We start from the raw sequence: 57,671 nt of genomic DNA, 5'->3' as shown, positions 1-57,671 counted from the left end.
TTTGCCATTGGTGTGGCGTATGGCATGTCAAAAGATAAAGACGGCGCCGCCGCTCTGGCAGGGTTTGTTGGCTTTATGGTTATCACTACACTCTGTGCGCCTGGTGCGGTGAGTCAAATTGGCTTGGTCGATATTTCAGTCGGCAACAATGAGCTTGCTTTTAGCAAAATCAACAACCAGTTTATCGGTATCTTGATCGGCGTGGTGTCCGCTGAGCTGTATAACCGCTACAGCGGGGTTGAATTGCCAAAAGCGTTGGCGTTCTTTAGCGGCAAGCGTTTGGTGCCTATTTTGGTCTCTGTTGTGGCGATCATCATCTCATTTGTATTGATGTTTGTCTGGCCTGTTCTTTTTGGTGGCTTGGTTCACTTTGGCGAAAGCATCACCAATCTGGGTGCCGCGGGTGCCGGTGTGTATGGCTTCTTTAACCGCCTACTTATCCCTGTTGGTCTGCACCACGCGCTTAACGCCGTGTTCTGGTTCGATACCGTCGGTATTAACGACTTGGGCCGCTTCTGGATGGGAGCACAAGGCCTTGAAACAGGCGAAGCGATTAAAGGGACCACAGGCATGTACATGGCAGGCTTCTTCCCCGTCATGATGTTTGGTCTTCCAGGTGCTGCACTTGCAATTTATCATACTGCGCGTCCTGAGAATAAAGCGCGTGTTGCGTCTATCATGATTGCCGCTGGCTTTGCGTCTTTCTTTACTGGGGTGACTGAGCCGCTCGAATTCTCATTCTTGTTTGTCGCACCTTTGTTGTTTGTGTTGCATGCGCTGTTAACGGGTATTGCATTGTTCATCGCCGCCACTTTCGACTGGACGGCAGGCTTCGGCTTCTCGGCAGGGTTAGTTGACTTGGTGTTGTCATCGAAAAACCCGGTGGCTAACCAGTGGTACATGCTACCTATTTTGGGCCTTGTGTTCTTTGCGCTCTACTATGTGTCATTCCGTGCCGCGATTTCAGCCTTGAACCTGAAAACGCCAGGCCGAGAAGATGACGCAGTAGAAAGTGCACCGGCGAGCGCCAATACGGGTGAAGCGAGCGATAATCGCGAACTGGCACGTAAGTACCTTAAAGCCCTTGGTGGTCATCAAAACCTCACATCAATTGATGCTTGTATTACCCGTCTGCGTTTGTCGGTTGCCGACCGCGAGGTGGTTGATGAAGCGAAATTGAAAGCGATTGGGGCGATGGGGGTCGTCAAGCTTGGCGAGAATAACTTGCAGGTCATTCTTGGCCCCCTAGCAGAAATCATTGCCGGTGAACTGAAACAAATCCCAGAAGATGAAGATTTGTCAAACGTCGCGCTGCCTTAAATGGGGTACAGCTCCACAATAATCTGAACAACGCGCCCAGCTAACAGCTGGGCGTTTTTTTAGGTGGTTGTCACCACTTTCGAGCAAAAAAGTAACAAATAGGCCTGCACCGCGATGACAATGACAACAACGGGTTGAGTCACAGCGCGGAATAGGAGATCATAGTGCCTATGTAGCTTTAAAATTCGCATTTTTGATACGAGGTAACCTTGATGAGTGATGCTGAAGCTCGTCCCACCAACTTTATTCGCCAAATCATTGATAAAGACTTGGCGGAAGGGAAACACACAGCGGTCGTGACACGTTTCCCGCCTGAGCCGAATGGCTATTTGCACATCGGCCATGCCAAATCAATTTGTTTGAACTTCGGGATCGCACAAGACTATCAGGGTGAATGTAACCTGCGTTTTGATGATACCAATCCAGAAAAAGAAAACGTGGAATACGTTGAATCTATCAAGCGTGACGTCCAATGGTTGGGCTTTGACTGGGCAGGAGAGGTGCGTTACTCCTCAAACTACTTTGACAAGCTTTATGGCTACGCGGTTGAGCTGATTGAAAAAGGGTTGGCATACGTTGAAGAGCTGACGCCCGACGAGATCAGAGAGTATCGTGGCACATTGACCGAGCCGGGCAAGCACAGCCCTTATCGTGAACGCTCGGTTGAAGAGAATTTGGCACTGTTTGAAAAAATGCGAGCGGGTGAGTTTGCCGAAGGTAAGGCCTGTTTGCGTGCTAAAATCGATATGGCGTCCCCCTTTATGGTGATGCGGGATCCGGTTTTATACCGTGTTCGTTTTGCGCATCATCATCAGACGGGTGACAAGTGGTGCATTTATCCAATGTACGACTTTACCCATTGCATTTCAGATGCACTGGAGGGGATCACGCATTCTCTATGTACCCTCGAATTTCAAGATAACCGACGCCTATACGATTGGGTATTGGAAAACATCACTATCGACTGTACGCCGCACCAATATGAGTTCAGCCGCTTGAATCTCGAGTATACCGTGATGTCTAAACGTAAGCTGAACCAACTGGTGGAGGAGCAGTTAGTAAACGGTTGGGATGACCCGCGTATGCTGACTATTTCAGGCTTGCGTCGTCGGGGTTACACGCCTGCCTCCATTCGTGAGTTTTGTCAGCGTATTGGTGTGACTAAGCAAGATAACACCATTGAAATGAGTGCGCTTGAATCTTGCGTGCGTGATGACTTAAACGAAAATGCACCACGCGCCATGGCGGTGCTCGATCCCATTAAACTGGTGATTGAAAACAAAGCCGATGACGTGGAGTGGCTTGATGCACCCAACCATCCCAATCAGCCAGAGATGGGGACGCGCCAGGTGCCATTTTCGCGCGAGATCTGGATTGAGCGCGAAGACTTCCGTGAATCAGCCAACAAGAAGTACAAGCGACTGGTACTAGAGAAGGAAGTACGTTTGCGCAATGCCTACGTGGTAAAAGCGGAGCGTTGTGAAAAAGACGATGAGGGCAATATTACCACTGTATATTGCAGCTATGATCCAGACACCCTCGGTAAAGATCCTGCCGATGGGCGAAAAGTGAAAGGCGTGATCCATTGGGTTTCTGCGGCTGAGGCGTTACCCGCTGAATTCCGATTGTATGACCGCTTATTTACGGTGCCAAATCCGGCCAGCGCGGACAACTTCGCGGAAACCATTAATCCTGAGTCGTTACAGGTACAGCATGGCTTTGTCGAGCCAAGCATGCAAAATGCGCCTGTCGAAAAGGGCTATCAGTTTGAGCGTACAGGCTATTTTTGTGTAGATAATAAAGATAGCCGTAAGGATGCGCTTGTCTTCAACCGGACGGTGAGCTTACGTGATACCTGGGCGAAGATAGAAGGTAAATAATAAAAAGCCGGCGTGATTATCACGCCGGCTTTTTAAGACACATATGACTTATTTAGTCAGCGTTGTGAATGGATGGATCGGCTTTGCAGTCACCTTCCTGACAGTGGCCATACAAATACAAACTATGATTTGTTAGTTGCACATTAAAGCGCGCGGCGATTTCTTTCTGACGCTCTTCAATCAAATCATCAGAAAATTCAATCACTTTACCGCAGTCAAGGCAGACCAGATGATCATGATGATGCTGGGTCGCCAGTTCAAATACGGACTTGCCGCCTTCAAAGTGGTGACGCGTGACAATGCCTGCATCATCAAATTGGTTCAGTACGCGGTACACGGTCGCTAGGCCAATTTCTTCACCTAGATCGATTAATTTCTTATACAGGTCTTCGGCACTGATGTGCTGGCAATCTGGCTGTTGCAGCACTTCTAGGATCTTGAGCCGTGGAAGGGTGACTTTGAGCCCAGCTTGCTTCAACGCCTGGTTATTGTCTGACATGTGTATCTACCTGTTTTCTGCCTGAGTTAAGACAGTTGGATTAGCAAGGAAAATATCTTATAAGCCTATCAAAATTGCACTGCTCTCGCTACTCTCGACATGCGTTCTCAGGGGGAAAATTGATCATTTGTGGTTGCATCAATGTTTACGAGATGTAAATATTATCTGGTTAGACCAGATAAGGATGTCAACTTACATGTATCGCTTCTACAAACCACGTATTGTTAAGTGGGCACTTAACAGCTGGCCACCTTTTTGGGGCGCAGGGATCCATATTGACGCCATTAGCCAGGATTTTAAATGCGTCAACATGCGCTTGAAGCTCCGCTGGTGGAATAAAAATGCCAATCGTACCCAGTATGGCGGTAGCATCTTCTCTTTAACCGATCCTGTTTATGCGCTCATGTTAATGGGTATTCTCGGTCCCCAGTACCATGTTTGGGACAAGCAAGCAGATATCAATTTTATTAAGCCGGGAACGACGGACTTATACGCAGATTTCGTGATCAGTGATGCGGTATTAACCGATATTCAACAACAAGCAGGACGAGGCGATAAGGTGCTGCCTGAGTTTGTTGTCCACGTCAAAGACGCGCATGGCGAGGTGGTTGCTGAAGTAAGGCGTACACTTTATGTGAGAAAAAAACGCCAGTATCGAGATATAGCCAGCAAACAAGCCGCATGATCGGCTCGTTGTGCGCCGGTTAGATAAAAAACGCCAAGGTTGAGTACCCTTGGCGTTTGATAAGCCAGACTTAGTCTTCAAGCTCTGCTAGACACATTTCTTCGTAAACTTGTTTCACCCACTTGCTCACACGCTTGTCGGTCAATTCAGGCTGGCGATCTTCATCCACACACAAGCCAACAAAATGGTTGTCATCAACCAATGCTTGTGAAGCTTCAAATTCATACCCCTCAGTTGGCCAATGACCAATGATGGTCGCGCCTTTCGCTTCAATGATGTCGCGGACGGTGCCCATGGCATCACAGAAGTATTCTGCGTAATCTTCCTGGTCGCCGCAGCCGAAAATAGCCACGAGTTTTGTTGAGAAGTCAATTTGCTCTAACTCTGGGAAAAAGTCATCCCAGTCGCACTGTGCTTCACCGTAATACCATGTTGGAATACCGATCAGCAGCAAATCGAAGTTATCAATATCTTCTTTGCTGCTCTTCGCGATATCCTGCACGTGAACCATTTGCTTGCCTAACTGCTTTTGAATGGTTTTTGCAATTGCTTCCGTGTTTCCCGTGTCACTACCAAAGAAGAGACCTACACTCGCCATATAAAAAACACCCGTTTTGTCAGTGGGTTGCTGTTTGCAACTAACTCGAATTAAAGAAAAAGCGTCGCTTTTTCAAACCTATATGATTAACCAGTGACTTCAGTGCTAGGGTTAGCCGATGCCGACCCCTTCCCAAACCAACTGAATCACACCTTTTACGATAAAGCCGACACAGCCTAGTGTGAGCACAAACCAGACGATCCGTCGGCCGAATACTGGCACATTGCCCTCACGTAACACGTCTTTAATTGCCATGCCGATAAAAAAGAAAATCGCGGCGAAGACGAGATCTAGACCTATTTTCTCGAGCAATTGAAAGTGCTCGTAAAGCATGCGTGCCTCCATTGAGCACCGACTTATGCGGCGCAATATATCACAAGGGTCACTTAACTGTTAACGCTCGCTCGGCATTAAAAAACGTTCTATGACGCTGGCAACCACCGCCGGTTTTTCAGCATGTAGCCAATGACCCGTGCCTGCCACCATATGCGCTTTTGAATGAGGAAACTGAGCGACAATGGCCTTGCGGTGGTCTGGCAGAATGTATTCAGAGTTCTGCCCTTTGACAAACAGAGTTGGGCCCGAATACTGGCCAAACTCTGTCCATCCCATGATGTCACGATAGCCGTGATAAAGATTATCAATATTGAAGCGCCAGGCGTAGTGACCGTGATCGGTTTTATAGAGTGATTTCAATAAAAATTGGCTCACGCCTGGATTTTCGATCGATTCATTCATAATGGTTTGCGCTTGTTGGCGGCTTTCCAGTGTCACCCTTTGTGTCTGATGCAATGCCTTGAAAACATTGTCATGGCGATTAACTTGATAATCGACTGGGGCAATATCCATCACTACTAATTGTTCTACGCGCTCAGGGAAACGCTGAGCGACGGCCATCGCCACTTTACCCCCCATTGAGTGACCGACGATGATGGCTGACTCAAGCTGTTGTGCATCCATCCATGCGACCACGGCATCAGACTGGCTTTGATAATCTGTGCACTCTGTATGATAGGATCGACCATGGTTAGGTAGATCAATTTGGTAGACACAAAAATGATCGGCCAGTGTCTTTGCTAGCCCGCCTAAATTATCGAGATCACCGAATAAACCGTGGATCAATACGAGCGGTGAGCCCTCACCGCGAGACTTTCCGTTTAACAACACGTTGCTTTTCTCTCAGATTACTGGCTTTAACGTAGAGTATACCTATCTATCTCTGTATAATCGCCCCGTTAAACGATAAACAGGACGCGATGAAAAACAATGAAGACGATAGAGGTTGACGACGATCTATACCGGTATATTGCCAGCCAAACTCAGCATATTGGCGAAAGCGCATCAGACATCCTGCGTCGCTTACTGCTGTCGGACTCGGCACCGCAGCCCACTCAGGCTGCGCCGACGACGCCCTCTCGTTCTAGCGGTATTGTTGTCAGTAAAGATGCTGGGCGCAGTGCGTCCGTCGATCGTGTCAAAGCGATGCGAACGTTATTGATTTCAGATGAGTTTGCGGCCCAAGAACGAGCGATTGGCCGCTTTATGCTGATCCTCACCACCTTATACCGTGTTGACCAACAAGGATTCGCAGATGGTATGGCGCTAAAAGGGCGCACCCGTCTGTATTTTGCCGATAATCCACAAACCTTATTAGAAAGCGGCAAAACCACCAAACCCAAGCAGATTCCAGACACCCCTTTTTGGGTCATCACCAACACGAATACTGGCCGTAAGCGTCAGATGGTGGAGCAGCTTATGGAAAAAATGCAGTTCCCGAGTGATTTGACTGAGAAGGTTGTGAACGCGATTTAATCTATGCCACTCATGGGAGAAGAGAATTATGGCAGTGCATCCTCAAGCCGGACAGCGCGCGAATCCGCAAGATTTGTGTGATATCCCGGCGCTTGTGACGCGTTTTTTCCAGGCTCAACCACGTCCAGGTCATCCGTCGCAACGTGTTGCGTTTGGGACGTCAGGACACCGTGGAAGCGCGTTGAACACCACGTTTAACCGCGATCATATTTTGGCGATTGCACAAGCAATTTGTGATGAGCGCAGCGCGCGCGGCATTTCTGGCCCTGTCTTTGTGGGAAAAGACACTCATGCGCTTTCAGTACCAGCATTCGATGCCGTGGTTGAAGTGTTAACGGCCAATCACGTTACGGTGATTGGCCAAGCTGAGCAAGGGTATACACCCACCCCAGGGGTATCGCAGCAGATACTCGCCTACAACCGCGCGCATGACGCGAAAGCGGACGGGATTGTCATCACTCCCTCGCACAACCCACCGCAAGATGGGGGCATCAAATACAACCCGCCCCATGGTGGACCCGCCGAAGGCGAAATCACGAAAGCAATAGAAACGCGAGCGAATCACTATATTGAAACCCATCTCGTGGGTGTTAAACGCTCGGAGATTGATGCGGCGATGCACAGTGACTATTACCAAGCGCAAGATCTTGTGACGCCATATGTCTCTGGGCTGGACAAGGTTGTTGATATCGAGGCTATTCAAAAAGCGGGTTTAAAACTTGCGGTTGATCCTTTGGGGGGCGCAGGGATCCGCTATTGGCAGCAAATTGCCGCGCATTATCAACTGGATATTACCCTGATTAACGATCACGTCGACCCAACGTTTGGCTTTATGCCGCGCGATAGCGATGGCGTGATTCGTATGGATTGCTCGTCTGCATACGCAATGGCCGGACTATTGGCGTACAAAGATGATTATGATTTGGCATTTGGCAATGATCCAGACTTTGATCGCCACGGCATCGTGACCCCCGAAGGATTGATGAACCCGAATCACTATTTAGCCGTGTGCATCGATTATTTGTTCCGCCACCGTCCGCAATGGTCAGCCGATTTAGGCGTGGGTAAGACCCTGGTGTCCAGTGCGATCATTGATAAGGTGGTTGGCGATCTCGCCCGTCCGCTGGTTGAAGTGCCCGTCGGCTTTAAATGGTTTGTGCCTGGCTTGAGTGAAGGAACGCTTGGCTTTGGCGGTGAAGAAAGTGCCGGTGCCTCATTCTTAACCTTTGATGGGCAGCCATGGTCAACGGATAAAGATGGTATCATTCTTTGCTTACTGGCAGCAGAAATTCTGGCGGTAACGGGGCTTACGCCGCAGGCGTATTATCAAAAACTTGCCCACAAGCACGGTGATCCGTCGTATAACCGATTACAAGCGGTTGCCAATGCAGCGCAAAAGCAGGTGCTCAGTCAGCTCAGCCCCGAGATGGTGACGGCAGAGAGCTTGGCGGGCGATACCATCACCGCCAAACTGACGCATGCGCCGGGGAATGGAGCCGCCATCGGAGGACTGAAAGTGGTCACGGAATTTGGTTGGTTCGCTGCGCGCCCATCAGGGACAGAAGATATTTATAAAATCTACTGTGAAAGCTTTAAAGGTGATGATCACTTGCGTTTGATTGAGCAAGAAGCGCAACAAATTGTTGACCGCGTGTTCAACGCTCAAGGCGTTTAGCGCATCTCGTCGTGACGCTGTAGTTGAAAACGCGTACAGACAATGTGCGCGTTTTTTATTTCAAAGCGGGTAACGCGGGTATCGTCTCTGGCCAGTCGCGGGGTACCACGAACCAAGGGGTGAGTGAGTCATCTAACAAGTGGCAGGTGCGAGATAGCTCATCAAGTGATGCGCGTTCGAGCTTGGGCAAATCAGCGAAAGCGGGCAGTGACAACCACTGGTCGCGGGCCAATACGGCAAATTCCCTGTCTGTTGGTAATGCATCTGGCCAACACCACCATCCCCCAATGCTGTCATGATTGACGGGTGGCCACTCTGGTAGGGGCTGCTCGCCATGATGATAATGGCGGTACAACCTTCCTTGCACCATTAAACGCTTCTCACTTGGTTGCCAGTGTGGGTATTGCTGACAGAAGCTTGGGTGGCTGGACAGCGCCAATTGGTGGTCAAGCATTCGCGCCACTTTGATATCCAATGCATCCTTGGCATTGGGGCCTAACCAACGGTTGTCATAGGCGAGGTAGAATTTTACCGCTACCTCCCAGTGCTCTAGTTGCCCCTGATATCTGACTAAAAAGTCGATGGCACCTCGCGTCTTGCCGCCTTCATTAATTTGTATTTCCTCAGCTTCTAACCCCAAATGCGGGTGACAATCAATGAGCTGAGTGAGCAGCCACTGATAGTAAAAGCCGATACGCTTTGGTCCCTTATAGGGCGAGGGAGATGGCAGTAATTTGTGTTGCCAAAGATGATGAGGCACAACCGGGAAGTGCTTGTCGCTGAGTAGTGAGAACTGATTTTGTAACCAGCTAAAGTCGGCATTGATTTGATCTTGGTTGCTAAATAGCGGATCGGTGTCACTCATGATGTAATTTTATTACCTTGTTAAAAGACTGTTAAAGCTGAATCTGGTAATTTTTGGGTGAAAAATAACCATTTATGTAGTAAAAAAACAAAACGGGTGGTACACTACGTCCATACTTGCAAACTGGTCAGATGAGTGAGGTTGATTATGTATACACCGTTCGATAAAACCCGTGTTGTGTTGCGCCGCTGCGCGGTTGTGATCGCGGGCATCACTTGCCTGCCAACACTGATTGTGCCGCCAATGGCATCGCGTTTATATAGCCATTTACATCAAGTCTGGCTTAAAGACAGCACCAAGCCAGTCTGGTTAGCTGAGTCGGAAAAGGTCGGTGGTTTTTTCTAACCCACCTTTACCTCATCAAGGCTTAGCCTATCGTATAAGCCATAAATACGTATAGATGCAGCCGAACAGATAGGTAGCGATTAGATAAGCGGTGAGCCATTCGTGCTCGCCGCTTTTTTTATTTTTGCTTGTCAGGTTACACTGTTGCCATTGTCTCGCAAGTGGATGTGAATGCTATGAATAATTTTGAACTGGAAGCATTGCTCAACGCCGAACTAAAACCGGATAGCATCAAAGACTACAGCCCGAACGGACTGCAAGTGCAAGGGCGTGATGAGGTTCAAACCGTCGTCACAGGGGTGACGGCTTGCCAAGATCTTATTGATGCAGCGATTGAGCAGAATGCGGATGCCATCCTGGTGCACCATGGTTACTTCTGGCGCGGCGAACCACAGCAAATTCGCGGCATGAAGTACCAACGTATCAAGATGTTGATTGAACATGGCATCAATCTATACGGTTATCACTTGCCTTTGGATATTCACCCGACGCTGGGTAACAACGCGCAACTTGCCAAACGTTTAGGCATTGAGCTGCTTGGGGGACTGGAGCCTGACAACCCTGTCTCGATTCCTGTTTATGGAAAGCTTTCAACGCCCATGACGTTGGCTCAGTTTGAGCAACAAGTGGCCACGGTGCTTAACCGGACACCCCTTGTGATTGACGGTGGCCAACAAACGCGGATTGAAACCGTCGGGCTGTGTACTGGTGGCGCGCAAGATTTTATCGACTTGGCCGCTTCACAAGGGATGGATGCGTATCTGTCGGGTGAGATTTCTGAGCGCACAACCTTTTCGGCGCGCGAGCAGGGTGTGCATTATATCGCGGCAGGGCATCACGCGACTGAGCGTTATGGCGTGAAAGCGCTAGGGGAGTGGCTTGCCCAGCAGCATGGTTTGAATGTGCACTTTATTGATATCGACAATCCAGCGTAACGCCTAGGCGTTGAGGCTAAGTGCGATAAAAGGTAGACGCAGCAATGTGATAACCTTCTGATAATAAAGAAAAAGCCGCCTGTTGGCGGCTTTGTTATATGACATTCGCGGCTTAACTGCGCTTGTCCATCGGCGTAAACTCGCGTTGCGTATAGCCTGTGTAAAGCTGACGCGGGCGCCCAATACGCTTGTGTGGGTCGGTATGCATTTCATTCCAGTGAGCAATCCAACCAATGGTACGAGACATCGCGAAGATCACTGTAAACATCGACGTGGGAATCCCGATCGCTTTCAGGATAATGCCTGAATAGAAATCAACGTTCGGATAAAGTTTCTTATCGATAAAGTAATCATCTGACAATGCGATGCGTTCTAGCTCCATCGCTACATCAAGCAGTGGGTCCTGTATTTGTAACTCATTGAGCACTTCGTGACAGGCTTCACGCATCACGGTTGCGCGAGGATCGTAGTTCTTGTAGACGCGGTGACCAAAGCCCATCAGGCGGAATGGATCATCTTTGTCTTTCGCGCGAGCAATATACTCAGGAATGTTATCAACATGCCCGATTTGCTCAAACATACGCAAGCACGCTTCATTCGCACCGCCGTGGGCGGGTCCCCATAACGAGGCAATCCCTGCCGCAATACAGGCAAATGGGTTCGCACCTGACGAGCCCGCAAGGCGTACTGTTGATGTGGATGCGTTTTGTTCGTGATCGGCGTGCAGCGTGAATATTTTATCCATTGCACGCGCAACCACAGGGTTGACCTCATACTCTTCGCATGGCGTGGCGAACATCATATGTAGGAAGTTCTCCGCGTAGTCGAGGTCGTTACGTGGATAAATAAATGGCTGCCCGATCGAGTACTTGTAACACATTGCAGCCAATGTTGGCATTTTCGACAGTAAACGGAACGCCGTGATTTCACGGTGTTGATCGTTGTTGATGTCGAGAGAGTCGTGATAGAACGCGGCCAGTGCACCTACAACCCCGACCATTACGGCCATTGGGTGAGCGTCACGGCGGAAGCCGTGGAAGAAGCTTGCAATCTGTTCATGCACCATGGTGTGGCGCACGATCATTGAGCGAAACTCATCGTATTGCTTTTGGGTAGGGACTTCACCGTAGAGCAGGATATAACAGACTTCTAAATAATCAGCGTTATTGGCAAGTTGATCTATCGGGTAACCGCGGTGCAGCAATACGCCGGCTGCGCCATCGATGTAGGTGATTTGCGAATTGCACGAACCCGTTGCGACAAAGCCAGGATCAAAGGTGAAATAGCCTTCGTTTACCAGCTGGCGCACATCAATGACTTCTGGACCGACGGTGCCCTCGATAATCGGCAGTTCGATTGGTGCTTTCCCTTCGATATGTAGGGTAGCTTTCTTCTCTGCCATAACAATCTCCTTTGTTATTTTATAATCCCATCCAGGATACGGACTCGACCGTTGTACCGATCGACCCTAATGATGTCAATTTTTAACCTATCGATGTGTGCGTCAGTTAATAACTTATTTGCAATGCGAGTTAAATATCTGTTGTGAGATTCCGGTCAATTTTGTGCGTTTGTAATTGTCTGTTACGCCACGTATACTTTTTCGAGGTCTCTGGGCAAATCAGTATCCTAGAGCGTTTAGGGGCTCAAACACCTTTCCTAACTGACGTGATCCATTCGCCAAGAATTGCAGTTATAAGCAATAAGGTACATGAAGCGCGTTACGCAGATGTTGCAGGTCTTACGCTTTGAGTACTGAGGTTCAGAGAGTGTAATAACTATAAATGCTCAATGGAGCTGAGTGGGCAATATCGTGAAAGAAAGAAAGTCAAGACCCGTAAACCTCGACCTCCAGACGATTCGTTTCCCGATAACAGCGATTGCGTCTATATTGCATCGAGTGGCAGGTGTCATCACCTTTGTCTCGATCGCCATCCTCCTATGGCTGCTTAGCCTGTCTCTCTCTTCTCCTGATGGATTTCAATCCGCTGCTGCCATTGTCGATAGCTTTTTCGTCAAACTGATCCTTTGGGGCATTTTGACGGCGCTGGCGTATCACATTGTTGGCGGGATCCGTCATTTGATCCAAGACATGGGTTATTTTGAAGAGCTGGAGTCTGGCGCGCAAAGTGCGCAGGTTGCATTTGTTATCACTGGCGTGTTGTCTGTGTTGGCGGGGGTTTTAGTATGGTAACTAAAAACATCTCATCGGTCGGGCGCAATGGTGTGCACGACTATGTGCTGATTCGCGCCACTGCGATTCTCATCACACTTTACACACTTTATATGGTCGGTTTTGCCGTTTTTGGTCCTGAGATTACGTATGCCTCATGGACAGCGTTTTTCGGCCAGACCAGTACCAAAGTCTTTACCATGTTAGCCCTGGTCTCCGTGCTGATTCACGGCTGGATCGGAATGTGGCAAGTATTGACTGATTATATCAAGCCAGCCTTGCTGCGTGGCATGTTGCAACTGGGCGTTGTGGCCATGCTACTGATCTATGTTTTCGCCGGTTTCTTTGTATTGTGGGGTGTGTAAGTGAGTATTCCAGTTCGCGAATTTGACGCAATTGTCATTGGCGCAGGTGGCGCAGGTATGCGCGCCGCACTGCAAATATCAGAGCAGGGCCTAACCTGTGCACTGTTATCTAAAGTGTTTCCAACTCGTTCGCACACTGTGTCCGCGCAGGGTGGGATTACGGTAGCACTGGGTAACTCGCACAAGGACAACTGGCAATGGCACATGTATGACACGGTGAAAGGGTCGGATTATATTGGCGACCAAGATGCCATTGAGTACATGTGTAAGACAGGCCCTCAATCTGTGATTGAGCTTGAAAAAATGGGGCTGCCATTTTCTCGCTTCGAAAACGGATCCATCTATCAACGCCCGTTTGGTGGCCAGTCCAAAGAGTTTGGTGGCGAGCAAGCAGCGAGAACGGCAGCGGCTGCTGACCGGACCGGGCACGCACTGCTGCACACCTTGTATCAACAGAATATTAAAAACAAGACCACGATCTTCTCTGAATGGTATGCGCTTGATTTGGTTAAAAACCAAGACGGTGTAATCGTTGGTGCCACGGCCATGTGTATGGAAACTGGGGAGATTTGCTACTTCAAATCCAAAGCAACCGTGTTGGCGACAGGTGGCGCTGGTCGTATCTATCAATCAACCACCAATGCGCATATCAATACCGGTGACGGTGTTGGTATGGCGCTGCGCGCAGGTGTGCCAATGCAAGATATGGAAATGTGGCAATTCCACCCCACAGGCATTGCTGGAGCGGGTGTATTGGTGACGGAAGGTTGTCGTGGTGAAGGCGGTTATCTGCTCAATAAAGATGGTGAACGCTTTATGGAGCGTTACGCCCCCAATGTGAAAGATTTGGCAGGGCGTGACGTGGTGGCGCGTTCAATGATGATCGAGATTCGAGAAGGGCGTGGCTGTGACGGCCCATGGGGCCCACACCTCAAATTGAAGCTCGATCACCTTGGCAAAGATGTGCTCGAGTCTCGTCTACCCGGTATTCTTGATTTGTCACGTACCTTTGCGCACGTCGATCCTATCAAAGAACCGATTCCGGTGATCCCAACCTGTCACTACATGATGGGAGGCATTCCAACACAAGTGTCTGGCCAAGCAATCAAGCAAGACCCGCTCGGCAACGACATTGAAGTACAAGGTTTGTTTGCCTGTGGCGAGATTGCCAGCGTGTCTGTTCACGGTGCCAACCGCTTGGGCGGCAACTCATTGCTCGACTTGGTTGTCTTTGGCCGAGCGACCGGCCTGCACCTTGGCGAGACACTCGCCGCGCAAGTAGAAGCGCGCGATGCGAGCGAGTCAGACATTGAGGCGTCACTGGCACGGGTTAATCGTTGGAATAACACCCAGCAGGGTGAAGACCCGGTTGAGATCCGCAAAGATTTGCAAGCTTGTATGCAAGAAAACTTCTCTGTGTTCCGAGAAGGCGAGGCGATGGAAAAAGGGCTGAAAGAGCTGAAGGAAATTCGTGAACGCCTTAAGTCGGCGCGTCTTGATGATACGTCAACCGAGTTCAACACCCAGCGTGTCGAATGTTTGGAGCTGGAGAATTTGATGGAAACCGCGTATTCAACGGCGGTATCAGCCCATTATCGTACTGAAAGCCGTGGCGCACATGCGCGTTTCGACTATCAAGACCGCGATGATGAAAACTGGCTATGCCACTCCATCTATAACCCAGAAACCGAAGCCATGTCGAAGCGCGACGTCAATATGGCGCCAGTGCACCGTGAGGCTTTCCCACCGAAAGTCCGCAGTTACTAAGGGGGTCGAGAACGATGAATGTTAAGTTTTCTATCTATCGCTACAACCCAGATGTAGATAATGCGCCATACATGAAAGACTACACGCTGGATGTGCCTGAAGGGTCTGACATGATGCTGCTGGATGCGCTCATTCAGCTTAAAGAGCAAGATCCTACTTTGGCTTTCCGTCGCTCGTGCCGTGAAGGTGTCTGTGGTTCTGACGGCGTCAATATGAACGGTAAAAATGGCCTGGCATGCATCACGCCGCTGTCCTCACTGATGGACAAGTCCGAAATCGTGATTCGTCCGCTACCCGGTCTACCGGTGGTGCGTGATCTTATTATTGATATGGGGCAGTTCTATGAGAACTATGAGCGTGTCAAACCCTACCTGATGAATGATGAAACGCCACCGTCGCGAGAGAACTTGCAAGCGCCGGAAGATCGTGCGGAACTTGATGGCTTGTATGAGTGCATTATGTGTGCATGTTGCAGTACCGCATGCCCTTCATTTTGGTGGAACCCTGACAAGTTTGTTGGTCCAGCGGGCTTGCTTGCCGCTTACCGTTGGCTGGCGGATAGCCGTGACACAGCGACCGAAGAGCGGTTATCTGATCTAGACGACGCTTTTAGTGTCTTCCGTTGCCACGGGATCATGAACTGTGTCAGTGTATGTCCAAAGGGACTGAACCCAACCAAGGCAATTGGGCATATCAAGTCTATGCTGATTCAGCGCGGCGTTTAAAACGCTGAACCAATAACGTAGAAAAAAATGCCCCGTCCTCGGACGGGGCTTAATAACAGGTAACCCGGCCTCAGACCGGTGTTTGGATAAATAACTAGTGGTTAAGGGATAACAATGCAAAATGGCGTGATGAAGGCTTGGTTAGAGTCTTCTCATTTGGCTGGCGCCAATGCAACGTACGTAGAAGACCTCTACGAAATGTACCTCAGTGACCCGGAGTTAGTTGATCAAGAATGGAGAGCGGTTTTCGACCAGCTGCCAGTGGTAAGTGATACCGCGGTAGAACAACCTCACTCTCGTGTTCGTGATTACTTTCGACGCTTAGCTACCGATACATCGCGTGCAAGTGCTTCAGTCAATGATCCAGATGTAGACGCGAAACAAGTCAAAGTTCTTCAACTGATTAATGCTTTTCGTTTCCGCGGCCACCAACAGGCCAGCCTAGACCCTCTCGGGTTATGGAAACGTAAACCTGTACCTGATCTGTCACCTGCTTTTCACTCTCTCAATGAGCAGGATTTCAACGAAACTTTTAATGTCGGCTCATTTGCGATTGGTAAAGACAATATGCAATTGGGCGAGCTGTATGATGCGCTTGAGAAGACCTATTGTGGGTCTATCGGTGCAGAATACATGCACATTACCGATACCGAAGAAAAGCGCTGGATCCAAGGTCGCCTGGAGTCTGTGGTTGGACAGCCGCAGTTTAGCGAAGAAGAAAAGCTCACCTTTTTAGAAGAGCTCACCGCAGCTGAAGGCCTCGAACGCTATCTTGGTGCCAAATTCCCCGGCGCTAAGCGGTTCTCTCTTGAAGGCGGTGATTCGCTGATCCCGATGCTGAAAGAGCTGATTCGCCACGCGGGTAGCGAAGGCGCACGAGAAGTGGTGGTCGGAATGGCTCACCGTGGGCGCCTCAATGTGTTGGTAAACGTATTAGGTAAGAAACCGTCCGAGCTTTTTGATGAGTTCGCGGGTAAACAAGACGAGAGTTGGGGAACAGGGGATGTGAAATATCACCAAGGCTTCTCGTCTGATTTCGCGACACCGGGGGGTGATGTTCACCTTGCGTTGGCGTTCAACCCCTCACACCTTGAGATTGTGAACCCGGTGGTGATGGGATCAGTGCGTGCTCGCCAAGACCGACTGGAAGATAATACCGGCTCGAGTGTCCTCCCTATCACCATCCACGGTGATGCCTCTATCGCCGGGCAAGGGGTGGTACAAGAGACCTTCAACATGTCGCAAGCGCGAGGCTTCCAAGTAGGCGGCACCGTGCGCATCGTGGTCAATAACCAAATTGGGTTTACCACGTCGAATCCGGCTGATTCACGCTCGACGCAATACTGTACAGACATCGCTAAGATGGTGCAGGCGCCGATTTTCCACGTCAATGCAGATGATCCCGAGGCGGTTGCTTTTGTATCGCGCTTGGCGCTCGATTTTCGCAACGAGTTTAAGCGTGATGTGGTGATTGACTTAGTCTGTTACCGTCGCCATGGCCACAACGAAGCGGATGAGCCCAACGCGACTCAGCCGATGATGTACCAAAAGATCAAAAAGCATCCTACTCCGCGTAAGTTGTACGCCGATATATTGGATCAACAAGGGGTCGCTAATCTCGAAAAAGCCACTGAGATGATCAATGAGTATCGTGACCTTCTCGATAGTGGTGAGTGTGTGGTGAAAGAGTGGCGCCCAATGGTGTTGCATTCTGTCGACTGGACGCCCTATCTAGGCCACGATTGGACGGTAGAGTGGGCGAATAAGTTCGATGCTAAGCGTCTGAAAGAGCTGGGTCATCGCATTTGCCAGTTGCCGGATAGCCATAAACTCCACAGCCGTGTTGCCAAGCTCTACAAAGATCGCAAAGCGATGGTAGAAGGCGAAAAGATGGTTGATTGGGGGATGGCTGAGACCCTTGCTTATGCCACTTTGGTTGATGATGGCAAACGTATCCGCATTACGGGTCAAGACTCAGGTCGCGGCACCTTCTTCCACCGTCATGCGGTGCTCCACAACCAAGAAGATGGCAGCACGTATTTGCCACTTGCGAATATCCATGACAAACAAGGCCCATTCGAGATCTTCGATTCCGTGTTATCGGAAGAAGCGGTACTGGCGTTTGAGTACGGTTACGCCACCGCTGAGCCAGGCGGTTTAACCGTGTGGGAAGCACAATTTGGTGACTTCGGCAATGGTGCGCAAGTGGTGATTGATCAGTTCATCAGCTCTGGTGAACAAAAATGGCGCCGCATGTGTGGCCTGACCATGCTGCTTCCTCATGGCTATGAAGGGCAGGGCCCCGAGCACTCGTCAGCACGTTTAGAGCGTTATCTGCAACTGTGTGCTGAGCAAAATATGCAGGTTGTGGTGCCATCAAGCCCCGCGCAGGTTTATCACATGTTGCGCCGGCAAGTGGTGCGCCCAATGCGTCGTCCTTTGATCGTTATGTCACCGAAGTCGCTGTTACGTCACCCACTGTGTGTGTCTAACTTGGAAGATTTAACCGAGGGTGATTTCCTACCAGCGATTGGTGAAATGGACGATCTTGAGCCAAGCAAGGTGAAACGCGTCGTGATGTGCTCGGGCAAAGTTTATTATGATTTGCTACAAGCACGCCGAGAGCAAGAGATTGATGACGTTGCCATTATCCGTATTGAGCAACTTTATCCATTCCCTCTGGACGCGGTTAAAGACGCGATTGCGCCTTATAGCAATGCGAAAGACTTTGTTTGGTGCCAAGAAGAGCCACAAAACCAAGGGGCGTGGTACAGCAGCCAGCACAACTTCCGTGCTGCTTTACCGCAAGATGCCACATTGACCTATGCCGGACGCTCGGCATCCGCATCACCTGCGGTAGGTTATATGTCTGTACACCAGAAACAACAAAAAGCGTTAGTTCAAGACGCTCTGACCCTAAAGTAAGAACTAGAACATTAAGGATAAATACGATATGACAATCGAAATTCTGGTTCCCGATTTACCCGAATCTGTGGCTGACGCAACCATTGCCACATGGCACAAACAGCCAGGTGACTCGGTAACCCGTGACGAAGTACTGGTTGATATTGAAACAGATAAGGTCGTGCTGGAAGTGCCTGCCCCTGCTGATGGGGTGTTGGAGTCCATCATTGAAGATGAAGGGTCAACCGTATTAGCGAAACAGACCATCGCTAAAATCAAAGAAGGTGCCGTCGCAGGTGAGCCAACCAAAGATGTTCCTGCACAGTCAGAGTCTTCACCTGACAAGCGCCACACCGCCTCACTAGAAGAAGAGACGAACGACGCGTTAAGTCCCGCAGTACGTCGTCTGCTTGCTGAGCATGACCTCTCTCCTGACGCCGTGAAAGGCACAGGTGTGGGTGGACGCATTACGCGAGAAGATGTTGAAGCACACCTTAAGAGTCAGCCTGAGCAGGGTGAGCAAAAAGCACAAAGCCAAGACGTGCCACCTGTGGCTGAACGCGGTGAGAAGCGTGTTCCTATGACGCGCTTGCGTAAACGTGTCGCTGAGCGCTTGTTAGAAGCGAAAAACAGTACCGCGATGCTGACCACCTTCAATGAAGTGAACATGAAGCCCATCATGGACTTGCGTAAGCAATACCGTGATAGCTTTGAAGAGCGTCACGATATTCGTCTCGGCTTTATGTCTTTCTATGTGAAAGCGGTCGTCGAGGCCTTGAAGCGTTACCCAGAAGTCAACGCATCCATCGACGGTGATGATATCGTTTATCACAACTACTTTGATGTCAGCATGGCGGTATCTACACCGCGTGGTCTGGTTACCCCTGTGCTGCGTGATTGCGACAAGCTGGGCTTTGCGGATATTGAAAAGGGTATCCGTGATTTGGCGATTAAAGGCCGTGATGGCAAGCTTACCGTCGATGAACTGACAGGGGGCAACTTCACCCTCACCAATGGCGGTGTCTTTGGCTCATTGATGTCAACGCCGATCATTAATCCCCCTCAAGCAGCCATTCTTGGCATGCACAAGATCCAAGACCGCCCAATGGCGGTGGATGGCAAGGTCGAAATCTTGCCGATGATGTACCTGGCGCTTTCTTATGATCACCGTCTGATTGACGGTCGTGAATCGGTAGGCTTCTTGGTGACCATCAAAGAACTTCTAGAAGACCCAACACGTCTGCTTCTGGACGTTTAATGGCGCGCTACCCCCTGTTTTTGAGGGGAGCCATTTTAGAGGGGACGGAGGTCCCCTCATTTGGAAAGCAAAAAGACACAATAATGGACACTAACACGGATAGAACATCATGAATCTGCACGAATATCAGTCAAAGCAGCTGTTCGCTGAATATGGTCTACCAGTTTCAGAGGGCTATGCTTGCGACACACCACAAGAAGCTGCTGAAGCAGCCGATAAAATTGGCGGAAACAAATGGGTCGTTAAATGCCAGGTTCACGCTGGTGGGCGTGGCAAGGCAGGCGGGGTAAAACTGGCTAACTCCAAAGAGGAGATCCGTCAGTTTGCTCAGCAATGGCTTGGTAAAAACTTGGTGACCTTTCAAACCGACGAAAACGGTCAGCCGGTAAGCAAAATTTTGGTGGAGTCATGCACCGATATCGCCAAAGAGCTTTACTTGGGTGCGGTTGTCGACCGTGGTTCACGCCGCGTTGTTTTCATGGCATCGACTGAAGGCGGTGTCGAAATCGAGAAGGTGGCGGAAGAAACCCCTGAGCTTATCCACAAAGCATCGATTGATCCCCTTGTTGGCCCTCAGCCTTATCAAGGTCGCCAACTGGCCTTTAAACTGGGTCTAAAAGGTGAGCAAATCAAGCAATTTACCAAAATCTTTGTGGGTATCGGCCAGCTGTTTTTGGATAAAGATGTTGCACTGGTTGAGGTTAACCCTTTGGTTATTACTGACCAAGGCAACTTGCACTGCTTGGATGCGAAATTGGCCATTGATAGCAACGCTGTCTACCGCCAACCCAAAGTGCGCGCGATGCACGACCCCAGCCAAGAAGACGAGCGTGAAGCGCATGCCGCGCAATGGGAACTCAACTATGTCGCGCTAGATGGCAATATTGGCTGCATGGTTAACGGTGCGGGCCTAGCAATGGGCACCATGGACATTGTTAATTTGCACGGTGGCAGCCCAGCTAACTTCCTTGACGTTGGCGGTGGCGCGACCAAAGAGCGTGTAACAGAAGCGTTTAAAATCATTCTGTCTGACAGCAACGTAAAGGCTGTCTTGGTGAATATCTTCGGCGGTATCGTGCGCTGCGACTTGATCGCAGATGGCATTATTGGCGCAGTCGAAGAAGTTGGCGTTAAAGTTCCAGTGGTGGTTCGCCTCGAGGGAAATAATGCTGATGTAGGTGCCAAGAAACTGGCCGATAGTGGTTTGAATATCATTGCGGCAACATCGCTAACCGAAGCCGCTCAAAAAGTCGTTGCTGCCGCGGAGGGTAAATAACAATGTCAGTGCTGATTAATAAAGATACCAAAGTGATCTGCCAAGGTTTTACAGGTGGRCAAGGTACTTTCCACTCAGAGCAAGCTATTGAGTATGGAACACAAATGGTCGGCGGTGTATCCCCCGGTAAGGGCGGTACGACTCACCTAGGTTTACCTGTGTTCAACACGGTGGCCGATGCGGTCGAGGCGACGGGTGCGACAGCATCAGTTATTTATGTTCCGGCCCCTTTCTGTAAAGACGCGATCCTAGAAGCGATCGATGCTGGTATTGAGCTTATTGTATGTATTACGGAAGGTATCCCAACACTGGATATGCTGGAAGTAAAAGTGAAGCTGGACCAAGCAGGCGTGCGTATGATTGGGCCTAACTGTCCAGGTGTGATCACGCCGGATGAGTCTAAAATCGGCATTATGCCGGGGCACATTCATCAATCTGGTAAAGTGGGCATTGTGTCGCGCTCGGGCACACTGACGTATGAAGCCGTTAAGCAAACCACTGATGAAGGCTTTGGCCAATCCACCTGTGTTGGTATTGGTGGGGACCCTATTCCAGGCTCAAACTTTATCGACATTTTAGAAATGTTCGAAAAGGATCCGGCGACCGAGGCGATCGTGATGATCGGTGAGATTGGCGGGACTGCAGAAGAGGAAGCGGCGGCTTACATCAAAGCCAATGTGACCAAGCCCGTAGTGGCATATATTGCCGGGGTAACAGCACCTCCAGGTAAGCGCATGGGTCATGCGGGAGCAATTATTTCTGGTGGTAAAGGAACCGCAGACGATAAATTTGCTGCCCTTGAAGCAGCGGGTGTCACGACGGTTAAAAGTCTTGCTGATATTGGTAAAGCATTGCGCGAGAAAACCAGCTGGTAAGCCAGACAAAGTAATCGCATAAACAAAAGCCGCTCATATGAGCGGCTTTTTGATATAGAAAACATAATAAGTGGTTAGGGCTTAGTGCGAGCGATTCGGCAATAACTGCGCCAACATAAAGACACTGGCTGCTGCAACCACCACAGATGGGCCAGCGGGCGTATCATAAAACCAAGAGCCTGCCATACCTAGCAGCACCGCAGCCATCCCAATGAGGCTAGCAAACGAGGCCATTTGCTCTGGTGTTGAGGCGATGCGCCGTGCCGTTGCCGCGGGAATGATTAGCATAGAGGTAATAATTAATGCCCCGACAAATTTCATCGCCAACGCAATGACCAAACCAATCAGTAGCATCAATAACAGCCGCAGCTTTTCTACTGCAATACCTTCTACCTTGGCAAGCTCTTCGCTGACTGTCATCGACAGTAACTGCTCCCAGTAATACGCGAGTACCCCGAGTGTTAAGCACGCGCCAATGGCTAGTAAAGTGAGATCGGCAAAAGAGACCGCCAACAAATCGCCAAACAAATAGGCCATGAGATCGACGCGCATGTTGTCCAAAAAGCTTACTGACACTAACCCCAATGACAGGGCACTGTGAGCCAATATACCGAGCAAGGTATCAGTCGAGACCAGGTGTTGGCGCTGTAGTCCCACCAATAAAACCGCCAGGAGTAAGCAGGTGATCACGAGTGCGAGGTTTAAGTCGATTTGCAGCAGAAAGCCTAACGCTAAACCGAGTAGTGAGGCGTGAGCGAGGGTATCGCCAAAGTAGGCCATACGTCGCCAGACCACAAATGAGCCCAAAGGGCCGGCAATGGCGGCGATCAATAAGCCGCCCATGATAGGGGCAAGTAAGAACTCAATCATGATGATGCTCTTGGTGTTCGCAGCTTACAGGTTGCCCTGCAAGATCATGTTTATGATGATGGTGGTGGTGATATAGCGCGAGTTGCTCACTGGTTTGGCGACCAAACATCGCCACATAAGAAGGGTGCTGAGAGATGGCATCGGGCTCACCGGAGCAGCAGACATGATGCTGCAAACAAATCACTTCATCGGTTTTAGCCATTACTAAATGCAAGTCATGCGACACCATGAGTACCGCGCACCCAAGGCTATCACGCAATTGACTGATCAGGCTATACATCTCCAATTGACCGCTGACATCAACCCCTTGCACTGGCTCATCTAACACCAACACATCAGGGTGCTTTAAAATGGCGCGGGCGAGTAGAACGCGTTGCGTTTCACCGCCGGAGAGGGTATGCATATTCGCATATTGCAAGGACTCGGCATTGACCGTATGTAGCGCCTGGCTAATCTGCGCATTGGTATAGCGTGTTCCCAGACGAATAAACCGATCAACCGTTAGCGGCAGAGTTTGATTTAACTGCAACTTCTGAGGTACGTAACCGATTTTTACGTCTCGGGCTATTTGTACTGTGCCGGCGCTCGGCTTAACTAAACCGATCAGTGCTTTGACAAGCGTCGATTTCCCGGCGCCATTGGGGCCAATTAGCGTGGTAATTTGCCCGCGCTTTAGTTGCATCGAAACCTTATCCAGCACATGGCGGCCATTGAAGGTCACCGTCACCGCATCGAGCGAGACTAGCGAGTCAGTCATAGTGAAAAAAGCATTGTGAATTGGAATTGTTATATTATAACATTTATAGCCAGTGAGAAAACATAAGAATGAGAGGAAAAATGACGGCGCGTATCATTGGGGTATTTATTGCACTACTACTGGCATTGCCCGCGCAAGCTACGTCGGTAATGACATCGATTAAGCCTTTACAGCTGATCGCGGCAGGACTTGTGACACAAGACGATAACGTCGATGTGTTGTTGCCGCCGGGGGCGTCACCGCATAGCTATGCGCTAAAGCCATCGGACATACGCGGTTTAAATCAAGCGGATGTGACGATTTGGGTGGGACCCGAGCTAGAGCTCTTTCTTTCTAAATTGTTGGCGGATAAACCTTCTGTATTGACCTTGACGCAGGTCGAGAATATGCCGTTGCGCCATTTTGATGGCGGGCACCATCATCATCATGGACACGATCATGGCGAGCACAATATTGACCCGCACCTTTGGCTGGGACCCAAAACGACTCGAGTGGCGGCACAAGCTATTACAGAGGCATTGATTGAAGCCGCTCCCGGTAAAGCAGAGCAATACCAAGCCAACCTGACTCGCTTTAATGAACAGCTCGATCAAACCGTTGCCGATATTCAGCAAGACCTCGCCACCCGTATTCAGTCAGGGTATTTTGTCTTCCATGATGCCTATGGTTACTTTGAAGATGCTTTTGGCCTCGAAAAAACAGGACATTTTACGGTTGATCCAAGTCAAAAGCCTGGGGCGAAAACCTTGGTGACGATTCGCCGAGGTTTGCTTAATCATGATGCGACCTGTATCTTCACTGAGCCGCAGTTTAATCCCGCACTGATTGATGCTGTGACACGACATAATGACGTCAATGTACTTGCCTTAGATCCATTGGCGACATCAATTCTGGTAGCGCCTGATAGCTATCAGGTGTTTTTAAAAGATTTAGGAAATCGTTTCACACGTTGTTTAAAGCATGAAACTACTGACTAACTGGCTCGCTGTGACAGCCAGACTTCCTCGCCAGCACAAGCTGGCCCTGGCTTCATTATCTCTTTTGGTTGGCGCTGCCCTCATGTGGCAGCCCCATCCTTTTTCTCCCAAAGAACGGCAACCGTTGCCGGCGGTCAACCAACACCAAGCGCCGGCGACAGTGGATCACAGTGAACCGATTGAGCAAGGCATGGATGCAAACGATYCTGCCTTGAGTGTGCCTGAAGATGCGCTCGAGCAAGACATCACATCTGAGGCGCCGCGTGTCCATCACCACACCGTCGCGGCAGGGGATACACTCGGTGAGATCTTCTCACAGTATGGTCTCGCTATCGGTCAGCTCTACCAAATGCTGGATGTGAACGATAAAGCCGGCGATATTCGCCGCGGACAAAAAATGGAATGGCAAGTTGACGAGGAAGGTCGATTGCTGACGTTCACCGTTTATCAATCGATTAAATACCGCGACTATTACCAGTTCGATCAAGGTACCGTTGACTATCAGCGCTTGGAAACCAAAGGCGAGTTTGAGAGTGTGACCTTGATTGGACGGGTGAACAGTAGCTTTTATCAGCAGGCGCGCCAAGCTGGGCTCACACCTAATCAGATTCAAAATCTGGTCTCGGCGTTACAGTGGCGTTTTGACTTTGGACGTCAATCTCGTCGCGGCGATCAGTTTGCGGTACAAGTAAACAGAGAGTTCATCGACAATAAACCCGTGTCATCGGGTAAGGTCACGGCCATGCTCTACAAATCGGGCAGTCGAGACATTTTTGTCTATCGTCATCATGATGGACGCTTTTATGATCAGAAGGGGCAAAGCCTTGATCGTGCGCTCCGTCGTTACCCCACTGCCAAGCGCTATCGTATTAGCTCATCGTTTAACCCACATCGTAAACACCCGATCACCGGGCGTATTTCACCGCACAATGGCACTGACTTCGCGACGCCAGTGGGTACCTCAGTATTGGCCGCCGGTGATGGTGTTGTCGTTAAAGCGCGTAAACACCCGCTAGCGGGTAATTACGTGGTGATTAAACACGGGCGTGAGTATTCAACGCGATATTTACATTTGCATCGGATTTTAGTGAAGCCGGGCGATCATGTGTCGATGGGACAACGAATCGGATTAAGTGGTAATACCGGTCGCTCAACGGGGCCTCATCTTCATTTTGAATTGCTCAAATACGGTCACCCGGTCAACGCGATGAAGGTACCGCTGCCTGAGGCGCACCCCGTTCCTAATGGCGAGCGTAATGGGTTCCAGCGTCAAGCTAAACGTGCACATCAGGCGTTGGCGCAGCGATTAAATGGGTAATGGGTATCAATTATGTGAGGCCTAGCTCACATTTAGGGTTGCAGGGTTTTATTTAGGGGCAGGTCGCAGGACACTACGCTACTGAATCCTGCAACCTGTCTCTCTTCTCGTACATGAAACGCCGATGTCTCTGTTTGTTATGGCTGGCTCTCATCTTTCCTTGCCTACCTTTGCAGGCGCATGATCCCTTGCTCACATCGTTTCAATCATACGGCGGTCTTAATGGCCTCGGTGATGTTCGCGATGTGGCGGTGCAGTCATCTGGTGGTATGTGGCTGTTGGATAACCAAGGACGCATTCATTTTTTTGACGGTCATCAGCGCCATCCACTCAACGACGCCCTGACCTTGCCTGATGAAAAGATCCTGACCATTGCTTATGCTCATCAGGCGCTTTGGATGGCAGGAAGGCAACATGTTTATCGTTTCCAGCCAAGTACCAATACGCTTACCGCTTTCCCGTTGCCCGATGCCGTTGCACAGACACGCGCTGATCATGCGCCTCATCCCCCCCAATCGCCACGACTGGCGACGATCAATAATACGCTATGGCACATTCAAAGCGGCCAGATAAGCGTCTATCAACGGGAAGATAAGGCATTTCACGTGTGGCGAACGGGTCCGTGGCGTGCTGATAGTGTTTGGTTTACTGCGGGTCATCGATTGTTTGCGGTCGGGACAAGCTTATACCAACTCAGTGACGCGGGTGTGCGTCAACTGACACGCTTTTCTACGCCGATTACAGCGATCACGGCGAAACAAGACAGAGCATGGATCAGTACCGAAAAGCGTGTTTATCTACTGGCATTATCGGGCGATCAAGTAAAAGCACAACACGTGTTGAATACTCGTGGAGGCTACCAAAGAATGACGGTCGGCTCGGGCGGGTTGTGGGCCGCCAATCATAACGGGTTATTTCGACTTTCCCTAGACGGTGTCGCGACGCCTGTTTGGCAGCCAGGCTCTCAGGGTATAGCAGGCCAAAGCATCACTTTTTTATGGGCAGATTTTGAAGGGGGGATCTGGTTTTCAACCGATCAGGCTACACGTTATCGTGCGCCGGGCCAGCGTTGGATCACTCATCAACACCGTGCGTTTCCCAGCGTGCTTACCCATGGTTTTATGGCGCAGAGTAACCCTTGGGGGCTAGAGAGAGGCAGTTGGCGCGATTTAAGTGGGTATCGCACTGTACCATGGACCTCGGATGCACCAAGCGGTGAATACCTCAGTGCCACCCGAGACGGTCAGCGCCTTTGGTGGTCAACACCGTCAGGTACAAAAGGGATCAATACGACAACAGGGGCAAGCATCGTCATACCCGACCGGTTGGCAACCTTGCCCGCTGAGCATTTGTATACTGATGCCGAGGGCACCATCTGGTTATCGGTTGACGATCAGGTGATGCGCTACTGGCCGGACACACAGACGTTGGTCAGTTATGGCACGCGATGGCAGACCCATCACGCGGGTGAGGTGTTAGGCTTTTACGATGATGGTCGCGGCAGTGTATGGATCCGTGATCAGAATGGCTTAACCCGTTATCGAGACGGTCATTTTAAGCCGGTCCCCTTGGCAAAAGACCGACTGCCTGTGCAGGATATGTATACCGATGAACGAGGTCGTTTATGGCTCACCAGTGCGCGCGGTGTGTTTCAATACGATCCTAGCGCCCCAGACGCCGCGTCATTGGTTTATTTATCGCTACCCGATGAGCGATTCCACTGTGTCACTGGTAACCGCGACGGCGTATGGGCGTACAGTAACCAAGCATTGGTACACATTGCCCCACGAGGGTTCGTGCGCACATTTCGCCTCCCATCTGATGCAGAAAAAGTGGCCTGCTACGCGACCCAACCCCATCAACTCACTCTGTTGGCAGGGGATTATACCTACCAGATAGATACTGACCAATTGGCGTTTTCTCTGCGTAAACCGCCAAGTGTTGTGATTGGTGCGGTTTGGCAGCAACGCAAGCGTTGGCGTATTGGCCCTCGACAGCAAACAGCGGTGACATTACTAGAGCAAAGCCCCGCCTATCTAGCGTGGGGGAGTTGGCCTCCAGAACGACAAGTGACACGCGTGCATTACCAGCTCGTGCCTTATCAGCACGCTGGTCAGCCAATGGCTGACAAACTGGCCGCTTGGCAGCAGACCGGCAGTGATACGATTTCTTTGGCCAATATGGTGGGGGGGCACTATCAATTACGTATTGCTATCCCGCGTGATGGTGCTTCCCATACTGTGTTAGACATCTCTGTCTCTCTTCCTCTGTTGCCTCACATTATCAATGGCATGGTACTGGCCTGCTTTGTGAGCCTGGTTCTTGCGGCTGTCATCTTAGCCTTGAGACAACGTCACTTGTCGGCGGTGCACATAGAGACATCGAGCGTGCCCACCTCCGGGCCGCTGGATGAAATCTCGGATGTCACATATCCTATCGGATTTGAATCGCCCTCATCACTGGCGATGGCTTCAGACCAAGCCAATCAGCGATGGACAGCCGAGTTTGAGAAAGTTATCGCGGCCAAGTACCAAGATCCTGACTTTTCAATGGCTCAGGTAGCAAGCGCGTTAGCGATGTCTGAGCGTAATTTGCAACGTAAGTGTCGACAGTATTTTGGTATGACAGTGACCGCTTATGTGACGCAGAAACGACTGAGTGATGCCGCTACGCGCTTGCAGCACGGGCATTCGGTTGCGGATGTGGCTGAGGCGTGCGGATATCGCGATCCGGCTTACTTTAGTCAACGGTTTAAAAGCTACTTTGGTGTCAGTCCTTCGCAGTATCGACGCACGACGACCGATATGACCGTGGCAGATATACGTGATTAGGTTGGGCTGTTGACCTGAAACCCAGGGGGAAATGCGCGTAAAAGAAAACGTGGCATAGCCGGGGAGCCATGCCACGGGTGTCAACGACACCTTCGCTTGCTGCCGAGGGCGGGGAGCCCGCCCTGGTAAAAAACGGGCTGGTCAGGCGTGTATTGTCTCAACCAGCGGCATCAATATACCGTAATTTGCGCTTGAGTCGTTATGACTAAACCGCCAATCGCATCTTGACAGGATTAAGGTTAAGGCATTGATAATTATTGCTTTTATTTCCTTTTTTCTGATTTTGACGAAAATAACGAAGTGCACTTACCCATTGACGACTAACCCACTGGCGGCGAGTGTCTCCCTCAGCTGTTGGATGAGGGGCTGTGCTTGCTCGTGAGGACGATGCCCCACTTGTAGGTGGCCCCAAATCGGATTTGGCCATACCGGATCCGTTTTAAACCGAGCAACATGGTGGAGATGGAGCTGGGGAACTAGGTTGCCGATTGCGGCGATATTGAGCTTGTCAGGGGAGAATAGACGCTCAAGACAGCGCGCCACTATGGCCGACTCTTGCCACAGCGAGTGCTGCTCAGTATCGTCAAGGTGGTGAATTTCTTCGATGTCCTGCTTACGTGGGATCAGCAAGAGCCATGGACCAATATCGGCATGCGCAAGGCGCAACTGACAAAGTGAGAAATCACCGACATAAGCGCTATCGGCGGCTAATCGTGAGTGGAGAACAAAGGACATACAGACTCCTTATTGCAATGCGAGCGCATAGCTTACATCACAACTTGCTTTTGGGTCACAAACTCCTCACCGAATAGGAGGATTCGCCTCATAAGAAACAAAAAGCAAGTACGCTTAACACAATGTTGAAGCCAAATGTGTCGACGAACGCGAGAGGAGGTGGCATGCATTATCAAGACGTCCTAGCTTTTTGGTTTGGCGACGAGCGTAGTGAGTGGGTTCCTTCGTCCGCCTCGCAGGCACGATGGTTTGGCGGTAGTCCAGACGTTGATGAGGCGATTCGCGAGCGATTCCAATCTTGGGTCAGTGCGGCCGGCGCGGGCGCATTAAATGACTGGGCCCAGACCGCAGAGGGGCGTTTGGCATTGATTATTCTGCTCGATCAATTCCCCCGAAATTTATATCGCGGGTTGGCGGCAGCATATCGGTATGATGCCTTGGCATTGGCTCTCTGTAAGGCAGGGCTTGCGAAAGGTGACGACCAAGTCTTAACCCCGCTTCAACGGGTGTTTTTCTATCTTCCCTTAGAGCATGCTGAAGAAGAAGCAGACCAAGAAGAAGCACTGTTTCGGTTTGATCAACTGCGTCAGCGAGTGAGTGGGGAGGCAAAAGCTTGGTACGAGCAATGCTTTGATTACGCACGCCAGCACTACGACATTATTACTACCTTTGGTCGATTTCCTCATCGCAATGCGGTGATGGGACGGTTATCGACTCCCGAGGAACGATTGTGGCTTAGCGAAACGGATCAGCATTTTGGTCAGGGATAAAAAAGGCGCCCACTTGCAACCAGTGGGCGCCCTTCTTCTGTGCTTATCCGCACAACAAGGATCATCTAACCTTGTTACATGCGCTCAAGCGTGTTGATACCCAACAGATCTAGGCCTTGTTTGATGGTTTTGGCCGTCAATGCAGCCATTCTTAGGCGGCTTTGGCGCGTATTCCCTTCAGAAAGCAGGATAGGGCATGCTTCGTAGAAGCTTGAGAATAGACCAGCCAATTCAAATAGGTAGCTACACATTAGGTGAGGCTGACCCTCTCGCGCGACTGACTTAACCGCTTCTTCAAACTGAAGCAGTTTGGCGACCAGCGCTTTTTCTTTCTCATGCTCAATGAGCATTTCACCGTCGAGTGCATCACGGTCAACCCCAGACTTGGCAAAGACTGACGCCACACGGGTATAGGCATACTGCATATAGGGGGCGGTGTTGCCCTCGAAGGCCAGCATATGATCCCAGTCGAAGATATAATCCGTGGTACGATGCTTTGACAGATCGGCATACTTGACGGCTGCCATCGCGACCGTGGTTGAGATATCTCGCTGCGTATCAGCATCCATATCTGGATTTTTCTCTGCGATCAGTGCCTTGGCACGTGTTTCTGCTTCATCGAGTAAGTCAGCGAGGCGGACTGTGCCCCCAGAGCGGGTTTTGAAAGGTTTACCGTCTTTGCCGAGCATCATGCCAAACGCGTGATGCTCAAGACTGACCGAATCCGGCACATAGCCCGCTTTGCGCACAATGGTCCAAGCTTGCATGAGATGCTGGTGTTGACGTGAGTCAATAAAGTAGAGCACACGGTCAGCGTTGAATTGCTCGTAACGATATTTGGCACAAGCAATATCAGTGGTGGTGTACAAATAGCCACCATCACGTTTTTGGATGATCACACCCATTGGCTCGCCGTCTTTGTTTTTGTACTCGTCAAGGAAGACAACTTGTGCGCCATCATCTTCTACGGCAATCCCTTTGGCTTTTAAGTCTTCAACAATACCGGGCAGCATATCGTTATACAGACTTTCGCCCATCACATCTTTATTGCTCAATGAGACATTCAGGCGATCATAGTTACGTTGGTTTTGCTCCAACGTTACTTTGACAAGCTTTTCCCACTTCTCTTTGCAGTAGGCGTCACCGCGCTGCAGACGAACCACGTAGTCGCGCGCTGTGGCGGCGAAAGCTTCATCTTCGTCGTAGCGGGCTTTGGATTCACGATAGAAGTTTTCGATATCACCCAGTTCCATGGAGACATCGTCACCGCGTGACTCATGTAACTCGAGGTTGGCAATGAGCATACCGAACTGTGTYCCCCAATCACCGAGATGATTGGCACGGGTCACGTTGTGCCCTAAAAATTCGAGGGTGCGTACAACGGCGTCACCAATGATAGTGGAGCGAAGGTGGCCAACGTGCATTTCTTTTGCCACGTTAGGGGCTGAATAGTCCACCACAATGTTTTGTGTGTCTTGTGTATCGACACCTAAACGTGCGTCCGACAGAGCGGCATCTGCCTGTTTGGCTAACCACTGATCGTTAAGGAAGATATTGATAAAGCCTGGGCCGGCAATTTCTGTTTTGCTCGCTATATCACCGAGGTCGAGCGCATCCAAAACGTGTTGAGCAAACTCACGGGGGTTCGTGCCGAGCTTTTTGGCTGCTCCCATGACTCCATTCGCTTGATAGTCACCAAATTGTGGCTTCGCAGACTGACGCACTGCCGCTGGTGTGCCCTCAGGCGCACCCGCCGCAACCATCGCGGCAGACACTTTTTCGTTAAGAAGACTTTGAATATTCACTTGCTTACCTTTACTACTAGCCGGGCTGATTATGAACGACCCGTTATGTGGGCTTCCAGCTTATTAATACAAGAATCCGCCAACACTGCACTGCCACGTAACCAAGCGTGCAAACACAGTGTTGGCGGGATGCTGTATTGTTGCGAACCATGACGTCAATCGACGCGGATTAGCCCTAATGATACCCATAAAACAGCAGGCATTGGCAATAGTTATTCAACGCCATCCTTGATATCTTTCGCGACTGGAAGACAACGAGCACTATAAAACCTTGAGAGGTCACTATGCATGATGCCAGCAATTGGGTATCCCTGATGCGAGATCAAGCAACTTTTACAGATAAAATCAATCAGTTGCTGGAAACGCTGGCGATTGATTGTACCCAGTTAACGCTTGATCACGTTGCGATCCGTACCAATGATAGCGTGTTAACACAATCGCTTGCCGGCCATCTAAGCGAACAGGGGCAATTAATATCACAGGCGATGGTCAACCAGCGGCCGATCCATATTTATCAGCTTAATACCCCATTACACTTTGGTGCCTGGCAAACTGATTTAGTGGAATTGCCGTTTCCTCACCACAAAACCTATCCTTTTCAAAGCTGGGAACATATGGAGTTTGTGGTTCCTTGCCGCCATGCCACCCTATCAGGGCTTGAAGACGCGTTACACGCGCAGTTTCCAGGCTTACTCGCGCGCGCCGCTAAGCTGCGCGAGATAACGGTTAAACACAGTGAGCCACAGGTTGCGGGAGAGCGGTTGGCCAATCCAACCATCGCGTTTAAGCAAAATGGTGTTTGCGTGAAGTTTCATCCTTACTCACTCGCGCAAATTATTGCTAGCGAAGCCAGTGCTTGAGCACTGGCTCAACCAATGTTGTCGGTTTACAAGATCACGGTTTTATTGCCATGGACAAATACCCGGTCTTCGACAACACATTCAATTGCTTGACTTAGCACACTTTTTTCCACGTCGCGGCCTGCTTTGGCCATATCTTGTGCGCTAAAGCTGTGATCAACATGAATCACGTCTTGGCCAATAATCGGCCCTTCGTCCAAGTCATTGGTGACAAAGTGGGCGGTGGCACCAATGATTTTGACCCCACGCTCAAACGCTTGATGGTATGGACGGGCACCGATAAATGCGGGCAAAAAGCTGTGATGAATATTGATGATGCGATGCGGATATTGGGCAACAAAGTCAGGCGTCAGAACCCGCATGTATTTCGCGAGAATGATGTAGTCAGGCTGATGGGGTTGAATCGCTTTGAGCATGGCTTGCTCGTGCTCTTCTCGGCTTAGGCCCTCATGGCTGACATAATGAAAAGGGATATCAAAGCGCTCAGTCAGATGTTGTAGTTTGTCGTAGTTACCGACTACCGCTGCAATATCAATCTCGAGCGAGCCATCATAGGCTTTCATTAAAATGTCGCCGAGGCAGTGGGATTCTTTGGTGACCATGATGACGACGCGTTTGCGGCGCGAGCTAATCAGCTGGCGCTGGCTGCCAGGTGGTAGCGCATGGTCAAGATCGAGAAGCAGGGTGTGATCGTTAAAAATCCCCTCCAGCTCAGTGCGCATATAAAACTGCCCAGTGACATTATCGACATACTCTCGGTTGTGAATAATGTTGAGCTGATGTTTATAGCAAATGTTGGTGATGGTCGCGATGAGCCCTTGGGCGTCAGGACAGTCCGTGAGAAGTGTTTTTCGTTCCATGTTGGTCGTGTACTGCTGATGACTAAACCCTCGGTTGTACCCTGTCTCAGCCGCAAGGTCAAAGTGATTTTACGATGCGTCAGCGGTTTCTCTGGGGAGTGGTTTCATCCCGAAGAGGGGTTTGGCATAATGGCGGCTTTCCCCCTGTGTATTTATACAATGATCCGTAAGGTTTTCTCAGACACCGGTGCGCTGGCCAAAGCGATTGATGGTTTTGTGCCTCGCCAGCCGCAAACAGATATGGCGATTGCTGTTGATGCGGCAATTCGTGACCAAGGCCAGCTCGTGGTGGAAGCGGGCACAGGAACCGGGAAAACCTATGCCTATCTGGCGCCTGTTTTATTAAGTGGTAAAAAGGCCATCATCAGCACGGGCTCGAAAAATCTGCAAGAGCAGCTCTACCATCGAGACTTACCGCTGATGAAGTCAGCCTTGGGCTATACAGGAACCACCGCCTTATTGAAAGGCCGAGTCAATTACCTGTGCCCAGAGCGACTCGAGCGACAAATTAGTGAGTGCCACCGCCCCGACAGCGAGCCTGGGCAATTGAGTCAGCTGGTTAAAATTCGCGAGTGGTCGTCCTATACAGAGTCGGGTGATCTGAGTGAATGTGACGCACTGGCTGAAGACAGCCCCCTGATCCCTGTGGTGACGTCCACCAATGACAATTGCCTTGGTAAAGACTGTCCAAGCTATGAAGACTGTTATGTGGTCAAAGCGCGGCGTCGTGCGATGGATGCCGACGTGGTGGTGGTCAACCATCACCTATTTTTAGCGGATGTTGCCATCAAAGAAACGGGGTTTGGCGAGCTCATCCCAGAAGCAGACGTGATGGTGTTTGATGAGGCGCATCAGCTTCCGGACATTGCCAGTCAGTATTTTGGCCAATCTCTATCTAGCCGGCAGCTGCAAGATGTTGCCAAAGACATTCATATCGCCTATCGCACTGAGTTACGAGATACGCGTCAACTGGAAAAAGTTGCTGATCGCCTCTCGCAAGCTGCGATGGATATGCGCTTGGTGATGGGCGAGCCTGGATACCGAGGTAACTGGCGCGAATTACAGACGTCGCCCAGCGTAGAGAAAGAACTGGTACGGTTATCGGATGCGCTCGATCTTGCGCATGACGTGGTGAAACTATCACTCGGCCGCAGTCAATTGCTTGACGCTGCATTTGATCGCATCACTTTATTTAAAGCGCGGCTTGCACGCTTAAAAGATACCTCAATCACCGGGTACTCTTATTGGTACGAATGTACTCGTCACCACTTTAGCCTCAATATTACCCCCTTATCGGTGGCGGATCGTTTTCGTGAGCAAATGGCCGAACAGGGCGGCGCTTGGATTTTTACCTCCGCTACCTTGGCCGTTGAGGGCGACTTCGCGCATTTTAATCACCGTCTCGGCATTGACGCTAAGCAACAAATGACATTGGAAAGCCCCTTTGACTACCCCAATCAAGCGAGGCTTTGCGTGCCTCGTCATGTACCGGAAACCAATAGTTTTCGTCGTGCCAACAAACTTGCCGCATTATTGGGACCGGTGATTGAACGTAACCAAGGGCGTTGCTTTTTCCTGTGTACGTCACATCAAATGGTACGAGAGCTGTCAGCCTTGTTTCGTGAGCAGCTGTCATTGCCCGTCCTCATGCAAGGAGAGATGCCCAAGCAGCGCTTATTGGCAGAGTATTTGTCGTTGGGCAATGCGTTGCTGGTGGCGACGGGCGCCTTTTGGGAAGGCATTGATGTGCGTGGACAAGCGCTCAGTTGTGTGATCATCGATAAACTCCCGTTTGCTTCCCCCGATGATCCTTTATTAAAAGCACGAATAGAAGATTGTAAACTGCAAGGGGGCGATCCCTTTGCTCAGGTACAGATCCCCGAAGCGGTGATCACCCTAAAGCAAGGGGTGGGGCGTCTCATTCGGGATCAACAAGATTTTGGTGCACTGGTTATTTGTGACAACCGATTGGTGACCCGCGCATACGGCGCAACCTTTTTGCGCAGCTTGCCGGCGATCCCTCGCACGCGGGATTTACACCACATTGACGATTTTTTGTCGGGCAGTGACACCGACAGCAACACGATGCAATCGCATTTATTAGATCAACCGATAGAGGGTTAAATGACGCTACGAATATTGGCCGTAGATACGGCGACCGAAAACTGCTCTGTCGCACTGTGCTGTGATGATCAGATTATCACACGCAGCGAAATTGCACCGCGTGAGCATACCAACAAGATCCTACCCATGGTCGACGAGGTATTGGCAGAAGCGGGCCTAACATTGACGCAATTGGATGCACTCGCGTTTGGCCGCGGGCCGGGCAGTTTCACAGGCGTCCGTATTGGCATCGGAATTGCACAAGGTCTAGCGTTTGGTGCAGACCTCCCAATGATTGGCGTTTCAACATTGGCAGCGATGGCAGCACAAAGCGGTCGCTTACATAATGCGACGCGCGTATTGACGGCGATTGATGCGCGTATGGGTGAACTCTATGTTGGCCAATATCTGCGGACTGACGCTGGCGTATGGCAGTGTGTCGGTGAAGAGAGGGTCGTCGCCCCGGACGCATTCACCCCTGAGTGCACCGAGGGGGTGTGGACATTGGCAGGAACCGGATGGGCAGCCTATCCTGATCTGGCAACACGCTTAGCATTGCAGACAGCGCCGTCAGAGGTGTTATACCCCCAAGCACAAGATATGCTGGAGATTGCTAAGCAGGCGTATCGTGCGGGAGACACAGTCGCTGCGGAGCTTGCTAGCCCCACGTATCTGCGGGATAAAGTCACTTGGAAAAAGTTACCCGGGCGCGAATAACCACCATGAGGCCGGCAGCATAGGACGTGAATATGGTATCGATTAACGGTGTATCCTCCCCACAGACAAACCGGCCTAACCATCCCCAGCGTGCGGGCAAAAAGCCGCAAACGACGCGCAAACAAACGCCCAAGACGACGCAAGTGGCCAAGGCGGTTCGCCAGCGTGTCGACCCCGCCGCGATTGCGCAAGCAGAACAGGCGAAACAAGCGTACGTGCAATATGATTTGCCGGATGGCCGCGGCCGTCAAGCGATGGCTTCCTACTTCGCGGTGTTAAATCAAGCCAGGCGAGAGGAACTGATCAACTTAGTAGGCGTCGATATCTATGTGTGATGTGGCGCGAAAGGAGCCTGATATGAAGTCTTACCTGTTTGTTTTATGCGGCATGTTGCTACTGAGTGGCTGTACAAGTTTGCCTGAGTCCCTAAAAGGCCGGATGGACCAGCCCGTGACCGAATACCCGGTGGTCGCGAAAATGACAGAGGCAAACCAAGGGGAAGAGGTGCGCCTTGGTGGCTTGATCGTCGGGGTGAATAACCGTGAACAGGACTCTGTGGTTGAAATAGTGGCGGTGCCAACGTCGACAGCGGGTCGGCCCGATATCGATGCCTCGTCGCTTGGGCGCTTCAAAGCGATTTTTACTGGCTTTATTGAACCGGCTGATTATGCCAAAGGCCGGCCGATAACGGTGTTGGGCGAGTTTCAGGGCCGTCAAGCGGGAAAAGTGGGGGATTATTCCTATGATTACCCCGTGCTTAGGGTAACAGGGCACCAGCTTTGGGATATTGAACAGCATGTGGTTGATGATGACAGACCTTATTGCTACGGCTTGTACTGCTCCCGAGTGCGCATTGGCGTCGGCATGGGACGGGTGCAAAGCGTTATTAGCTTACCTTATTAGCCCTTGTATGTGATTGTGATGATGACACCGCCATTGACGGAGGCTCTCGAGTCATTATTGGCGTCTGATCCGGCAGCACTCGGGTTATCGTCTGGCTTAACGCCGACCTCGATTCGACTTAATGATGTGACAGTGGCCGCGGCAAGACGCCCAGCAAACGGCTTAGCGCCAACATTGGTTTTTTTACATGGCTGGCAAGACAACCTGGCGAGTTTTGATTCGCTTATCCCCATGCTGCCTCAAGACTACGGGTTACTTATGTTTGATTGGCCCGGGCACGGTTTGTCTGATCACAAAACCGGGGATTATCACTACCCGTTTTTTGATTATCTAGACAGCTTGCATCAAGTGCTTCACCAAACACTTTGTTCGCAACCTGAGAAAAAGGGACCCGTCATATTGGTGGGGCACTCATTGGGAGGGTTAGTGGCTAGCTGTTACGCGGCCAGTTTTCCTGAGTCGATCGCGGGGGTTGTCTCGATAGAAGCGTTGGGGCCCATTGTTGAACCTGAACATAAAATCACCGAACGCATCGCGAAAAGTCTCAATCAGCGCTTAAATTCAGCGCAAAAACCCCCACGTCTCTTTGATTCTGCGATTAAGGCGCTACAATTGCGCGCATCCATTAATAAAGTCGCCTGTCAGTCACTGATGCCACTGGTAGCACGCGGGATCGAAACATGCGGTCATGGTGTACGTTGGCGTCATGATCCCAAGCTTCGTGGTGAGCCACTGTATCGAATGGCGCCCGGCCATGGAGAGTCGATTATTCGAGCGATTGAATGCCCTGTGCTGGCGATTCGTGCGACAGATGGGTATCCTGCGCTGCGCTCTGCCGATGCCGCGCAACGAGCCACGTGGTTTAAGCAATTGACACTCATTGAGATCCCCGGGACACACCATTGTCACCTTCAGCAACCGCAACAAACTGTGTCGTTAGTAACGGATTTTGTGACCAAAATTCAAACGCGCACTTAAAATGCTCGTGTAAAAATAATGTTAACGCTATGGTGGGCAGGTTAAACACCTGTTTGAATTATGCCTCGCGTCGATCGAAGCAGGCAATATAGCCTGCAAGTTAACACATAGGAGAAAGCCAGTGGAAAAGGTATGGCTTAATCGTTACCCGTCGGATGTACCGGCGGAAATAGATCCAGATGCCCATCGCTCTCTGGTCGAGATGTTTGAACATTCTGTCCAGCAGTACGCGGATCAAACTGCCTTCATTAATATGGGGCAGGTCATGACATTTCGTAAACTGGAAGAGCGTAGCCGTGCGTTTGCAGCCTATCTACAAAACGAGCTGAAACTGAAAAAAGGCGATCGCGTTGCCATTATGATGCCGAACTTGCTGCAATACCCAATTGCCCTGTTTGGTATTTTACGAGCCGGTTGTGTCGCCGTGAACGTTAACCCGTTGTACACCCCTCGCGAGCTTGAGCACCAATTAACGGACGCCGGGGCAAAGGCGATTGTGATTGTGAGTAACTTTGCTCACACGTTAGAAAAAGTGGTCGACAATACGCCGGTGAGACACGTGGTATTGACCAGTTTGGGTGAACAGTTGCCACGAACCAAAGGGACCCTGGTTAACTTTGTAGTCAAATACGTCAAAAAAATGGTGCCTAAGTATCATTTGCCGCACGCGACCTCGATGCGCCAAGCGCTGCGCCGTGGTCGACGTATGCAATATGTGAAGCCTTTTTTGAAAGGCGAGGATATTGCATTTTTACAATATACCGGTGGCACCACGGGGTTAGCGAAAGGCGCCGTACTCACGCATAGAAATATGTTAGCTAACGTCTATCAAGCCAAAGGGACGTATCAGCCGGTACTCAATGCAGGTGAGGAGTTAGTTGTCACTGCATTGCCGCTTTATCACGTATTTGCGCTCACGGTCAATTGCCTCTTGTTTATTGAAATGGGTGGACAAAATCTACTGATCACCAACCCACGCGATATTCCAGGTTTTGTTAAAGAGCTACAAAAGTATCCGTTTACGGCCATTACAGGCGTGAATACCCTGTTTAACGCGCTACTCCATAACGAAGATTTCCATGAGTTGGACTTTTCTAACCTGCGCTTGACCGTCGGTGGCGGTATGGCCGTGCAAAGGGCTGTGGCGGAAAATTGGAAAAAGCTGACTGGCAAGCATTTGCTCGAAGGATATGGGTTGACGGAGTGTTCGCCACTGGTTGCGGCCTATCCTTATGATTTACGTGACTACAACGGCTCCATTGGGTTGCCCGTGCCATCGACGGAGGTGCGCATCGTTGATGATCAGGGTGAAGATGTGGCGGACAACCAGCCGGGTGAGTTGTTAGTGCGTGGCCCGCAAGTGATGCAAGGGTATTGGAATCGTCCAGAGGCGACACGAGACAGTATCGACGAACAGGGTTGGTTAGCGACTGGCGATGTGGTGCAGTTCGATGATGATGGTTTCTTGCATATTGTCGATCGCAAAAAAGACATGATCCTCGTCTCTGGTTTTAATGTGTATCCTAATGAAGTGGAAGATGTCGTTGCGTTACATGACAAGGTGTTAGAAGTGGCCGCCATTGGCCAGCCAGATGAGAATTCCGGGGAAGTGGTTAAAATTTGTGTGGTCAAAAAAGATCCCTCGCTTACGCGAGATGATCTTGTGGCGCACTGTCGCAAACACCTCACTGGCTACAAGGTACCACGTGTCGTGGAATTTAGAGATGAACTGCCTAAAACCAATGTGGGTAAAATTCTGCGTCGAGAGTTACGCGATGAGCCGCAAGCCACTGAGCAAAAAGCGTCAGCTTAATGCGAACCGACCCAGAAAAGGGTAAACTGTCGATAACGAATCACGAAATGCCGGCCTCGCCGGCATTTTCTTTATGGGCTTTTTTGTGAACTATCAACAAATCACCACCGATCAACAGCTGGTCGATATCTGCGCACATTTCCGTGACCAAGCCGTTGTGATGCTTGATACCGAGTTTGTCCGTACGCGTACCTTTTATGCACAATTAGGGCTGGTCCAGATTTATGATGGCGAGCAACTGGTGCTGGTTGACCCGCTAGCCATTGATGATCTTTCTCCGTTATGGGCGCTGTTGACTGACACCCAGGTCACCAAGGTGTTACATGCGAGTAGCGAAGACTTAGAGGTTTTTCAGCACTACGCGGGCGTGTTGCCAACCCCCATGGTAGACACGCAAATCGTCGCCGCCTTTTTAGGTCATGGCGTCTCCGAGGGCTTCGCAAGCTTGGTAGAGCGTTATGTCGGCGTGAGCTTAGATAAAGGAGAGTCGCGCACTGATTGGTGTGCACGTCCCTTAACGGACAAGCAGAAACAGTATGCGGCCGCTGATGTGTATTACTTGCTACCGCTTTATCAAGCGCTGACTCAAGCGCTATCCGACACACCGTGGTATGACGCCATGGTAGAAGAGTGTGGCCTGTTGTGCCGCAAAAAGCAGTGGGTAAAGCCGGATGAAGCAGCTTATCTCGATATTAAATATGCGTGGCAGCTTAAACCTCAACAGTTAGCGGTATTGCAAGCCCTTGCCAAGTGGCGAGCTAAGGAAGCGCGCCGCCGGAATATGGCACTCAACTTTATCGTTAAAGAGCAAAACCTCTGGAAAATGGCGCGTTATGGTATTCGTACGGTTGAGCAAATGAACGAGCATGGGTTCGACAAATTTGAAGTGCGTTATCACGCGCAAACCTTGATCACGTTGGCCACGCAAGCGGATAAAACCCCGTTAGCCCAATGCCCGCCGGCCATCACACGCTTAGTCGATGAGCCTGGGTATAAGTCGGTGATTAAAGCGATTAAGGAGCAGGTGCAAGCCCAGGCAGATAAATCAGGCTTAGCGCCTGAGTTTATTGGTTCTAAAAAGCAGCTTAATCAATTGATTACCTGGGTATGGCGAGAGGAGCGTCAAGAAGACAAACGTCCTGACTTAGCCTCGGGGTGGCGCTTTCGGTTAGTGGGTGAGACATTGCTGACGATGATCCCTAACGCCCCAGGGGCATAGTGATCATCTCACGCATAAACAAAAGCGGTGGCCTTGAGCCACCGCTTTCTGTATTAGCCCGTTGTGATTGAGATCTAGCTCTCTTTTCCCTCTTCGGGCAAGGTGACATTCAGCTCCAAGACGGATAGGTCATCATCGCCTTGCTCTAGGCTGACAGACACTTGGTCCGGTGCGATATCCACGTATTTGCGGATCACGTCTAAAATATCTTGCTTGAGCTGAGGCAAATAAGTCGGCGCTGGGCTATCTGCACTGCGACGCTCGGCAACAATAATTTGTAAACGCTCTTTGGCAATATTGGCCGACTTTTTCTTAGATGGGCGGAAGAATTCAAGCAGTGCCACATTAGCCTCCAAATAAGCGTTTTAGGAAACCTTTGCGCTCTTCCTCGATAAAGCGGAAGGGACGCTCTTCACCCAGCAGACGCGCAATGGCATCTTCATAGGCTTGGCCTGCATCAGATTCTTGGTCAAGTACCACTGGCTCACCTTTGTTTGAGGCGTGCAACACAGACTGGCTCTCCGGGATGACCCCTAACAGTGGAATACGCAAGATATCTTCAACATCCTCAACACTGAGCATTTCACCGTTGGTCACACGTGCAGGATTATAGCGAGTGAGTAATAAGTGATGTTTTACCGGATCCTCGCCGTTTTCTGCGCGGCGTGACTTGGAGTCGAGAATACCAAGAATCCGATCAGAGTCGCGTACGGATGAAACTTCTGGATTGGTGGTCACAATCGCTTCGTCAGCAAAATACAGCGCCATTAATGCACCGGCTTCAATGCCCGCGGGCGAGTCGCAAATAATGTATTCAAAGCCAAGCTCATCCATGTCTTTTAGAACCCGCTCCACGCCGTCTTTGGTTAGCGCATCTTTATCGCGTGTTTGTGAGGCTGGCAGAATAAACAAATTGTCTACGCGTTTGTCTTTAATTAATGCTTGATGCAGATTGGCTTCGCCGTTAATGACATTGACAAAGTCATAGACGACCCGACGCTCACAGCCCATCACCAAATCCAGGTTACGTAGGCCAATATCAAAATCGACCACGGCGGTTTTTTTGCCTGTCATGGCCAACCCGGTCGCCAATGCCGCACTCGATGTTGTTTTACCAACACCGCCTTTACCGGAAGTAATTACAATAATTCGTGCCATTCCTCTTCCTTATTCTCTTATAGCGTGAGGGGGTCAATGTGTAAGCTTTCTTGATTAAGCGAGACCATGGAAGGTCGCTCTAAATGTTCTGATGGAATTTTATCGCTGAGCCAATAGCTTCCTGCTACTGACAATAATTCTGACTGAAGGTTCTGACAATAAATACGCGCTTGCTTTTGTCCACTTGCGCCGGCAATAGCTCGGCCACGCAAAACGCCATAGATATGAATACTGCCATCGGCTATCACTTCCGCGCCGGCACTGACATGATTGAGGATCACCAGATCGGCGTTTTTCGCATAGATTTGCTGACCTGAACGCACGGGGGCGGTGACCACTTTGGCAGGCGGCTGAATCGGATCGGCAACTCGGGATTGCTTGCTTGACTTGAGCACGGCTAGTTGCGCATTCAGCGCAAGCTCGCGTGTATCATTATGGGTGACGCCGGTCAATCCGACGAGAATCATGCCTGTGGCCTGTAAGCACTGCTTTAAGGCACCGATATCAGGACATTGTGATAGACGGCTAATGTCAGCGACAACAGGGGCGCCTTGAAAAAAGGCCGGTGCTTGGGTGACTTTCTCTGTCAAAACATTGGCAGCGGCAGCAAAATTATCGTCAACGAGGTGGAGGACGGAAAGGGTAAAGGTTGAGCCTTTCAACTCCGGTTGTTTGAGCATGTTATTCGATCCCGGTTTTGTCATTTAAACACGAGTCAGACGCGCATTATCAGACGTTGGATAGCATGGTATATTCACAGCGCCAATGCGGCAAGCAGGGTTTGCCGTTGATGCGGCATTTCTCCCTTTAATGGTGTTTTTTTAACGTTTGAATGAGAAATGGCAGCAGAGACGCGTTTTGACACACTTTGCTGCAAAGCTTAACAAACCTTTACCCCGAGATGACAATTTATCGCCAGTAATATGGCATGCTCATGAGGACTTTTGAGATGTATTGCGCAATTTATCGTAGCAAAAAGAAAGAAGGCACCTATCTTTATCTTGCAGAGAAAGATAAATTTGATGATGTGCCTGAGGCATTAATGAATAGCTTTGGGCAACCCGAATTTGCCATGATGATCAACTTAGACAAGCGCGATAAACTGGCTGTTGTTGACATCAATAAGGTTAAACAAAGCCTGCAAAGTGATGGTTTTTTTGTGCAATTGCCCCCGCCACCTGATGCGGCATTGCAGGCCATTCGTAATAAAAACGAAAAACTGTAAAAGGAAGACTATGCGCAAAGGTATGATTTCAGCTTCTATCGCGGCGGCACTTTTGGTGAGCCCTGTGATGGCCAAGCCCGGATTCGAGCAGTATGTGACCACCTTAAAAGCCGAGGCACGAGAGGCGGGCATCAGTGATGCGTTACTTGAGCGTGCGTTTAAGGACGTTGAATACCACGAGCGTGCGGTCAGCTCCGATCGAAATCAACCTGAGCGACGCCTTACGCTGGATGAATATATTCCGCGTGCTGTGCCTGATTGGAAAGTCGCCCAAGCGAAAAAACTGTATCGTGAACATTACGACACGTTGAAAACCATCGGTGAGCAGTACCAAGTTCAGCCGCGTTTTATTGTGGCTTTATGGGGCGTAGAAAGTAATTTTGGCAAACTTCAGGGCAGTTATAATGTGATTGAAGCTTTATCAACATTAGCCTTTGATGGTCGTCGAGAGGCCTTTTTTCGTAAAGAGACCATGGCTGCACTGAAGATATTACAGCAAGGGCACATTGCGCCAGAAGCGATGAAAGGCTCTTGGGCAGGGGCAATGGGCCAATGCCAGTTTATGCCAAGCTCGTTTATTAATTACGCGGTCGATGGCAATCAAGATGGTAAGAAAGACATTTGGCAAACAGAAGCCGATGTTTTTGCGTCTGCTGCGAATTACTTAAAAAAAGCCGGGTGGGATGATACTTATACATGGGGGCGGCAAGTACAGCTACCTGCAGGAATAGATCGTACTTTGCTTGGCACCGACAGTGATAAAGCACACTCATTGAGTGCCTGGCAGACGCGTGGTGTGCGCCGTTTGAATGGTCAGGCGCTACCCGCCGTCGATATCAATGCGTGGTTGATTCAGCCTGATGATGGTAAAGGCAGGGCTTATCTTGTTTATAATAATTATCAGAGTTTATTGAAATGGAATCGCTCGCACTACTTTGCGTTAGCGGTGAGCCATTTGGCAGACAGAATTAAATTTGGTTAAGGGATAAAAAAAAGAGGCTGAGCGCCTCTTTTTTTATGCGGGAATATGGACTTAGGCTTCTTGGCCTGGGATGAGGAAATCTTCCTGCTTAGCCGCACCGCTCTCAATCGCTTCGCGAATCACTTTCGGCATACGACCTTGGCCTGTCCAGGTTTTTTGTGAGCCATCTTCGCCCGTATATTGATATTTTGCTGGACGAGTCGCGCGTTTACCCGATGCTTTGCTCTTGGAAGCACCACCTAACAATGCCACGATTTCTTCTGGGTCAATACCGTCGGCTTCTAACATAGCACGGTATTTTTCTAACTTCTCTAAGCGCTCTTTTTCTTGCGCTTCAGCTTGGCGATCGATTTCTTTGCGCTCTTCAACAACCGTTTGTAATTTTTCTAAGGCTTCGTTCAGTTGCTCAGTAGACATCTCTTTTGCAACTGCGCGTAAGCTACGCAAATTGAGTAAGGCTTTCATTGCATCAGACATTATTGGTTCCTATTTGATTTATATGTTAATTGAAAGAATGATAGCAGTATAATTGAAATATACAATATGACCTATATTAATACGCCATATTGTTCATTAATTGCAAGTTAACCGCAAATTTGACTTTAATTCTATTGTCTTTTTTGAAACAGATGTCTAAAAAAATAGAAGATAAGACGCATTTTATTGGCATCGAGTAAGGTGGGGGTTAATCGACGTTTTTTCAACCATAAATAGTTGCGATAGTAAACACGTTGTGTAGAATGCACCACGCTTAACGTAGAGGTGCGTTGTTTATAAGTCGTGCGCAAGAGGGTGATACCGATGAGAGCGCATAAAAGGAAACAACGCCGAAGCCAATCAGGTCATCACACCGATTGAGCTGGGGCTGTTACCGAATAGGGGCAGCACTGCCATAGTACTTGGAAATACACTATGGAGCGCTACTGTATGTAGGAGGCAAGCTGTTTGCCGTGTGATACCACACCTAACCGTCTTCATTTCTGCAGTAGATCTCCAACCACCTGGTTGACACTGAGATCATGAACTTAACAGATTTTTCTTCATCCGCTTTATCACTGCTTCCCCCTTTATTGGCGCTAGGCCTCGCGATTGCCACACGACGGGTTTTATTGTCGTTGGGCATGGGAATCGTACTGGGTACTGTATTACTGACCGATTTTTCTTTCCTCTCTTCTGGACAGTACTTACTTGAGGTGATCACTGGGCTATTTATTGCTGATGGAGGCTTAAATAGCTGGAATTTAAGTATTCTCGCGTTTCTTATTTTACTCGGTATGATCACTGCGCTCCTGTCTCTTTCTGGAGGCACACGCGCGTTCGCCAATTGGGCGCAAAGTCGGATCAAGAGTAAACGTGGGGCGAAACTGCTCGCCGCTTTTCTCGGCGTATTTATATTTGTCGATGATTATTTCAACAGCTTAGCGGTGGGCGCCGTTTCTCGCCCCGTGACAGATAGATTTCACGTCTCTCGAGCGAAACTGGCTTACATCCTTGACTCCACGGCAGCCCCTATGTGTGTGATCACACCAGCATCAAGCTGGGGAGCCTATATCATTACCGTGATTGGCTCGATTTTAGTGGCGCATGGTGTGACGGATTACACGGCGCTAGGGGCATTTGTCACCATGATCCCGATGAACTTTTACGCCATTTTTGCCTTGCTCTTAGTGTTTGCGGTGGTTTGGTTTCAACTGGATATTGGCCCGATGCGTCAGTTTGAATATCAGGCGAAAAAAGGCAGTCGATTGGGCGATGAAAGTGAAAACTGCGCTGATATCTGCGATGACTTAGGGATTGAAGAAAGTGATAAAGGCAGCGTGGCTGATTTGGTCGCCCCCATTATTATGCTAGTCGTGGCGACGGTGGGGGCGATGCTATATACCGGCGGGCAGGCCTTGGCCGCTGATGCACAATCCTTTTCTCTCCTCGGCGCGTTTGAAAATACCGATGTCGGCATGTCATTGCTGTGGGGTGGACTGGCGGGTTTAGCTGTGTCCTTAGTGATGACAGGTAAACAAGGTATTGCGGTATCAGATATTGCGAAAACCCTTTGGGTGGGCGCAAAGTCTATGTTTGGCGCGATCCTCATTCTGTTATTTGCTTGGTCAATTGGCCATATTATTGGTGATCTACAAACAGGCAAATATTTGTCGTCCTTGGTTGAGGGGAACTTACCGGCGCAACTCTTGCCTGTGGTGCTCTTCTTGTTGGCGGCAGTGATGGCCTTTGCAACAGGGACGTCGTGGGGGACGTTCGGTATTATGCTTCCTATCGCGGGCGATCTTGCCGCGGCGACAGACATTGCTCTGATGCTACCTATGCTCTCAGCAGTATTGGCGGGGGCGGTATTTGGCGATCATTGTTCACCAATTTCTGATACCACTATCTTGTCTTCAACAGGGGCACGATGTGGACATATTGACCATGTCGCCACCCAGCTCCCTTATGCTATTGGCGGGGCGCTTGTCTCAACCGTAGGCTTCATGGTGTTAGGCTTTACCGCGTCACTTCTTTGGTCCTTGATGGCGACCGTGCTTGCGTTCGTTGCACTATGTGCTGGGTTAATGTGGCTTAAAAAGCGACCGTGTAAATTGGTCGGTTAATTATCTAGCCTCGCCTCGGCGGGGCTTTTCTTTTTCTGCTAGTGCGGTAGCATGCCTGTTTATTTAATCCAGCTCGCCCAAAACGGGCATTACGTGTAGAGACAGTTATGGCTCAGTTATACTTTTATTATTCGGCAATGAACGCGGGTAAGTCGACCACCTTGTTACAATCGGCTTTTAACTACCAAGAGCGCGGTATGCAGCCTCTACTCTTTACCGCCGCGATTGATAACCGCTATGGGGTCGGAAAAATTAGTTCGCGAATTGGCTTAGAAGCTGATGCCCACCTGTATGACAATCAGACGTCGCTATTCGAGCACGTTGCGACTATCTTGGCGCAAGAGAAAGTTGACTGTTTATTGATTGATGAGAGCCAATTTTTGACCAAACAGCAAGTCCTTGAGCTCACTGATGTGGTGGATAAGCTGCGGATCCCAGTATTGTGTTATGGATTAAGAACGGATTTTCGTGGTGAGMTGTTTGAAGGGTCGCAGTACTTGTTGGCGTGGGCTGATAAGCTCGTTGAACTGAAAACCGTATGCTATTGTGGACGTAAAGCGAGTCGAGTTATTCGCCAAGATAGCCAGGGTAATGCCATTGCGGATGGTGATCAGGTGGTGATTGGGGGCAATGAACGTTATGTTTCTGTGTGTCGCCGCCACTACAAACAGATGCTTGGGTTACTCTAGACGGCATTGAGTTCGGTCAAACACAACAAAGGCGAGCGGTAAGCTCGCCTTTTCCATTTGGCCGACCGGATTCAGCGCTATTTAGCCGCTTCTTGATCGACTGGCACAATTTCACTGGCATGGTAGCCTTTTGGTCCTTCCTGAACCTCGTAGTTGACGGTTTGTCCCGCCTTTAATGTCTTATATCCGTCCATCTGGATGGTAGAATAGTGGGCAAACACATCGCCTTCTCCTTCTACCGGACAAATAAAGCCAAATCCTTTTGCATTGTTAAACCATTTTACTGTACCAGTTTCCATGCGACACATCCTTCTTGCATCAAACTTTGCATACCTGCGATAAACGCGTTCATTTCACCTCATCAATCCCGGCAGCGTGGCACCGTTGCCATCACTGATATGATTGAATAGAAGTGACATGGTTAGTTTACCTACCACATGTTTCACTTTAGTAGATACTTTTAGGCAGTCAAGTGTGGGGTATAACTTATAACAGTAATGTAATATCGAATCGAAAAAGTGTGAGGAAGTGGCAATTATTCATTCAACAACAGACATCTTAATTGCATAGTTTTTTAGATTTTACCCTAGATGTTTTCGCTATAACCCCGTGTGATTACAGTGATAGATGCGCTATTACAGGACTCAACTATTACTTTTTATTCTAATAACTTGCTCTTTAGCCCTTAAGTGTTTGGATTGGCATGAGCGCTACTGGCATTACGTAAGGAGTATGCCTGCTTAAAAATGATCATGGAGTGAATATTATCGAATCGAGAGAGGCGTGTACCTATTTCTTACCTGTCGCGCTTGATGCGATCCGCCCACACGTTAGTTGCTAGCCGGATTGCCTTGTTTTTTGTGCATTTTGATGCAGTGAGCGATGACACGTTCGTGTCGCGCGCAGTGAACGAAATGCGGCGTCAGACACTATTACATAATGCAGTGCTTAACAATTGCTCAGGCAAACGGTGTTCGCAATGAAAAGGTTGCTGGAATACAATCTGTGGCTTAACTTTAAGTATAGGTGGACGGGAATCGTGGATGGCAGTAGTGCCCCGCCACATCACTTACCGAGACACCCTAACAATGCATTGAATGAGTTATGAGTAATTGGAACCAGTGGGGTTTGCCTGACGCAGAGGCCGAATCGTCAGAAAAAACCAAGTTGCAACCGCCATCAATGTACAAGGTGGTGCTAAATAATGATGACTATACTCCGATGGAGTTTGTTATCGATGTGCTCCAGACGTTTTTTGCCATGGATGTGGACAAAGCGACGCAAGTCATGCTGACGGTGCACTATGAAGGAAAAGCGGTCTGTGGCGTATTTACCGCCGAGGTCGCTGAAACGAAAGTGGCACAGGTAATGATGTATGCCAAAGAGCATGGCCATCCGCTACTGTGCACGATGGAGAAAGCTTAGCCGGCTCCATCACGCTTTAGCGCGGTTTTTGAGGGAGGTGCCTTTATGCTTAACAAAGAACTTGAAGCCAGTTTGAATGGCGCGTTTGCACGTGCGCGTGAAAAACGCCACGAATTCATGACGGTGGAGCACCTGCTTCTCGCGTTAATCGAAAATGCGGCCGCGCACGATGCGCTGGTCGCGTGCCGTGCAGACTTGGAGGCGCTGCGCAAAGAACTTGATGCGTTTATCGAACAAACCACACCGCTGATCCCCGCGGACGATGAGTCGCGGGAGACGCAGCCAACGCTAAGCTTCCAGCGAGTACTCCAGCGGGCTGTTTTTCATGTGCAGTCATCCGGTCGTAGCGAAGTAAGCGGTGCGAACGTGTTGGTGGCCATCTTTAGCGAACAAGAGTCCCACGCCGCTTACCTGCTTAAAAAGAACGACGTGAGTCGTCTTGACGTGGTCAACTATATCTCTCATGGCACCACAAAAGATGAAGGCGACGATCTGCCAAGCAGTGACATGGGCGCCGATGAGGCCGGTGCGGAGCCGGGTGAAGACCGGTTGGAGAACTTCGCGACTAACCTTAATCAGCTCGCGCGTGTTGGCGGTATTGACCCGCTAATCGGTCGTGATAAGGAACTTGAGCGCACCATCCAGGTCCTGTGTCGCCGTCGTAAGAATAACCCCCTGTTGGTTGGCGAAGCCGGGGTCGGTAAGACGGCAATTGCAGAAGGGCTCGCATGGCGCATTGTCGAAGGGCAAGTGCCAGATGTGATCAAAGATTGCGTGATTTATTCGCTCGACATTGGGTCTCTGTTAGCCGGGACCAAATACCGTGGTGACTTTGAGAAGCGCTTTAAATCGATCTTGAAGCAACTCGAAAAAGAAGATCATGCGGTGCTCTTTATCGACGAGATCCACACTATCATTGGCGCAGGTGCTGCCAGTGGTGGCCAGGTAGATGCCGCAAACTTAATTAAACCGCTATTGAGTAGTGGAAAGTTACGCTGTATCGGCTCGACGACCTACCAAGAGTATGGCTCTATCTTCGAAAAAGAGCGGGCACTGGCGCGCCGTTTCCAGAAAATCGACGTGATTGAGCCCTCTATTGATGACACCACTAAAATCTTGATGGGGCTGAAACCCAAATACGAAGCCCACCACGAAGTGCGTTATACCAATAAGGCCATTCGTGCTGCTGTGGAGCTGTCGGCGAAATACATTAATGAGCGTCATTTGCCAGATAAAGCGATCGATGTGATCGATGAGGCGGGGGCGCGGTGTCGTATGGCGCCAGCCAGCAAACGCAAGAAGACGGTCAATGTCCCTGATGTTGAGAGTATGATTGCGAAAATGGCGCGTATTCCTGAGAAGTCGATTTCTTCGTCAGATAAAGACGTGCTGCAGTCGCTGGATGACAAGCTGAAAATGTTGGTGTTTGGCCAAGATACCGCCATCACCGCGTTGTCTGAAGCGATCAAGTTAAGCCGCGCAGGACTGGGCGATGAGAATAAACCTGTCGGCTCTTTCTTGTTTGCCGGGCCTACCGGGGTCGGTAAAACCGAGGTCACGGTACAATTGGCCCGCGCGATGGGCATTGAGCTGCAGCGCTTTGACATGTCGGAGTACATGGAGCGTCACACCGTGAGCCGCTTGATTGGTGCTCCCCCAGGCTATGTGGGATACGATCAGGGCGGGTTGCTGACCGATGCGGTGATCAAGCACCCATACAGTGTAGTGCTGCTTGATGAAATTGAGAAAGCACACCCAGACGTGTTCAACCTGTTGTTACAGGTGATGGATAATGGCACTTTGACGGACAACAACGGACGCAAAGCCGATTTCCGCAATGTTATCTTGGTGATGACGACCAATGCTGGCGTGGCCGAGACGGTGCGTAAGTCGATTGGCCTGATTCAGCAAGACCACAGTCATGATGCAATGTCCGAAATTAAGAAGGTGTTCTCGCCAGAATTCCGTAACCGTTTGGACAACATCATCTGGTTTAATCACTTGGATGAGCAAGTTATCTTGCAAGTGGTGGATAAGTTCATTGTCGAGCTACAAGCTCAACTGGACGCCAAGGGCGTGTCGCTTGAGGTGACGTCAGAGGCGAAGCGCTGGCTAGCGGAAGAAGGCTATGACAAGGCAATGGGAGCACGGCCGATGGGGCGCGTTATCCAAGATAACTTGAAAAAGCCACTGGCTAATGAGCTGCTGTTTGGCTGTCTGGTCAATGGGGGGACGGTTCGTGTGGTATTGAAAGATAACCGGTTGGACTTCCAATTCAGTGATCAAATGGAACCTGCTTAATCATCTTGAGACGAAAAAGCAAAACCCGGCATCGCTGCCGGGTTTTTTGATCGCGTTCGGAGGATTAACGCGAACGGAAAACGATGCGACCTTTGGACAAATCGTAAGGGGTCATTTCAACAGTGACTTTGTCGCCGGTCAGGATGCGGATGTAGTGCTTACGCATCTTGCCTGAAATGTGGGCAGTCACCACGTGACCGTTTTCTAGTTCTACGCGGAACATAGTATTAGGCAACGTATCGAGTACGGTGCCTTGCATTTCAATTACGTCTTCTTTTGCCATTGAATCCTCTTAGGCCTCTTCTGGTAGCCAATTTTTTGACCGACAGATAATGCCTCTATTCTGAAAGTCTGTAAAGTTCGGGTGCGAATTTTACCCTGTTGGGGCGCTCCTTGCTAGAAAAAATAGCCACTATTGTGGAATAAGCGGCCAGGAAAACGCCCGCCACTGCTGGTTGATAAAGCGTTGATGTGGATAATAGTCCGCCTTATAACGCATCGCTGGACAGGTGTCGATTTGATAGCCCAAGTAGAGCCAGGGTAAATGGAGTGAATTTGCCAGTTGTAGCTGTGCCTGAATACTGACGCGTCCAAGAGAGAAGCGGTGCTCTGGTTCGAAAAAGGTATAAAGCGCACTTAACCCATCGGCGACGACATCAGTCACGGCGATGGCAACCAGGGTGAGTTGGTTATGATCGCGTTGATACAAATGGATAAAGCGCGGGGATAACCAGTCACTACCGATAAAGTCGAGAAAATCTTGGCGCTTGGCAGGGTACATATTGCCATCAGCATGACGAGTGGCGATGTACCGTTGAAAGAGTGCAAACCAGTTCTCATCAAGCTCATCACTCACTTTAATCTCTAGGCGATTAAGCTGGCTGCGATGACGCTTTTGGCTTTTTGAGGGTTGATATTTGGCCACATCAATCCGAAGCGCTTGGCAGGCCTGGCATTGTGGGCAGTGCGGCCGGTAAATAAGGTTACCACTGCGACGAAAGCCAGCGGCTAACAGCGCAGCATATCGCTCGGGCGTGTGGTAATCCGCCGACATCACCACGGCCAGTTGCTCTTGCTGGTGAGACAAGTATTGGCAAGATGCTGTAGGCGTGACGCCTACCTGGATCCCCACACTCATTATGGTCTCCAATCTGCAATCTGCTGCGGTTGGCAGCCCTGGATAATGGGGTCATCGCGATGAGCGTGCAGCGCGGCGATAAACGCGTCGCGTGTCCAGGGTTTGGCGCCCAAAGAGGCTAAATGTGGGGTCATCATCTGACAGTCAATATAGTGCCCCCCTCGTTGCGCGAAGAATTGGCTAAATTGCCAAAGGGCAAACTTTGACGCATTGGTCGTGTGGGAAAACATGGATTCACCACAGAACACACGGCCTACAGAGACACCGTAAAGCCCGCCGACAAGGTGTGCTCCGTCCCACACTTCCACACTGTGGGCATCGCCTTGCTGATGAAGCTGGCAGTAAGCGGCTTGCATCTCATCGGTAATCCAGGTCTGTTCAGGTCCACGAATAGTCGCGCAGGTAGCAATCACCGTCTCGAATGCGCGATTGAACGTGATGGTATGCGCAGACTTTTTGGCGGCTTTACGCAAACTGCGACTGGCGTGAAAATCAGAGGGCTGAAGGATGGCGCGTTCACTCGGCGACCACCACAATAAAGGGTCATCTTCGCCAAACCAGGGGAAAATACCACTGCGATAAGCCGACATTAGCCGCGCAGGTGATAGATCTCCCCCAATGGCGAGCAAGCCATCGGGGTGAGAGAGCGCCTCATTCACGGGCGGAAAGCCGACATCATTTTGCGCTAAAGGGGGTAAAAAGAGGGTCATCGTACACTCTCTTATTACAAGCGGTTCATGAGTTGTGCATAGCGACCGTTGCGTGCCAACAAGTCTTGGTGCGTGCCTTGCTCAATAATGCGGCCTGCATCCATTAAACACACTGTGTCCATATGCGCCAAGCCAACCAATCGATGGGTAATGATCATCACGGTTTTATCCTGACAATGGTCTTGCAGTAAGGATAGAATTTCTGCTTCGGTTTGCACATCCAGTCCTTCCGTTGGCTCATCAAGCAACATAATCGGCGCGGGGTGCAAGAGGCCACGAGCAATCCCCAAGCGGCGGCGCTCGCCCCCAGAGAGTTGTCGTCCGCCGTCGCCCAACCATGCGTCTAGCCCTTGGCCTTCGAGCAGCCCGGTTAAGCCGACGCGGTGCAGGGCAGAGGCGAGATCATCGTCTGATGCATCTGGGCAAGCGAGGGTAAGGTTGTCGCGCAGTGTGCCATTAAACAAATCAACGCTTTGTGTCACCACAGACATGGCGTCACGCAGCGCGGTTTCTTGCCATTGCGTTAGAGGCACCCCATCAAGGGTGATTTGACCTTGGGTGGGATCCCACGCGCGGGTGAGCAAGCTCAATAAGGTTGACTTACCACATCCCGTCCTTCCTAGCAGTGCCAGTGTGTGTCCCGGTGTCACGTGGAGCGAGATATTTGAAACCGCGTCTTGTGCCGCGCCTGGGTATTGGTAACTGACGCTATCAAAGCAAATATCGCCGACGGCAGGGCCAGTATGTCCGTGGGAAGGGAAGGGGACACTGGGTGCTCGCTCGGTGATCGCATTCAGTCGTTTGGCAGCGGTAAGCGTTTTACCCAGATATTGGAACGCGGCGGTAATAGGCATCATCAGCTCAAAGCTGGCCATGGTTGTAAAGGCGACCATCGCGATCAGTGGGCCTGGCATACGCTCACCGACACCATCTGCTGCGAGCCAAATCATCATCACCAATGTTAGCCCTGTGGCCGCGACGAGCACGGCATTGGCCAATCCGGTAATACGCGCCATATTGGCTTGTGCGTGAAGCATCGCTTGCTCGCTGTCATCGATGCGGGCGCGATAACGGTCACGTGCGCCAAATAAAGCCAGCTCGGCGTGGCCTTGTAACCAATCGAGCAGTGCTATGCGTGTGGCTGCGTTTTGCTCCAATTGAGCACGGCCTTGATCGTTACCCAAGCGATAAAAAAGGATGGGTAGCCCAATCAGTAACGCGAGCAAGGTCAGTCCAAGCGCCATGCCAAGCCTTGGGTCAAACCATCCCAGGAAGAAACTCACTGCCAGGATACCGACGATACCGACCATCATCGGGCTGACTAGGCGCAGATAAACGTGGTCCATCGCATCGACATCGGCGACCATGCGATTAAGCAAATCGCCATCACGCATGTTCAGCCCTTGATCAGGGACTAACGGGGCGAGTTTGCGAAAAAATGACACGCGCAAATCTGCCAATAGTTTGAAGGTGGCATTGTGGCTAACCACACGTTCGGCCCAACGACCAAAGGTACGGCCAATAGAGAAGCCACGCACACCCGCAGCAGGGAGCATGTAATTAAAGGTAGCGATACCCGCCAGGCCTGCAACAGCCGCAGCGGCAATAAACCAGCCGGAGAGGGTGAGTAGGCCAATAGCAGCAAATAGTGTGGCAAACGCCAGCACCATGCCTAAACTCAAACCAAACCAGTGGCGCTTATAAAGACGAAGATAGGGCAGTAGTTCACGCATCGAGGTTTCTCCTATCGGCGGAAGCCAGCATCTCTGCCAGCGGGCCCGAGTCAGCCAGACTGTGATATGGGCCTTGTTGCACGAGTTTCCCATCCATCATTACCCAGACTTGGTCACTGTTGGCGAGTGAGTCCAAACGGTGCGATACCTGTATACAGGTTTTATCGTGTGTTGCTGCACTCAAGGTTTCTAGCACGCGATTTTCGCTATGTGCGTCTAGGCTTGCAGTCGGTTCATCCAGTACCCAGAGGGCGCCATCTTGTAATAGCGCTCGCGCGACGGCAATACGCTGTGCTTGACCCACCGATAACCCCCCATTTCGGTCACCGACAGAGTGGGCTAAACCGTCGGTCAATCGCATCACAAATTCATCCACGTACGCTTGCGTCATCACCTGATTAATCATATCTGGCGTTGCCTCAGGGTTGGCCAGAGCAATATTGTCGCGGATACTGCCGTGGAAAAGTTGCGGATTCTGCCCGACCCAACTGATCGATTGGCGCCAGTGGCTGATGGAGAGATCACGGCGTTCGCAGCCATTAATGGTGAGGCTACCACGGTAGGGCAGAAAACCAAGCAGGGCGTTAAGGAGGCTGGATTTGCCTGCGCCACTGACGCCAATGAGCGCAATCTGCTCGCCTGGCTGAGCAGAAAAACACATGGGCCCTGCCAATACGTGGCCGTCGGGACTGAGTACCTCCAGGTCGTGCGCGATAATAGCGACGGTGGATAAATCAGGCGTGGCCTCACCTTGAGTGCCGGTATCTGGCTGAGCGTCCAGGAATTCGACGATCGACTCAGCCGCACCAATCGCTTGCGCCTTGGCGTGATAAAAGGTGCCGAGATCGCGCAACGGCTGATAAAACTCGGGGGCGAGCACTAAAACAAATAAACCGGTAAACAGCGAAATGGAGGCGCCATAGTGACCAAAGTCGAGCTCACCAATAAAGCTAAAGCCGAAATAGACGGCGACAACGGCGATGGAAATAGCGGTGAAAAACTCCAGCACGGCCGATGATAAAAAGGCGAGGCGAAGCACTTCCATGGTGCGTTGACGAAACGTGTGTGACGCGAGATGAAGCTGCTCGGCCTCCGCTTCGACGCGGTTAAACAGCTTGAGTGTGGGCAGTCCACGCAATCGGTCGTAGAAGTAACCGGATAAACGTTGCAGTGCCTTAAAGTTTTTTCGGTTGGCATCAGCGGCTTTAATGCCAACTAAGGCCATAAAAAAGGGGACCAACGGTGCGGTCACTAAAAAGATCAATCCTGAGGCCCAGTTGATTGGGAAAACGGCGACTAAGATCACCAACGGGATCAGGACGGCGATGGCCATTTGCGGTAAATAACGGGCAAAAAAGTCTTGTAACTCTTCCACTTGCTCTAAAATCAGACTCGCCCAACTGCCTGCTGGGCGCCCTTGGATACTCACCGGCCCCAACGCCTCGAGACGATTCAGGATTAAATGACGAATATGTTGGCGAATCGCTTCACCACAGCGGTAACCCGTTTGCTCTTTCGCCCAACTGCATAGCGCACGCACTATCACGACAACAGCAAGGGCAAAAAAGCTTGGGAGTAGGGCAAATTTATCCGTTTGTTCAATAATCAACTGGTGCAGCAGGTGGGCAAGAAGTGCTGCTTGGGCAATCAAAAGCACACCGGAGAGGAGTGCAATACTAATCGTCGCAACTAACCAGGGTTTGGCTAACGTGCTCTGCGACTTGAGCCATTGGGTTAGCGCCCGCTGTTTAGATTTATCCATATCGTCTTATTGTTTTATGAGAGCCTACAAATAGGCTGGGCAGGCCACCGAACGGCAGCCTGCATGAGAGCGTGGGCTTACTGATTATTTGCCAGAGCGTCGAGATAGCGCTCGGCATCTAATGCGGCCATACAACCGGTGCCTGCAGAGGTGATCGCTTGACGGTAAACATGATCCATCACATCACCAGCAGCAAAGACACCTTCAACGCTGGTTTGGGTGGCGTTGCCATTAAGGCCCGACTCGACCTTGATGTAGCCATTTTCCATCTCTAATTGACCCGCAAAAATATCGGTGTTGGGTTTATGGCCGATAGCAACAAACACACCCATCACATCCAGTGTTTCGGTTTCATCACTTTGGGTGTCTTTCAAGCGTGCTTGGGTCACGCCCATTTCATCGCCTAAAACTTCATCCAACACGCGATTAGTATGAAGGACAATATTGCCGTTGTTGACTTTATCCATCATGC

The 57,671-nt window shown here is 50.3% G+C and carries 55 protein-coding genes and 1 riboswitch (1 of these 56 running past the window's edge); of the genes, 33 read left to right on the top strand and 22 right to left on the bottom strand.

The genetic code is table 11. From position 1 onward, the window contains the following. Window positions 1-1,320, top strand: the 3' portion of a protein-coding gene (gene nagE, locus BZG73_RS11215) for an N-acetylglucosamine-specific PTS transporter subunit IIBC (protein ID WP_077668333.1). Its footprint begins 189 nt before the window's first position; only the last 1,320 of its 1,509 coding nucleotides appear in the window; its start codon lies off the left edge, out of view; the stop codon is at window positions 1,318-1,320. 212 nt (window positions 1,321-1,532) lie between these two features. Continuing rightward, window positions 1,533-3,200, top strand: a complete 1,668-nt coding sequence (glnS, locus tag BZG73_RS11210; protein ID WP_069361400.1) for a glutamine--tRNA ligase — start codon at window positions 1,533-1,535, stop codon at window positions 3,198-3,200. A 52-nt stretch (window positions 3,201-3,252) separates the two neighbouring features. Here glnS and fcrX read toward each other — a convergent pair whose 3' ends face one another. Beyond that, the gene (fcrX, locus tag BZG73_RS11205; RefSeq protein WP_069361401.1) at window positions 3,253-3,699 is read right to left on the bottom strand and encodes a ferric iron uptake transcriptional regulator FcrX; all 447 of its coding nucleotides are present in this window, start codon (window positions 3,697-3,699) and stop codon (window positions 3,253-3,255) included. A gap of 196 nt (window positions 3,700-3,895) precedes the next feature. On the opposite strand from fcrX, the gene BZG73_RS11200 reads away from it, so the two are divergent. Continuing rightward, a complete protein-coding gene (locus BZG73_RS11200) occupies window positions 3,896-4,384 on the top strand; it encodes a DUF4442 domain-containing protein (RefSeq protein ID WP_077668325.1) in 489 nt (162 codons plus the stop codon). Window positions 4,385-4,454: 70 nt separating this feature from the next. Here the strand turns inward: BZG73_RS11200 and fldA are convergent, their stop codons facing one another. The 3 genes from fldA to BZG73_RS11185 all read right to left on the bottom strand — a co-directional run bounded on the left by fldA (window position 4,455) and on the right by BZG73_RS11185 (window position 6,149). Next, window positions 4,455-4,982, bottom strand: a complete 528-nt coding sequence (fldA, locus tag BZG73_RS11195) for a flavodoxin FldA (RefSeq protein WP_077668324.1) — start codon at window positions 4,980-4,982, stop codon at window positions 4,455-4,457. Between the two features lie 111 nt (window positions 4,983-5,093). Beyond that, on the bottom strand, window positions 5,094-5,315 hold the full coding sequence (locus BZG73_RS11190) for a DUF2788 domain-containing protein (RefSeq protein ID WP_021022467.1): 222 nt from the start codon (window positions 5,313-5,315) through the stop codon (window positions 5,094-5,096). A gap of 60 nt (window positions 5,316-5,375) precedes the next feature. Then, window positions 5,376-6,149 (bottom strand): alpha/beta fold hydrolase, encoded by a 774-nt coding sequence (locus BZG73_RS11185; protein ID WP_077668323.1) that lies wholly within the window; start codon window positions 6,147-6,149, stop codon window positions 5,376-5,378. 99 nt (window positions 6,150-6,248) lie between these two features. Here BZG73_RS11185 and seqA point away from each other — a divergent pair, with 99 nt between their 5' ends. Together seqA and pgm are read left to right on the top strand one after the other, a co-directional pair. Then, complete coding sequence (gene seqA, locus BZG73_RS11180; protein WP_046073564.1) at window positions 6,249-6,794, top strand: replication initiation negative regulator SeqA; 546 nt, start codon at window positions 6,249-6,251, stop codon at window positions 6,792-6,794. A 28-nt stretch (window positions 6,795-6,822) separates the two neighbouring features. Then, window positions 6,823-8,469: a phosphoglucomutase (alpha-D-glucose-1,6-bisphosphate-dependent) gene (pgm, locus tag BZG73_RS11175; protein WP_077638516.1), complete on the top strand. Its 1,647-nt coding sequence runs from the start codon at window positions 6,823-6,825 to the stop codon at window positions 8,467-8,469. A gap of 55 nt (window positions 8,470-8,524) precedes the next feature. Here pgm and BZG73_RS11170 read toward each other — a convergent pair whose 3' ends face one another. Beyond that, window positions 8,525-9,334: a DUF1853 family protein gene (locus BZG73_RS11170; protein WP_077666125.1), complete on the bottom strand. Its 810-nt coding sequence runs from the start codon at window positions 9,332-9,334 to the stop codon at window positions 8,525-8,527. A 147-nt stretch (window positions 9,335-9,481) separates the two neighbouring features. Between BZG73_RS11170 and BZG73_RS11165 the strand changes: the two genes are divergently transcribed. Together BZG73_RS11165 and BZG73_RS11160 are read left to right on the top strand one after the other, a co-directional pair. Continuing rightward, entirely contained in the window at window positions 9,482-9,679 is a 198-nt protein-coding gene (locus BZG73_RS11165; RefSeq protein ID WP_046073561.1) for a DUF2517 family protein, read from the top strand. A gap of 176 nt (window positions 9,680-9,855) precedes the next feature. Beyond that, on the top strand, window positions 9,856-10,614 hold the full coding sequence (locus BZG73_RS11160) for a Nif3-like dinuclear metal center hexameric protein (protein WP_077579201.1): 759 nt from the start codon (window positions 9,856-9,858) through the stop codon (window positions 10,612-10,614). A 112-nt stretch (window positions 10,615-10,726) separates the two neighbouring features. Here BZG73_RS11160 and BZG73_RS11155 read toward each other — a convergent pair whose 3' ends face one another. Then, window positions 10,727-12,016: a citrate synthase gene (locus BZG73_RS11155; RefSeq protein WP_046073559.1), complete on the bottom strand. Its 1,290-nt coding sequence runs from the start codon at window positions 12,014-12,016 to the stop codon at window positions 10,727-10,729. Window positions 12,017-12,415: 399 nt separating this feature from the next. On the opposite strand from BZG73_RS11155, the gene sdhC reads away from it, so the two are divergent. The 8 genes from sdhC (at window position 12,416) to sucD (ending at window position 21,957) form a co-directional block, all read left to right on the top strand. Next, window positions 12,416-12,808, top strand: coding sequence for a succinate dehydrogenase cytochrome b556 subunit (gene sdhC / locus BZG73_RS11150; RefSeq protein ID WP_046073558.1), 393 nt, complete (start codon window positions 12,416-12,418; stop codon window positions 12,806-12,808). Next, a complete protein-coding gene (sdhD, locus tag BZG73_RS11145) occupies window positions 12,802-13,152 on the top strand; it encodes a succinate dehydrogenase, hydrophobic membrane anchor protein (protein ID WP_046073557.1) in 351 nt (116 codons plus the stop codon). The genes sdhC and sdhD overlap by 7 nt, the downstream gene beginning before the upstream one ends. Beyond that, window positions 13,153-14,919, top strand: a complete 1,767-nt coding sequence (sdhA, locus tag BZG73_RS11140) for a succinate dehydrogenase flavoprotein subunit (protein WP_046073556.1) — start codon at window positions 13,153-13,155, stop codon at window positions 14,917-14,919. It begins immediately after the preceding gene. A 14-nt stretch (window positions 14,920-14,933) separates the two neighbouring features. Continuing rightward, window positions 14,934-15,644 (top strand): succinate dehydrogenase iron-sulfur subunit, encoded by a 711-nt coding sequence (locus BZG73_RS11135; RefSeq protein ID WP_046073555.1) that lies wholly within the window; start codon window positions 14,934-14,936, stop codon window positions 15,642-15,644. 114 nt (window positions 15,645-15,758) lie between these two features. After that, window positions 15,759-18,569: a 2-oxoglutarate dehydrogenase E1 component gene (sucA, locus tag BZG73_RS11130; protein WP_077668322.1), complete on the top strand. Its 2,811-nt coding sequence runs from the start codon at window positions 15,759-15,761 to the stop codon at window positions 18,567-18,569. A gap of 28 nt (window positions 18,570-18,597) precedes the next feature. Next, complete coding sequence (gene odhB, locus BZG73_RS11125) at window positions 18,598-19,806, top strand: 2-oxoglutarate dehydrogenase complex dihydrolipoyllysine-residue succinyltransferase (protein WP_077668321.1); 1,209 nt, start codon at window positions 18,598-18,600, stop codon at window positions 19,804-19,806. 109 nt (window positions 19,807-19,915) lie between these two features. Further along, a complete protein-coding gene (gene sucC / locus BZG73_RS11120; protein ID WP_077668320.1) occupies window positions 19,916-21,082 on the top strand; it encodes an ADP-forming succinate--CoA ligase subunit beta in 1,167 nt (388 codons plus the stop codon). Between the two features lie 2 nt (window positions 21,083-21,084). After that, window positions 21,085-21,957, top strand: a complete 873-nt coding sequence (gene sucD / locus BZG73_RS11115; RefSeq protein WP_046073551.1) for a succinate--CoA ligase subunit alpha — start codon at window positions 21,085-21,087, stop codon at window positions 21,955-21,957. A gap of 81 nt (window positions 21,958-22,038) precedes the next feature. Here sucD and znuB read toward each other — a convergent pair whose 3' ends face one another. Continuing rightward, window positions 22,039-22,827: a zinc ABC transporter permease subunit ZnuB gene (gene znuB, locus BZG73_RS11110; RefSeq protein ID WP_046073550.1), complete on the bottom strand. Its 789-nt coding sequence runs from the start codon at window positions 22,825-22,827 to the stop codon at window positions 22,039-22,041. Continuing rightward, entirely contained in the window at window positions 22,820-23,584 is a 765-nt protein-coding gene (gene znuC / locus BZG73_RS11105; protein WP_077579204.1) for a zinc ABC transporter ATP-binding protein ZnuC, read from the bottom strand. The genes znuB and znuC overlap by 8 nt, the downstream gene beginning before the upstream one ends. A gap of 80 nt (window positions 23,585-23,664) precedes the next feature. Here znuC and znuA point away from each other — a divergent pair, with 80 nt between their 5' ends. The 3 genes from znuA to BZG73_RS11090 all read left to right on the top strand — a co-directional run bounded on the left by znuA (window position 23,665) and on the right by BZG73_RS11090 (window position 28,710). Continuing rightward, window positions 23,665-24,561, top strand: coding sequence for a zinc ABC transporter substrate-binding protein ZnuA (znuA, locus tag BZG73_RS11100; RefSeq protein WP_077668319.1), 897 nt, complete (start codon window positions 23,665-23,667; stop codon window positions 24,559-24,561). Then, the gene (gene mepM, locus BZG73_RS11095) at window positions 24,545-25,879 is read left to right on the top strand and encodes a murein DD-endopeptidase MepM (RefSeq protein WP_077668318.1); all 1,335 of its coding nucleotides are present in this window, start codon (window positions 24,545-24,547) and stop codon (window positions 25,877-25,879) included. Before znuA ends, mepM begins: the two co-directional genes overlap by 17 nt. A 188-nt stretch (window positions 25,880-26,067) precedes the next feature. Continuing rightward, window positions 26,068-28,710 (top strand): AraC family transcriptional regulator, encoded by a 2,643-nt coding sequence (locus BZG73_RS11090; RefSeq protein ID WP_158075303.1) that lies wholly within the window; start codon window positions 26,068-26,070, stop codon window positions 28,708-28,710. Between the two features lie 306 nt (window positions 28,711-29,016). Here the strand turns inward: BZG73_RS11090 and BZG73_RS11085 are convergent, their stop codons facing one another. Then, window positions 29,017-29,445, bottom strand: coding sequence for an HIT family protein (locus tag BZG73_RS11085; RefSeq protein WP_077579207.1), 429 nt, complete (start codon window positions 29,443-29,445; stop codon window positions 29,017-29,019). Between the two features lie 164 nt (window positions 29,446-29,609). On the opposite strand from BZG73_RS11085, the gene BZG73_RS11080 reads away from it, so the two are divergent. Next, window positions 29,610-30,215 (top strand): DUF924 family protein, encoded by a 606-nt coding sequence (locus BZG73_RS11080; protein WP_046073545.1) that lies wholly within the window; start codon window positions 29,610-29,612, stop codon window positions 30,213-30,215. A 74-nt stretch (window positions 30,216-30,289) separates the two neighbouring features. Here the strand turns inward: BZG73_RS11080 and argS are convergent, their stop codons facing one another. Then, the gene (gene argS, locus BZG73_RS11075; RefSeq protein WP_077668316.1) at window positions 30,290-32,020 is read right to left on the bottom strand and encodes an arginine--tRNA ligase; all 1,731 of its coding nucleotides are present in this window, start codon (window positions 32,018-32,020) and stop codon (window positions 30,290-30,292) included. Window positions 32,021-32,334: 314 nt separating this feature from the next. Here argS and BZG73_RS11070 point away from each other — a divergent pair, with 314 nt between their 5' ends. Further along, the gene (locus tag BZG73_RS11070) at window positions 32,335-32,880 is read left to right on the top strand and encodes a VOC family protein (RefSeq protein WP_158075302.1); all 546 of its coding nucleotides are present in this window, start codon (window positions 32,335-32,337) and stop codon (window positions 32,878-32,880) included. Window positions 32,881-32,906: 26 nt separating this feature from the next. Here the strand turns inward: BZG73_RS11070 and purU are convergent, their stop codons facing one another. Further along, window positions 32,907-33,740 carry a formyltetrahydrofolate deformylase gene (purU, locus tag BZG73_RS11065; protein WP_046073542.1) on the bottom strand — a complete coding sequence of 278 codons (834 nt, stop codon included), beginning with the start codon at window positions 33,738-33,740 and terminating at the stop codon, window positions 32,907-32,909. A 159-nt stretch (window positions 33,741-33,899) separates the two neighbouring features. Here purU and BZG73_RS11060 point away from each other — a divergent pair, with 159 nt between their 5' ends. The 7 genes from BZG73_RS11060 (at window position 33,900) to rnd (ending at window position 41,473) form a co-directional block, all read left to right on the top strand. Beyond that, window positions 33,900-35,864: an ATP-dependent DNA helicase gene (locus tag BZG73_RS11060; RefSeq protein ID WP_046073541.1), complete on the top strand. Its 1,965-nt coding sequence runs from the start codon at window positions 33,900-33,902 to the stop codon at window positions 35,862-35,864. Continuing rightward, entirely contained in the window at window positions 35,865-36,560 is a 696-nt protein-coding gene (gene tsaB, locus BZG73_RS11055) for a tRNA (adenosine(37)-N6)-threonylcarbamoyltransferase complex dimerization subunit type 1 TsaB (protein WP_077579209.1), read from the top strand. Between the two features lie 32 nt (window positions 36,561-36,592). Continuing rightward, complete coding sequence (locus BZG73_RS16275) at window positions 36,593-36,895, top strand: hypothetical protein (protein WP_046073539.1); 303 nt, start codon at window positions 36,593-36,595, stop codon at window positions 36,893-36,895. 22 nt (window positions 36,896-36,917) lie between these two features. Continuing rightward, window positions 36,918-37,463, top strand: coding sequence for a Slp family lipoprotein (locus tag BZG73_RS11045; RefSeq protein WP_158075301.1), 546 nt, complete (start codon window positions 36,918-36,920; stop codon window positions 37,461-37,463). Window positions 37,464-37,481: 18 nt separating this feature from the next. Further along, entirely contained in the window at window positions 37,482-38,441 is a 960-nt protein-coding gene (locus BZG73_RS11040; RefSeq protein WP_235606055.1) for an alpha/beta fold hydrolase, read from the top strand. Between the two features lie 121 nt (window positions 38,442-38,562). Next, the gene (fadD, locus tag BZG73_RS11035) at window positions 38,563-40,254 is read left to right on the top strand and encodes a long-chain-fatty-acid--CoA ligase FadD (protein ID WP_077668313.1); all 1,692 of its coding nucleotides are present in this window, start codon (window positions 38,563-38,565) and stop codon (window positions 40,252-40,254) included. Window positions 40,255-40,339: 85 nt separating this feature from the next. Then, a complete protein-coding gene (gene rnd / locus BZG73_RS11030; protein WP_077668331.1) occupies window positions 40,340-41,473 on the top strand; it encodes a ribonuclease D in 1,134 nt (377 codons plus the stop codon). Window positions 41,474-41,547: 74 nt separating this feature from the next. On the opposite strand, the gene minE is transcribed toward rnd, so the two are convergent. The 3 genes from minE to minC are packed head-to-tail and all read right to left on the bottom strand — an operon-like array spanning window position 41,548 to window position 43,311. Next, window positions 41,548-41,817, bottom strand: a complete 270-nt coding sequence (minE, locus tag BZG73_RS11025) for a cell division topological specificity factor MinE (protein ID WP_046073536.1) — start codon at window positions 41,815-41,817, stop codon at window positions 41,548-41,550. A 1-nt stretch (window position 41,818) separates the two neighbouring features. Further along, complete coding sequence (gene minD / locus BZG73_RS11020; protein ID WP_046073535.1) at window positions 41,819-42,631, bottom strand: septum site-determining protein MinD; 813 nt, start codon at window positions 42,629-42,631, stop codon at window positions 41,819-41,821. 17 nt (window positions 42,632-42,648) lie between these two features. Further along, window positions 42,649-43,311 carry a septum site-determining protein MinC gene (gene minC, locus BZG73_RS11015; protein WP_077579212.1) on the bottom strand — a complete coding sequence of 221 codons (663 nt, stop codon included), beginning with the start codon at window positions 43,309-43,311 and terminating at the stop codon, window positions 42,649-42,651. A gap of 269 nt (window positions 43,312-43,580) precedes the next feature. On the opposite strand from minC, the gene BZG73_RS11010 reads away from it, so the two are divergent. After that, window positions 43,581-43,856, top strand: coding sequence for a YcgL domain-containing protein (locus BZG73_RS11010; protein WP_046073533.1), 276 nt, complete (start codon window positions 43,581-43,583; stop codon window positions 43,854-43,856). A 10-nt stretch (window positions 43,857-43,866) separates the two neighbouring features. Continuing rightward, window positions 43,867-44,838 carry a lytic murein transglycosylase gene (locus tag BZG73_RS11005; protein WP_046073532.1) on the top strand — a complete coding sequence of 324 codons (972 nt, stop codon included), beginning with the start codon at window positions 43,867-43,869 and terminating at the stop codon, window positions 44,836-44,838. A 51-nt stretch (window positions 44,839-44,889) separates the two neighbouring features. Here the strand turns inward: BZG73_RS11005 and BZG73_RS11000 are convergent, their stop codons facing one another. Further along, window positions 44,890-45,315: an H-NS family histone-like protein gene (locus BZG73_RS11000; RefSeq protein ID WP_046073531.1), complete on the bottom strand. Its 426-nt coding sequence runs from the start codon at window positions 45,313-45,315 to the stop codon at window positions 44,890-44,892. A 272-nt stretch (window positions 45,316-45,587) separates the two neighbouring features. Beyond that, a riboswitch (Lysine riboswitch) is annotated at window positions 45,588-45,769 on the top strand. A gap of 88 nt (window positions 45,770-45,857) precedes the next feature. On the opposite strand from BZG73_RS11000, the gene BZG73_RS10995 reads away from it, so the two are divergent. Both BZG73_RS10995 and BZG73_RS10990 read left to right on the top strand, forming a co-directional pair. Continuing rightward, window positions 45,858-47,441, top strand: coding sequence for a Na+/H+ antiporter NhaC family protein (locus BZG73_RS10995; protein WP_077668312.1), 1,584 nt, complete (start codon window positions 45,858-45,860; stop codon window positions 47,439-47,441). Window positions 47,442-47,548: 107 nt separating this feature from the next. Then, on the top strand, window positions 47,549-48,130 hold the full coding sequence (locus BZG73_RS10990; RefSeq protein WP_077668311.1) for a thymidine kinase: 582 nt from the start codon (window positions 47,549-47,551) through the stop codon (window positions 48,128-48,130). A 77-nt stretch (window positions 48,131-48,207) separates the two neighbouring features. Here the strand turns inward: BZG73_RS10990 and cspD are convergent, their stop codons facing one another. Continuing rightward, entirely contained in the window at window positions 48,208-48,429 is a 222-nt protein-coding gene (cspD, locus tag BZG73_RS10985; protein WP_046073528.1) for a cold shock domain-containing protein CspD, read from the bottom strand. Window positions 48,430-49,234: 805 nt separating this feature from the next. On the opposite strand from cspD, the gene clpS reads away from it, so the two are divergent. Together clpS and clpA are read left to right on the top strand one after the other, a co-directional pair. Then, complete coding sequence (gene clpS, locus BZG73_RS10980) at window positions 49,235-49,555, top strand: ATP-dependent Clp protease adapter ClpS (RefSeq protein ID WP_046073527.1); 321 nt, start codon at window positions 49,235-49,237, stop codon at window positions 49,553-49,555. Between the two features lie 45 nt (window positions 49,556-49,600). After that, window positions 49,601-51,856: an ATP-dependent Clp protease ATP-binding subunit ClpA gene (gene clpA / locus BZG73_RS10975; protein ID WP_077579213.1), complete on the top strand. Its 2,256-nt coding sequence runs from the start codon at window positions 49,601-49,603 to the stop codon at window positions 51,854-51,856. Between the two features lie 64 nt (window positions 51,857-51,920). On the opposite strand, the gene infA is transcribed toward clpA, so the two are convergent. The 6 genes from infA to BZG73_RS10945 all read right to left on the bottom strand — a co-directional run. After that, a complete protein-coding gene (gene infA, locus BZG73_RS10970) occupies window positions 51,921-52,139 on the bottom strand; it encodes a translation initiation factor IF-1 (protein ID WP_021022425.1) in 219 nt (72 codons plus the stop codon). 129 nt (window positions 52,140-52,268) lie between these two features. Next, complete coding sequence (locus BZG73_RS10965) at window positions 52,269-52,994, bottom strand: arginyltransferase (RefSeq protein ID WP_077579214.1); 726 nt, start codon at window positions 52,992-52,994, stop codon at window positions 52,269-52,271. Continuing rightward, window positions 52,994-53,704, bottom strand: a complete 711-nt coding sequence (gene aat / locus BZG73_RS10960; RefSeq protein ID WP_077668310.1) for a leucyl/phenylalanyl-tRNA--protein transferase — start codon at window positions 53,702-53,704, stop codon at window positions 52,994-52,996. Before aat ends, BZG73_RS10965 begins: the two co-directional genes overlap by 1 nt. A gap of 14 nt (window positions 53,705-53,718) precedes the next feature. After that, window positions 53,719-55,437, bottom strand: coding sequence for a heme ABC transporter ATP-binding protein/permease CydC (gene cydC, locus BZG73_RS10955; protein WP_077668309.1), 1,719 nt, complete (start codon window positions 55,435-55,437; stop codon window positions 53,719-53,721). After that, window positions 55,430-57,199 (bottom strand): heme ABC transporter permease/ATP-binding protein CydD, encoded by a 1,770-nt coding sequence (gene cydD / locus BZG73_RS10950; RefSeq protein ID WP_077668308.1) that lies wholly within the window; start codon window positions 57,197-57,199, stop codon window positions 55,430-55,432. Before cydD ends, cydC begins: the two co-directional genes overlap by 8 nt. A 77-nt stretch (window positions 57,200-57,276) precedes the next feature. Continuing rightward, a partial coding sequence (locus tag BZG73_RS10945) for an FAD-dependent oxidoreductase (protein ID WP_158075300.1) occupies window positions 57,277-57,671 on the bottom strand: 395 nt, incomplete at its 5' end.

The sequence above is a fragment of the Salinivibrio siamensis genome (assembly GCF_001996005.1).
Lineage (GTDB): Bacteria > Pseudomonadota > Gammaproteobacteria > Enterobacterales > Vibrionaceae > Salinivibrio > Salinivibrio siamensis.
This window is presented reverse-complemented; position numbering and strand designations above follow the sequence as displayed.

Coding starts and splice junctions, on each gene's coding strand:
- BZG73_RS11200 (WP_077668325.1), top strand. CDS start 3,896: ATGTATCGCTTCTACAAACCACGTATTGTTAAGTGGGCACTTAACAGC.
- sucC (WP_077668320.1), top strand. CDS start 19,916: ATGAATCTGCACGAATATCAGTCAAAGCAGCTGTTCGCTGAATATGGT.
- minD (WP_046073535.1), bottom strand. CDS start 42,631: ATGGCACGAATTATTGTAATTACTTCCGGTAAAGGCGGTGTTGGTAAA.
- BZG73_RS11010 (WP_046073533.1), top strand. CDS start 43,581: ATGTATTGCGCAATTTATCGTAGCAAAAAGAAAGAAGGCACCTATCTT.
- sdhD (WP_046073557.1), top strand. CDS start 12,802: ATGGTAACTAAAAACATCTCATCGGTCGGGCGCAATGGTGTGCACGAC.
- BZG73_RS11165 (WP_046073561.1), top strand. CDS start 9,482: ATGTATACACCGTTCGATAAAACCCGTGTTGTGTTGCGCCGCTGCGCG.
- BZG73_RS11005 (WP_046073532.1), top strand. CDS start 43,867: ATGCGCAAAGGTATGATTTCAGCTTCTATCGCGGCGGCACTTTTGGTG.
- BZG73_RS11070 (WP_158075302.1), top strand. CDS start 32,335: ATGCGAGATCAAGCAACTTTTACAGATAAAATCAATCAGTTGCTGGAA.
- BZG73_RS11060 (WP_046073541.1), top strand. CDS start 33,900: ATGATCCGTAAGGTTTTCTCAGACACCGGTGCGCTGGCCAAAGCGATT.
- purU (WP_046073542.1), bottom strand. CDS start 33,740: ATGGAACGAAAAACACTTCTCACGGACTGTCCTGACGCCCAAGGGCTC.
- cspD (WP_046073528.1), bottom strand. CDS start 48,429: ATGGAAACTGGTACAGTAAAATGGTTTAACAATGCAAAAGGATTTGGC.
- sucA (WP_077668322.1), top strand. CDS start 15,759: ATGCAAAATGGCGTGATGAAGGCTTGGTTAGAGTCTTCTCATTTGGCT.
- glnS (WP_069361400.1), top strand. CDS start 1,533: ATGAGTGATGCTGAAGCTCGTCCCACCAACTTTATTCGCCAAATCATT.
- BZG73_RS11040 (WP_235606055.1), top strand. CDS start 37,482: ATGATGACACCGCCATTGACGGAGGCTCTCGAGTCATTATTGGCGTCT.
- BZG73_RS10995 (WP_077668312.1), top strand. CDS start 45,858: ATGAACTTAACAGATTTTTCTTCATCCGCTTTATCACTGCTTCCCCCT.
- BZG73_RS11190 (WP_021022467.1), bottom strand. CDS start 5,315: ATGCTTTACGAGCACTTTCAATTGCTCGAGAAAATAGGTCTAGATCTC.
- BZG73_RS16275 (WP_046073539.1), top strand. CDS start 36,593: ATGGTATCGATTAACGGTGTATCCTCCCCACAGACAAACCGGCCTAAC.
- clpS (WP_046073527.1), top strand. CDS start 49,235: ATGAGTAATTGGAACCAGTGGGGTTTGCCTGACGCAGAGGCCGAATCG.
- BZG73_RS11085 (WP_077579207.1), bottom strand. CDS start 29,445: ATGTCCTTTGTTCTCCACTCACGATTAGCCGCCGATAGCGCTTATGTC.
- BZG73_RS11045 (WP_158075301.1), top strand. CDS start 36,918: ATGAAGTCTTACCTGTTTGTTTTATGCGGCATGTTGCTACTGAGTGGC.
- odhB (WP_077668321.1), top strand. CDS start 18,598: ATGACAATCGAAATTCTGGTTCCCGATTTACCCGAATCTGTGGCTGAC.
- cydD (WP_077668308.1), bottom strand. CDS start 57,199: ATGGATAAATCTAAACAGCGGGCGCTAACCCAATGGCTCAAGTCGCAG.
- znuA (WP_077668319.1), top strand. CDS start 23,665: ATGACGGCGCGTATCATTGGGGTATTTATTGCACTACTACTGGCATTG.
- clpA (WP_077579213.1), top strand. CDS start 49,601: ATGCTTAACAAAGAACTTGAAGCCAGTTTGAATGGCGCGTTTGCACGT.
- cydC (WP_077668309.1), bottom strand. CDS start 55,437: ATGCGTGAACTACTGCCCTATCTTCGTCTTTATAAGCGCCACTGGTTT.
- infA (WP_021022425.1), bottom strand. CDS start 52,139: ATGGCAAAAGAAGACGTAATTGAAATGCAAGGCACCGTACTCGATACG.
- minC (WP_077579212.1), bottom strand. CDS start 43,311: ATGCTCAAACAACCGGAGTTGAAAGGCTCAACCTTTACCCTTTCCGTC.
- BZG73_RS11170 (WP_077666125.1), bottom strand. CDS start 9,334: ATGAGTGACACCGATCCGCTATTTAGCAACCAAGATCAAATCAATGCC.
- tsaB (WP_077579209.1), top strand. CDS start 35,865: ATGACGCTACGAATATTGGCCGTAGATACGGCGACCGAAAACTGCTCT.
- fldA (WP_077668324.1), bottom strand. CDS start 4,982: ATGGCGAGTGTAGGTCTCTTCTTTGGTAGTGACACGGGAAACACGGAA.
- seqA (WP_046073564.1), top strand. CDS start 6,249: ATGAAGACGATAGAGGTTGACGACGATCTATACCGGTATATTGCCAGC.
- BZG73_RS11080 (WP_046073545.1), top strand. CDS start 29,610: ATGCATTATCAAGACGTCCTAGCTTTTTGGTTTGGCGACGAGCGTAGT.
- BZG73_RS10965 (WP_077579214.1), bottom strand. CDS start 52,994: ATGAGTGTGGGGATCCAGGTAGGCGTCACGCCTACAGCATCTTGCCAA.
- fcrX (WP_069361401.1), bottom strand. CDS start 3,699: ATGTCAGACAATAACCAGGCGTTGAAGCAAGCTGGGCTCAAAGTCACC.
- BZG73_RS11155 (WP_046073559.1), bottom strand. CDS start 12,016: ATGGCAGAGAAGAAAGCTACCCTACATATCGAAGGGAAAGCACCAATC.
- znuC (WP_077579204.1), bottom strand. CDS start 23,584: ATGACTGACTCGCTAGTCTCGCTCGATGCGGTGACGGTGACCTTCAAT.
- BZG73_RS11160 (WP_077579201.1), top strand. CDS start 9,856: ATGAATAATTTTGAACTGGAAGCATTGCTCAACGCCGAACTAAAACCG.
- pgm (WP_077638516.1), top strand. CDS start 6,823: ATGGCAGTGCATCCTCAAGCCGGACAGCGCGCGAATCCGCAAGATTTG.
- BZG73_RS11135 (WP_046073555.1), top strand. CDS start 14,934: ATGAATGTTAAGTTTTCTATCTATCGCTACAACCCAGATGTAGATAAT.
- BZG73_RS11000 (WP_046073531.1), bottom strand. CDS start 45,315: ATGTCTGATGCAATGAAAGCCTTACTCAATTTGCGTAGCTTACGCGCA.
- aat (WP_077668310.1), bottom strand. CDS start 53,704: ATGACCCTCTTTTTACCCCCTTTAGCGCAAAATGATGTCGGCTTTCCG.
- znuB (WP_046073550.1), bottom strand. CDS start 22,827: ATGATTGAGTTCTTACTTGCCCCTATCATGGGCGGCTTATTGATCGCC.